Genomic DNA, 57671 nt, shown 5'->3' with positions numbered 1-57671 from the left:
TACGGGATGGCCACCGAGGTGTCGAGGCCGCCGGAATAGGCGAGAACTACGCGATCAGTCATGTCTTCTCCTTGAGAGGTGCTTCATCGTTTGTATTGTGGGTTCTACCAGCGGCAATCACGATGCCTCCGGGTAACTCATGTGTGCACCACACACTAACAGTGCGGATGGCGCGGGTGCAGCAGGTGCGGTGCGTGAAAACCGGGCGCCGCTGTCCGACAACCGCAACTCTAGACGGTTTATTCATTCAAATGCAAATTATGCAGACACCGTCCGTCCGGCGCCCAGTCCTCCGTGTCGACGTACGCCGCGGGCTCGCCATCACCCGGCCGGGCGGGCGTGACCACCGGCGCGGTGGCGTTCGGGCGGCATCAGCGTCGTTCGAACATCTCACCGAGCTGTTTACCCGTGAGGGGTTCCCGCGCGATGACGAAGATCGTGTCGTCCCCCGCGATACAGCCGACGACCTCGTCCATCTGGACCCGGTCGATGAAACTAGCCAGGTACTGGGCGGCACCCGGCGGGGTACGCAGCACGGCGGTGTTCCCCGAGGAGTCGACGCTCACGAGGAGATCCTCCAGCATCCGGCGGAGCTTCTCCGCCGGCCCGCGCATCTGCTCGGTGAGCGGAGCCTCCGCGGGACCGATCGTGTAGAAGGCCCTCCCCCCGTCGGGCCGGACCTTCTTCGCACCGAGCTCATCGAGGTCCCGCGAGAGTGTCGCCTGCGTGATGTCGATGCCGTCATCGAGCAGCAGCTCGGAGAGCTGGACCTGGGAGGAGACGCGGTACTTCTCCAGGATCTCCACGATCCGCCCCTGTCTCGCGGCTCGGGTCGCCGGTGCGGGCCGACTCATCGTGCCGCACCACCGGGCTGGTGCTCCAACAGCCACGCCATCAGGGCCTTCTGGGCGTGCAGGCGGTTCTCCGCCTCGTCGAACACCACGGACTGCGGTCCGTCGATGACCTCGGCGTTGACCTCATTTCCCCGGTAGGCGGGCAGACAGTGGAGGAAGATCGCGTCGGAGGCGGCCCGGGCCATCACGGCGTCATCGACCTGGTAGGGGCGGAACACCGCGACGCGGTCGATGCCGTCGTTCTCCTGTCCCATGGACACCCAGGTGTCCGTGATGACGATGTCCGCACCGTCCACCCCGTCGAGACTGTCGGTGACGACGATCCGGGCACCGGTCTCCTCCCCGATGGCGCGTGCACGATCGACGAAGCGCTGCTCGGGCTGGAAGCCCTCGGGCGCGACGATCGTCATGTTCACCCCGGCCGTCGCGAAGCCGATCAGGTAGGAGTTCGCCATGTTGTTGGCCCCGTCCCCGATGTACACGGCGCTCCTACCGCGGATCCCCGCCGGGCCCTGTTCGGGCGCGAGTTTTTCGATGCAGGTCTGGAGGTCCGCGAGGATCTGGCACGGGTGCAGGTCATCGGAGAGCCCGTTGATGATCGGGACCGTCGCGGTCTCCGCCATGGCGAGCAGGTTGTCGTGGGCGTAGGTGCGCCACACGATCATGGAGACGAACCTGGAGAGCACCGCTCCGGTGTCCTGGTAGGTCTCCCCCTTCCCCATCTGCGTCTTGTCGGCCACAGCGACGATGGCGTTGCCGCCGAGCGCGGCGATACCGGCGTCGAAGGAGAAGCGGGTGCGGGTCGAGGTCTTGTCGAAGAGCACGGCGACGGACTGCGGACCGGCCAGCGGCTTGCGTGAGTACGGGTCAGCCTTGAGTTCGGCGGCGAGGGTGAGGACCTCCGCCTGCTCGGCCGGGGTGAGGTCATCGTCGGCGAGGAAGTGCCGGACGTTCGGTGTGGTGGTCATGTGTCTCCTACCCTTCGTTGTTCTGCGTGGCTGTCCGGGCCTGCGCCCGGGTCTCGGCGAGAACGGCGCCGATGCGCCGTGCCGCGTCGTCGAGCTGCTCCGCGGTGATCACGAGCGGCGGGGTTATGCGGATGACGCTGTCCGACGGGGCGTTGAGGATCAGCCCGTGCCCGAGTCCGACCGTGACAGCCTTCTTCGCCACCGGCTCGTCGAGAACGAGGCCCAGCATGAGGCCGCGTCCCCGGACCTCGTCGACGCCGTCGACCGCCTTCATCGCCGCCGTGAAGTGGGCGCCCTTGTCCTGGACATCGGCGATGAAGTCCTCGTCGATCGTGTCCAGCACCGCGAGCGCCGCGGCACAGGACACCGGGTTTCCACCGAAGGTGGTGCCGTGGCTTCCCACACCGAACAGGGATGCGGCCCTCCCGTGCGCGAGGCAGGCACCGATGGGCAGTCCCGCCCCCAGTCCCTTGGCCATGGTGACGACGTCGGGCAGGATGCCCTCGTGGGCGTGGGCGAAGAAGTTCCCGGTCCGACCGACGCCCGTCTGCACCTCGTCGACGATGAACAGGATGCCGTGCTCGTCGCAGAGTTCCCGCACCGCGGCGAGATAGCCGTCCGGGGCGGGGATCACGCCCGTCTCGCCCTGGATCGGTTCGAGGATGATCGCCGCGGTGTCCGTCGGGTTGACGCCGACGAGCTTCCGCAGGTAGTCGATGTCGCCGTAGGGGAAGAACTCCACCCCTCCCGGCAGGGGCTCGAAGGCGGTGCGCTTGTCCGGCTGACCGGTCAGCGCCAGGGATCCCATGGTCCGGCCGTGGAATCCGTGCTCCGCCGCCAGTACCCGCCGCTTCCCGGTCAGTCGGGCGAGCTTGAAGGCGGCCTCGTTCGCCTCGGCACCGGAGTTGCAGAAGAACACGCGGGTCGATTCCGCGACCGCTGCGTCACCGTTAGCGAAACGTTCCTTCAGCTTCTCCGCCACCTCGACCACCGGACGGGACGCGAAGAGGTTGGACACGTGGGCGAACCGGCGGATCTGCTGTTCGACGGCCTCGATCACGGCCGGATGCGCGTGTCCGAGGGAGTTCACCGCGATACCCGCGAGCAGGTCGAGGTAGACGGTCCCGTCGGCGGCGGTGACCTCCGCACCGTCACCCGAGACGAGATCGAGCGCCGGGGCGTAGGTATTCATCAGCGCGTCGGGCCACCGGCCGAGGGCGTCGTAGTTGTCGATCCTGGATTCGTTCATGGTTTGACCTTCTGGAACTCGGTGGGGGCTGGGTAGTCGTCTCGGGAGTAGGTGTCCGGAAGGACCATTGTGCCGATTCCGCCCTCGGTGAGCAGCTCGAGCAGCACGGAGTGCGCGACACGACCGTCGATGACGTGCGCGGCGTGGACGCCCTGCCGGACCGCGTTGAGGCAGGACTCCATCTTCGGGATCATGCCTGCGTCGAGGGACGGGAGGAGATCGGAGAGGTCGCCGACGGAGATCTTGCTGACCATCGAGGAGGTGTCCGGCCAGTCGGTGTAGAGACCCGGGACGTTCGTGAGGATGATCAGGCGTTCCGCACCGATGGCGCTGGCGAGCGCCCCCGCCGCGGTGTCCGCGTTGATGTTGTGGACCTGTCCGTCCTCGTCCGGGGCGATCGTGGAGACCACCGGGATCCGACCGGCGTCGATGATGTCCATGAGTGAGGAGGCGTCGACGTGCGTGATGTCACCCACCAGGCCGATGTCGGTGAGTTCACCGCCGACCTCGACGAGGCGGCGCTCCGCGGTGAATAGCCCCGCGTCCTCACCCGAGCAGCCGACCGCATAGGGGCCGTGGCAGTTGATCAGGCCGACGAGATCCCGGCCGACCTGCCCGAACAGAACCATGCGGACGATCTCCATCACCTCGGGGGTGGTGACCCGGAATCCACCGCGGAACTCCCCCTCGATACCGAGCTTCTGCAGCATGGCGTTGATCTGGGGGCCACCGCCGTGGACGACGACGGGTTTCGCGCCGACGGTCCGGAGGAAGACCATGTCGGCCGCGAAGGCGGCGCGGAGATCCTCGTCGATCATGGCGTTTCCGCCGTACTTGACCACGACGATCTTGTCGCGGAAGTGCTTGAGCCAGGGCAGCGCCTCGGCGAGCACGTTGGCCCGTACCTCGGGTGTGATGTCCTTCAGCATGTCGTTCATGTCTCGTCCCGGTTTCTGGGGTGTCGTGGAGGGGTCTTCGCGCCGGTGGCGGAGACCGTCTAGGTGGAGTACGCGGAGTTGATCTCGACGTAGGCGTGGGACAGGTCGGTGGTGCGCAGGGTCGCGGTGCCGGGCCCACCGGTGCCGAGATCCACGGTGACGTCGATGTCGCGGCCGGAGAGGTCGACGTCCCGGGCGCCGGGCGCACCGCATGAATCAAGGCAGACGGGTTGACCGTTGAAGTGGACGGAGATGTGCTCAGGGTCCATGTCGGCGTCCGCCATGCCCACTGCGGCGAGCACCCTGCCCCAGTTCGGGTCGGAGCCGAACATCGCGCACTTGAAAAGCGGGTCACGGCAGAGGGTGCGGGCCGCGTTGGCGGCCTGGGTGTCGTCCGTGGTCCCGGTGACGGTGACGGCTACGCGCTTGGTGACGCCCTCCGCATCCGACTGGAGCTGCTTGGACAGGTCCGTGCACACCCGCAGGACAACCTCGTTGAGATCCTTCTGATCCGGGGTGACACCGGACGCCCCGGAGACCAGGAGGATGACGGTGTCGTTGGTGGAGGTCGAGCCGTCGATGTCCAGGCAGTCGAACGTCACCGCGGTCGCGGCACGCAGTGCCGTGTCGGCCATCTCGTGGGTGACCGCAGCGTCGGTGGTCAGGCAGACGAGCATCGTCGCAAGAGAGGGAGCCATCATACCCACGCCCTTGGCCATCCCGCCGACCGTGTATCCGGCACCGTGGGCGACCGATTCCTTGACGATGGTGTCGGTGGTCATGATCGCCTCGGCGGCTGCCCCACCGTTGTCACCGTCATTCACGGTGAGTCCGTCGACGAGTTTGTCCACGCCGGCGAGCACGATGTCCATCGGCAGCGGTTCCCCGATGAGCCCGGTGGAGCAGGCCGCGACGTCCCCCGGCTCGACCCCCAGCGACTCCGCGACGCGTTCGATCGTAGCCGTCGCGTCGGCCTCTCCCCTGGATCCGTTGCAGGCGTTGGCGTTGCCGGAATTGTAGACGACGGCCCTGAGACGGCCGTCGGCGACGTTGGCGCGGCTGATCTTCACCGGCGCGGCGACGATCCGGTTCCGGGTGAACAGGGCCGCCGCCGTGAGGTCGGGCCCCTCGTTGACGATGAGGGCCATGTCGGGCTTGCCCGACGCCTTGATTCCGGCGGTCGTGGCGGCGGCTGAGAATCCTTCGGGGGCGGTGATTCCGGTGTCAGACATTGGGTACTTCCTGGGCGTTGGTGATCGGTGGGGTGACGGTACGGCTGCGGTGGATCAGGGGGCCACCCCGCATCGGGGCAGGCCCGCGGTCTCGTCCAGCCCGAGGGCGAGATTCATGCACTGGACCGCGGCACCGGCGGTGCCCTTGGTCAGGTTGTCGATGGCGCTGGTGACCAGCAGGCGGCCGGCATCATCGTCTACCTCGACCTGGACCTGACACATGTTCGAACCCAGCACGTTCTGTGTCTGGGGCTGGGTCCCCTCCGGAAGCAGCTGGATGAAGGGCTCGTCAGCGTAGGCGTCGCGGTACGCGGCACGTGCGTCCGCGGCGGTGACTCCCTCAACCAGCGGGGCTGACGCCGTGGTGAGGATGCCCCGGGGAAGCGGCGCGAGGACCGGGGTGAAGGACACCGTGACCGGGGATTGACTGTGGAGACGGAGATTCCTTGCGATCTCCGGGGTGTGCCGGTGCCTTCCCGCGGTGTTGTAGGCCTTCAGCGATCCCATGGTCTCGCTACCGAGCAGCCCGACGGAGGCCTTCTTTCCGCCGCCGGAGACTCCGGTGACGGAGACGATCGCGATGTCCGGGATGATGAGGCCGGCGGCGACCGCCGGAAGCAGGGCCAGCGTGGCTCCGGTGGGGAAACAACCGGGGACGGCGACGCGCTTCGTTCCCCGCAGCAGCTCCCTGTTCCCCGGCATCTCCGGGATGCCGTAGGGCCAGGTGCCCGCGTGTTTCGACCCGTACCACCGTTCCCAGTCGCCGGCGTCGTCGAGCCGGAAGTCGGCGGCGCAGTCGATCACCACGACATCGGGACCGAGCTGTTCGGCGATCTCCGCGGAGTGTCCGTGGGGCAGACCGAGGAACACGACGTCGTGCCCGGCCAGTTCCTCGGCGGTCGTCGGTGCGATGACCCGGTCCGCGAGATCGGGTAGGTGGGGCATGAGCTCGCCGACGGTGCTACCGGCGGTGGAGGCACCGGTCAACGCTCCGATCCGCAGTCCGCCGTTCCCGTATTCGGGGTGTCCGAGGAGGATCCTCAGGATCTCTCCTCCGGCGTATCCGCTGGCACCTGCGACTGCAACTGTGACTGACATGGATGCAACCATATCATTTATGCGCCCTTATGCAAATTATGCATTCCCTCGTTGGTCACCACCTCCGTTCCCCCCGCGTAGGACGGAGTCGCTCCCCTGCGGCGTGGGGAACCCTAGAATCGGCGGTAGCAGCTCCGCATCCGCCCCGGTACCACCCGGTGTCACTCCGCACCGGCGGTACCACCCACCCGGAGGAAACCATGTTGACGACAAGACGGACCACCGGCAGGCTCCCCCGACTGGCACTGTCCGCCGTGCTGACTGCGGGAGCCCTCACCGCGTGCGGGGGAGATCCGTCCCCCGAGCCGCCGACCCGCACCGAAGTGTCACCGGCACCGACCCGCCGGGCCGCGGACACGATCGAGGCCCCGGTCCGACAGCCGACCGGGGATGAACTCCGGTGGAGATCCCGGATTCCCGACGGTGAGTACGTCACCGCGGTCTGTCAGGGGTACAGCGAACTCCAGTTCACCAATTTCAAGGCTGAGGAAGGGATCGCCCCGGAAGTGATCGCGGGCGACCTCAGGCGGGCCATCACATCATTCCGGACGGCCACCTCGACCCTGCCGGAACCGGCGAACGAGGTCATCGCCCGCTCCGGCGACGACCTCGCATCGAGATTCGACCGCATCGAGCCGATGGTCTCCCCGGACGCGTCTCCGGCACAGATGGCGGAGGCCCTCCCACTCCTCACCGGCCACCCGGAGATAAAGGGCATCTACTACGACTTCGGCACGGAGGTGGGTAATCTGCCACCGGAACAGGACGCAGCAGCCAGACGGATCCCGGCCTGCTCCCACGTCTTCCGGGACTACGACAAGGTTCTGGACGACCGTGTCGTGCTGCCCCTCGCGGATGCAGCGGTCAGACTGCAACAGGCAAGGGACGGCTGGGCCATCGCCATGGAGGAGGCCGGCATGCTCCGGAAGGATCCATCGGCCGAAACCGTCACCGATTACCCGAGATCGGAGGGGGAACCGCTCATCCCCATCCTGCCACCGGATCCCGACGAACTGGGGCCGCCCAAGGAGTACTCCTTCGCTCTCGCCGACAGGGACCCGGAGAGGTGGCGTGCCGTATCCGATTCCATGATCGAGGGAGCGGACATCCTGGACACCTGGGAGAACACCGCGACGGACCCGATCGAGTTCGACGCGGCACAGGAGGTGGTCGTCTACCGGGAGAACCTGAAGTACGCCCTCTACGACGCCGCTGCGGCACTGAGCGAAGCCGCGGACCGGGCGGACAGGATCCTCGACGACACCGGCACGGATCTCTCCGGAAAGCTGGACGCGCTCACGGCGTTCGACGATGACGTCGACGCCCGCATCAGGAACGTGGAACTGATGGCCAGGATGCTGCTCAAGCTGACGCTCGAAAAAGCCGGCCTCATGACACAGGAGGCGGTGGAAAGCGCGGTCAAACTACAGAACAGGGAGGACGTGGGGCAGAAGATTCTCGAGGATTTCGACGAGGACCTGAGGGAGATTCTCTGAATCGGTGTCCTGGCCGGCGACACCGCAACCGGCGGCCGGGGCACTATCAGGAGGCCGGAACCCCCGCCGCGACGGCCTCCGAGTTCGCGGTTCCCCGGGTCTTCTCCGGTCGTTCGAGCGCCATGTCGCCGGGACGGATCCAGCCGGCCCGTCTCATTGCCTCGGAGATCAGGAGCGTCACCAGTGCGGGACCGACGATGTTCAGTCCGAGGATCATCAGCGTGAGGGACACCGCACCGTGGTCGGGTGACATGACACTCCAGGTCATGAGCTGGCCGACGAGGCCCGAGGTCCCCATGCCCGACCCGGCCGGGTTGTTCTCCATCGCGAACACGGTCGTGGCGATCGGCCCCAGGATCGCTGAGGCGATGATGGGTGGCAGCCAGATCACCGGACGCCGGACGATGTTCGGCATCTGGAGCATCGAGGTGCCCAGCCCCTGGGACACCAGACCCGCCCAGCGGTTCTCCCGCCAGCTGGCGACCGCGAAACCGACCATCTGGCAGCAGCAGCCCACGGTGGCGGCACCCGCCGCCAGTCCCGACAATCCGAGGATGATGCCGAGGGCCGCCGATGAGATCGGCAGGGTCAGGCAGATGCCCATGATCACGGCGACGAGAATGCCCATCAGGAACGGCTGCCGCTGGGCGGACCAGTTGATCATCTCCCCCAGCGCCGTCATGAACTCGGAGATCGTCGGGCCGATGAGTAGACCGACCGCCGAACCCGAACAGATGGTCACCAGCGGGGTGACGAGGATGTCGACGGGCGTCCGCCCGGACACGAACAACCCGCACTCGACCGCGATGAAAGCGGCGATGAACGCCCCCAGCGGCTCCCCCGGACCGAGGAGCTGGAAGGACAGGCCGTCGACGACCCCTCCCCCGAGAATCTTGCCCGCGTGGGCACCGACCATGCCCGCGACGCCGGTACCCGCGATGACGAAGGTCGACGCCGAGAGCCGGTGGGCGACACCGATGCCGATACCGAATCCGGTCAGCACCGAGGCGACGGATCCGGTGACGACGAGGAACTCGCCGATGGTCCCCGGAACGTGCCGGCCCAGCTGGACCATGATCGTTCCCACGATGAGGGTGGCGAACAACCCGAAGGCCATGCCGGTCAGTGCATCAACGAAGAACAGGGACGCCCATCTGCGTATCAGTCGGTTCACAGCAGCTGACTTTAGTGAGTTCAGCGCAAAACCGGAACTATACGGGCATCGTGGGAGCCAGCCGCCACCCCCGACATACACCTCTCCCACCCCGATCGAGAAAGCGGCCCGGCCCCATCGCGGGGGCCGGGCCGTCGGAATAGGTGCGGATCAAGCGCGGATCGTGGCGCCGTGCTCCCGACCCGCCGCGTCGGCCGCGGCGAGCCGCGCCGCTGAACACTCGTCGTCGGTCAGCGTACGGTCGGTGGCCCGGAACCGCAGTGCGAACGCCAGCGACTTCCGGTTCTCGCCGAGGCTCTCCGAGCGGTAGACGTCGAAGAGCTCGACGCTCTCGATCAGCTCCCCCGCCGCCGACAGCAGAGTCCGGCGCACGTCCTCCGCCGGAACGTCCTCGTCCACCACGAGTGCGATGTCCTGCATCAGCGCCGGGAACGGGGACAGCACCGGCGCCGGTGTCGAGGGAGCGAACGGCAGTGCCGTGACGTCCAGCTCCATCGCGCACGTGCGCGCGGGCAGGCCCGCACGCTCCAGGATCTGCGGATGCAGCTCACCGGCGTACCCGACGACGGTTCCGTCGACACTCAGCGCAGCGCACCGGCCCGGGTGCCAGGGAAGCTGTTCGGCGGCCGAGACCTCGAGCTCGACGTCGGCGGCTCGGGCGACGATGCGTGCCGACTCCACCGAGTCAGCCCACGTGTAGGCGCGGGCGGACCCCAGCGGACCCGCGGCCTCGATGTCGCCGGCACCGACGGTGGCGACGTGCAGCGGCTGCGCGGGCAGCGAGGCGAGGAGTTCCCCGACAGCCTGATCCGAGGGACGGCTCCGGACGTCGGGCATCGGTGAACGGTCGACCTCTCCAGCCACCGTGACCTGCTCGACCCCGTAGAGCGAGACGTCGCGCTGCCCCCTGGCGGCGTTGCGCCGCACGGCGTCCAGCATGTTCGGCAGCAGGGTCGTGCCGAGGACGGAGCGGTCGGCCTCGAGCGGGTTGAGCACCGCGACGGTCCGCCGCCTGGGATCGTCCGCGTCGAGCCCCCAGACGTCGAAGACGTCGGCCTCGGTGAACGGGCTCGGGAGGATCTCGGTGTAGCCGTTGTAGGCGAGGGCGTGACCGATCGCGCGGCGACGCCGCTGTGCGGGGGTCAGGCCGCGGCCGGCCGGGGCGGTGGGGACAACCGAGGGGATGTCCTCCAGTCCCTCGAGGCGCAGCACCTCCTCCACGAGGTCCGCGTCCATCGTGATGTCGGGGCGCCACGTCGGGGGTGTGACCCTGAGGACGTCACCGTCGCGGTCGACAGCGCATCCGACCTCCTCGAGACGGGAGATGACGGTGTCGTGGCTGATGTCCATCCCCGCGATACGCGCGGGGCGGTTGACGTCCATCCGTACCGTCGGCATGGCGGGGACGTCACCGACCAGGGTCCGCCCGGAGTCCACGGAGCCTCCGGCGATCCGGGCCAGCAGATGGGCCGCGACGTCGAGCGCGACCTCGACGAGAGCGGGATCGACCCCCCGCTCAAATCGGCGCGAGGCCTCACTGGACAACCGGTGCCTGCGGGAGGTCCGGGCGACGGTGATCGGGTCCCAGTTCGCGGCCTCCAGATAGACGTCAGAGGTGTCGTCGCTGATCTCGGAGGAGGCTCCGCCCATGACACCCGCCAGTGAGAGCACACCCGAATCGTCGGCGATGACGACGTCCTCCGGGTCGAGGGTGCGCGTCACGTCATCGAGGGTCTCGAGCTTCTCCCCCTTTTCCGCGCGGCGCACGACGAGCGTGTCACCGGTGATCCGGGCCGCGTCGAAGGCGTGCATCGGCTGACCGAACAGCATCATCACGTAGTTGGTCACGTCGGTGGCGGCGTTCACCGGCCGCTGGCCGCAGAGCATCAGCTCCCGCTGCATCCACAGCGGAGACTCGGCTCCGGCCGCGGTCCCCGTGACCCGGCGCAGTCCGAACCGGACGGCTTTCGTGTCCGGGCGGAGATCGACGGTCAGCAGCTCGCCGTCGGGGGTGTCCACCGGGACATCGACGCCCGCGACGCCCGGGTCACGTACCGGGTCGGTGAACGTGAGGCCGAAGGCGCTGGCGATCTCCCGGGCCAGTCCCCGTGCGGAGAGCGCGTAGCCACGGTCCGGGGTGACGTTGACGTCGAAGACCGTGTCACCGAGTCCCATGACCTCGCGCGCATCGGAACCGAGCTCGTGGTCCCCGTCGGCCGGGAGGGTGATGATCCCCTTGTTCTGTTGGGCGGTGAGCCCGAGTTCAGCGGCGGAACAGATCATGCCCGCGGACATCCGCCCGTAGGTCTCACGCGCGGCGATCTCGAAGTTGCCCGGGAGTACGCAGCCGGGAAGGGACACGACGACGTAGTCTCCCTCGCTGAAATTGCGGGCGCCGCAGACGATCGACTGCAGCTCCCCGGTTCCGTTGGCGTCACCGACGTTGACGTGGCAGTGCCGGATGGGCTTCTTGAATCCGGTGAGTTCCTCGATCGACTCCACCCGGCCGATGACGAGCGGACCTGTGGTTTCGGGGATGGCGGAGAAGCCTTCGGTCTCGAAACCGACACGGACGAAGCCGCTGTCGAGTTCAGTGTCGGTGACCGACCAGTCCGACTGGGATCCATCGGCGGAGCGCAGCAGCCGGGTGACCCAGTTCTTGGCGATGAGCATGTGGGGTTCTCCTGGGGGTTGAAAGCGGTGGTGAAAAGCGGGAGGGAAGGGTCGGTCAGACCTGTACGCCGAAGGGCTGGGTGAAGCGGATGTCGCCCTCGACCATGTCACGCATGTCGGACAGTCCGTTGCGGAACTGGAGGGTGCGCTCCAGCCCCATCCCGAAGGCGAAGCCGGTGAACTCCTCCGGGTCGATACCGGCGGCCCGCAGGACGTTGGGGTTGACCATGCCGCAGCCACCCCACTCGATCCAGCCGGCGCCGCCCTTCTTGTTCGGGAACCAGACGTCGACCTCTGCGGAGGGCTCGGTGAAGGGGAAGTAGTTGGCACGCATCCGCGTCCGGGTGTCCGGCCCGAACAGGGTTCGGGCGAGGTGATCGAGCGTCCCACGGAGGTGCGCCATGGTCAGGCCGCGGTCGACGGCCAGGCCCTCGATCTGGTGGAACACGGGGGTGTGCGTCGCATCGAGCTCATCCGTCCGGAACACCCGTCCCGGGCACGCGATGTAGATCGGTACATCACGGGACAGCATGGTCCGCATCTGCACCGGTGAGGTGTGTGTCCGCAGCACCTGGGAGGAGCCCTCGGGCGCGATGTGGAAGGTGTCCTGCAGGGTGCGGGCCGGATGGTCGGGCAGGAAATTCAGGGAGTCGAAGTTGAAGTACTCGGCCTCCACCTCGGGGCCGTCGGCGATCTCCCAGCCCATGCCCACGAAGATGTCGGCGATCTGTTCGCTCAGGGTGGTGATCGGGTGCATCGCACCCGGCTGTGTCCGCCCGGTGGGCAGCGTGACGTCGACCCGCTCGGCGACGAGCACCTCGGCGTTGCGCTTCTCCTCGAGCCGGGTCTTCGCTTCGGCGAACGCCTTCTCCACCCGTCCCCGGGCCATGTTGACGAGCCGGCCCGCATCCTTGCGCTGATCCTTGGGGATCGATCCGAGCGAGCGGCGTGCCTGGGGAATCGGTGCATCGTCGCCGAGATGAGAGCGCCGGACGACGGCGAGCTCCTCGAGTGAGTCGGCGGCGGCGAACGCGGCGATCGCCTCCTCGGCCGCTTGATTGAGGCTGGCTTCGGTCAGCTGGCTGTCAGTCACCGGGGCTCTGACTCCTTCTGGGTCTGGTGGATCGATCGGTTGTTCGGTGGAGGGATGCGGCCACGGCATTCCCGGCACTCCCACCCACGGGTTCCCGGGATCATCCGGGTAACCGTGCTCTGCAGGATCTTACCCGGTCGTGTGACCGTGACGATGTTGCGGGGACCCGTCCCGCGGTTCTCAGGAGCGGTGTTGCGCCCGGGCGGAGGCGTAGAGGCAGATCGCCGCGGCCGTGGCCAGGTTCAGGGACTCCGCACGTCCCCGAATCGGGATGTGGACCCGGTGGTCAGCGGCCGCGAGCAGATCCTCGGGTAGACCGTGCGCCTCGTTGCCGAAGAGCCACGCGGTCGGCCCGCCGAGGACCCGGTCCGCTTCATCGAGGCTGAGTTCGCCGTCCGCCGCAGTGGCGATGATCGTCAGCCCCCGCTCCCGGAGCTTGCCGATGACGTCGGTGTGCGCGTGGTGCCGTGCGACGGCGAGGTGGAACAGGGATCCGGCCGAGGCACGGGCGGACTTTCCGTTCTGCGGATCGACCGTGTCCCCGGTGAAGATCACGGAGTCGGCACCGACGGCGTCGGCGACGCGGACGACAGTTCCGGCATTTCCGGGCTCCGATGTCTCCACCGGAACCGCGACGAGGCGAGGGTCCGCGGCGAGCGCCTCGTCCAGACCTGTGAGCACCGGTCTGCACACAGCGACCAGGCCGGTCGGGGTCACGGTGTCCGACAACTGCCGACCGGCTCTGTCGGTGACCGGGTGGAGGTACACCCCGGCTGACGCGGCCGTGTTCAGCAGACCCGCGAACCGACCGGCGGCGGATTCGGTGGCGAAGATGTCCGTGGCAACTCCCCGCTCGACGGCCGCCTCGACGCAGTTGACCCCCTCGACGAGGAACAGACCGGCCTTGCGCCGTCCGGCGCTGCGGTGGAGTTTGACGGCGGACACCACACGGGGGGTCCGCTCTGTCGCTGGTTCGGAGAAATCGAGGTGCATGCGATCCAACCTAGCAGCGGCGGTGGGGTGCTCCGTCGTACGGTGGACGCCGGGTGTCCGGGCCGCGGACGCGAAAACCGCCCCGGCTCCCGGTACGGGAGGGGCGGTTTCGGGGATCACCCGGTGGGGTGGTTCCGGATCCGGGGACCTAGGCGGCCTTCGGTGCGTTGACGTCCTCGGGGAGGGCGGCCTTCGCGGCCTCGCAGATCGCGGAGAAGGCGCCGAAGTCGTTGACTGCGAGCTCGGCGAGGATCTTGCGGTCGACCTCGATCTCGGCGAGCCGCAGGCCCTGGATGAGGCGGTTGTAGGTGATGCCGTTCATCCGGGCGGCCGCGTTGATGCGCTGGATCCACAGGCGGCGGAACTGGCCCTTGCGTGCGCGACGATCGCGGTACGCGTAGGTCATCGAGTGGAGCATCTGCTCCTTGGCCTTGCGGTACAGGCGCGAGCGCTGTCCACGGTAGCCCTTGGCGGAATTGAGGATGACGCGACGCTTCTTCTTGGCGTTCACTGACCGCTTGACACGTGCCACGGTAAAACTTCCTTACGAATCTTGGGGGTTAGTTATTTTGGAGGGGGACGCTGACCGCCGGTACCGGCGGCCCGGCGTCACGCCCGGCCGAGGAGACGCTTGACGCGCTTGGAGTCGGCCTTCGAGACGTCCGTGGTGCCCTTCAGGCGACGGGTCCGGGTGGAGGGCTTTCCCTCGAGGAGGTGGCGACGGTTGGCCTTCTCGCGGCGCAGCTTGCCGGAGCCGGAGACCTTGATTCGCTTTGCGGTGCCCTTGTGGGTCTTCTGCTTCATGAGTGATGTCCTTAAAAAGCTAGTTTGTTTACTTCTTGCCCTTGCGGAGCGGCCCGATGACCATCGTCATGTTGCGGCCGTCCTGCTTCGGCTTGGTCTCGACGACACCGTACTCGGCGACGTCCTGTGCCAGTCGATCCAGCAGCCGGTAACCGAGCTCCGGCCGGGACTGCTCGCGGCCACGGAACATGATGGTCACCTTGACCTTGGAACCCTTTTCAAGGAACCGGACCACATTACCCTTCTTCGTCTCGTAATCGTGGTCGTCGATCTTGGGACGAAGCTTCTGCTCCTTGACAACAGTCTGCTGCTGGTTCTTCCGGGACTCGCGCGCCTTCTGCGCGGCCTCGTACTTGAACTTGCCGTAGTCCATGATCTTGCAGACCGGGGGCTTTGCGGTGGGCGCGACCTCGACCAGATCCAGGTCCGCGTCATACGCGAGCTTCCGGGCGTCGTCGATACGGACGATGCCGACCTGCTCGCCACCGGGTCCGACAAGCCGGACCTCAGGGACTCGAATTCGCTCATTGATGCGAGCTTCAGCGCTGATGTGTACTCCTAGGGTTGCAGTGAATAATGCGTGATACCGCACCGCAACCTGAATGCCCCCCGTTGACCACGGCGAACCCGGAGAAACGAAAACCCGCTGTTGTCACGTTCGGTGACGGCAGCGGGAGATCCGGACACGCGTTCAACCAATCACGGAAACAATCGGACCAGCGGACGATGGAGTCTGAACTCCACGGCGCGGGTCCACCGAAAGGATCCGTATGATCGAAACTACGCGGCAACCAATGTCCAACCCGACGATGACGTCAGGCAGCGTATGGTGGGAGGGACCTCCACTTTGCGGCCCTGTGCACTTCCCTGCGCGTCCATAACCCCGACCGTCGGACGGGGTTATGACGGAACACGCTGGAAAAGCCCACACCGGGCGGTAGTGAAATGCACTGTAGCACGGATCTCTGATCCACCTCAAATCACGCTGATCGGAACCCGCTGTGTCCGCCGGTACCGCTGTATTCCGGGGATCTCAGCGGGACGTCGGGTCACCGGGCACGCGGAGCGACGTAGACGACAGCGTTGTCGCCTCCCCGGCAGACCCAGGCTCCCGCACCCTTCGGGGTGCACTTCATCCGGTAACTTCTGCCGGTGACGGGCGACACCGCCGAGATGTCCCGGGGGGAGTTTCCGCCCTGACCGGCTATCTGACCCCCGACGGCCATGGCGAAACCACAGCTGGTGACATCGGTACCGGAGTAGACGTCGAAGCCGCCGGAGTCCCCGCACCCGGTCGACCCTTCGGGCACGGTGAATTTCGGCTTCGCTTCGGTCGTCTTCGTCGATGTCGTGGTCCCGGTGGTCGTCGTCGATGTCGTGGCCCGGGTCGTCGACGAGGTCGATGTCGGCGTGGACGTCGTAGCGGACGAGTCCGGTTCCGTCGTCAGGGTGACGACGGTGGTCTCGACCACGACGGGGTCCCCACCGGACGACGTCGGCCCGCTTTCTCCCGAGCTCCCCCACCCGAGAACGGTGAAACCGAGGGCGATCACGGAAAGCGCGGCGATGATGACCACGATGAGGAATCCGATCACGACCCCGGTCAATTTCCGGCGTCCGCCGTTTCCCCCGTTCACCGGTCCCTGCGTCGCGGTGATCTGCTGCGGGGCACGCGCGGCGGCCGCCGACGTGCCCACCGGCGGCATCTGCTGGGTCGGCGTCGGATCTGAACTCCCGTTCCCCCACCCGGCTCCCGCGGTCGCCCCATGTGCGAACACGTCACTCTCCGGGGGAACATCACCCCACGGGTCCCGTCCCCCACCGGTGCCGCCCGGAATCTGATCTCCCCGACCGTTGGAACCGTCGCGTCCGTTCGTGTCAGTCACGGGTACACCTCACAACTCGTCGTCTCTGTGCCATTCATGCCGTTCATCGTCCCCGGGGGGTGCACACAGCTCACGTTCACTGTGTGCACGTACCGGGGTGGTCGGGGCCGGTTCAGGGCCGCACCCACGAGGATAGTGCGCGCGGTCCGGTTCACACACTGCCGGCGACCACCGGTGACCCTCCGCGGCACACTTAACCGGGCATGTTCCGGACACACCACCACGGATGGTACCGGTTACGCTACCCGGAGCCGGGGTTGTCTCCGGGGCTGACGGTCTTCCGCGACGCGACCTAGACTCTGGAGACATGCCGACCAACGACAGCAAACGGGAGGCTCTGGCGGAAGCGCTCCGGAGTCTCGATGCCGCCGAACGGGCACTCACGGAAGCCCGCCACCGGGTGCTCTGGGCGCTTGACGGGGAAGCGCGGCCGAACCACCCTCTCCCGACGGAACACGGACGGGCGGTCCCACCGGAACCGCCCCGTCACCCCTCACTCGACGGGGTACCGACTCCCGCGGAAGGACCGAGGAGGGAAGAAAAGACCGTGCCCGTCGGGGACGCGGGAACACACGCCGCGCCAGCCGGTCCACGGCGAGCCGGGGCGGCGACCCCCGCCCCACGTGAGCCGTGGTGGCACTCGGAGAACGTCGTCATCAGGCTCCTCGCTGTCGGCGGCGCGCTGATCACTCTCGGTGGTGTCGCGCTGCTCGTGGTTCTCGCTGCGCAGAGCGGGCTGCTCGGCCCCGTCGGCCGGGTGATCCTCGCCTATCTCCTGGCCGCCGTGCTCGGCGCCGGGGCGGTGGTGGTGCGCCACCGGTTCAGTGAACGGGCCTCGAATACTCCGACGATCATCACCTCTTTGCTGTTCACGGCGCTGCTCACCGGTCTGACGACGACCTGGTTCGTGGTTTTCGACTACAGGTGGTTGCCGGTGTGGGTGGGGTCGACCCTCAGTCTGGTCCTGTTCGGCCTGTGCCTCTCCCGTGTGCGCAGGTGGAGGATGGAGCTTCCGGGGCTGGTGCTCACCATCGGTGTGACCCTGTTCATGATCGTGTGGAACTGGTCTCCCGTCGGGAACGACGTCACCGCGATCGACCGGGCGTGGCCCGCAGGTGTCCCGGGGCTGCTCCTCCTCGTCACGACCGCAGGTCTCGGTTGGCGGCGATCGAGGATCGTCGCCGCCGGATCGGCACTCGGCGCCACTGCACTCGCCTCGTGGACCCTCATATTGAGCCCGGACAGCGCCTGGCCGGAATTCGCGGGGGCCGTCATCGTCGCGGTGATGTTCACCACGGTGGTCGTCAGGGACCCGGTGCCGACATCGGCCGGGGCCGAGAAGCTGGCTGCGGCGTGGGCTCCGGCTCTGACCGTGCTCGTCATATTCATGAACCCGGTCGAGCACATGCCGCAGGTGGTGTACACGCTCCCTCTGCTCCTGTCGGTCGCGATGATCGTCGTCGGACACACACTCCGCTCGACCGGGGACAGCGGCGGACGCCCGTCCCCGGCCCGTTTCGTCGCACCGACGTTGATCTCGGTCGGCGCAGCCGCCGCTCCCTTGTCGTTCTTCATCATGACGGACACGCTGCGGATCTCGTCGACGGCAACGTACATCCTCCCGTTCCTCCCGGCGTTCTTCCTGGCCGCCACCGTCCTCGCCGTCACCGTTCTACCCCGGGTTCTCCCCACCCCCTGGCCGTGGATCACCTGGACGTTGGCGGTGCTGCTCTACACCCTGAACGTCTCGTTCATGGTGTGGTACCGGGACATCGGGGGACTGCGGGAGAATCCACCGTCCGTCATGGGGTTGCTCATCATCGTCCTGATCGCCACGGTGCTGCTCACCCGGTCCCGTTTCACCGGGATACCGGTTCCGGGGAAGATCGTGCTCGCGGTGGTGGCTCTGCACCTGTCGGCCACCGCGGTGGTCGCCGTGTTCACCCGTGCCGGTGCCCTCACCGGCTCCGCCGAGCTCGGGTTCTTCCTCGGCCACGCCACGGTGTCGGTGCTCTGGATCGCTCTCGCCGCCTACGTGCTCCTCTGGGCGCGTGATCTCAGTGCTCAGGCGTCCCTGGGGGCGGGGGTCCTCCTGGCCGCCGCAGGTACGGCGAAACTGATCCTCGTCGACCTGGGGACCATCAGCGGGATACCCCGGGTTCTCGCTTTCCTCGTATCCGGTGTGGCCCTGCTCAGCATCGCGACACTCCGCGCCCGTCGTGACCGGACGGACCCGGTCGGTGACACCACGATGCGGACCGAGCCACCGCTGCCGTCGTCCCGACCGGAGACGACCCGCGGTGACGGGTCCGCCACGGACCGGTGACCCGGTCGGCGGTCCCCTGTCACCCGGAGGTGGTGAGCAGCGGGCGGAGGAACTGTCCGGTGTAGGACCCCTCCACCCCGGCGACATCCTCCGGGGTTCCCTCTGCGACCACCCGTCCGCCGCCGGCACCACCCTCGGGACCCATGTCGACGATCCAGTCCGCAGCCTTGATCACGTCCAGATTGTGCTCGATGATGAGCACGCTGTTGCCCTTGTCCACGAGCCCCTGGATCACCAGCATCAGTTTACGTATGTCCTCGAAGTGCAGGCCGGTGGTCGGTTCGTCGAGGATGTAGATCGTCCTGCCGTTGGACCGCTTCTGCAGTTCACTCGCGAGCTTGACCCGCTGCGCCTCCCCACCGGACAGGGTCGTCGCGGACTGTCCGAGACGCACGTATCCGAGGCCGACATCAACCAGCGTGTTCAGGTACCGGTGGATGGAGGTGATCGGCCGGAAGAACTCCGCGGCCTCACTGATGGGCATGTCGAGCACCTCGGCGATCGACTTTCCCTTGTACCTGACCTCGAGGGTCTCACGGTTGTACCGGGCGCCCTCGCACACCTCGCACGGCACGTACACGTCCGGGAGGAAGTTCATCTCGATCTTCAGGGTCCCGTCACCACGACAGGCCTCACAACGTCCCCCCTTGACGTTGAAGGAGAAACGTCCGGGTTTGTATCCGCGGACCTTCGCCTCATTGGTTTCGGCGAACAGGGTGCGGATCTTGTCGAACACCCCGGTGTAGGTAGCGGGATTCGAACGCGGGGTACGCCCGATCGGTGACTGATCGACCTGCACGAGTTTGTCCAGGTGCTCGATCCCGTCCACCCGCCTGGCCTTACCGGGAACCTGGCGGGCCTTGTTCAACCGGTTCGCCAGGACCCTGGCGAGAATCTGGTTGATCAGGGTGGATTTGCCGGAACCCGATACGCCGGTGATGCAGCACAGGACACCGAGCGGGAGATTCACGTCGACGTTGTCGAGGTTGTTCTCCCGCGCGCCGACGACGGTGAGCATACGGTCGCGGTCTATCGGTCGGCGTTCGTCCGGAACCCCGAGGACCCGTTCGCCGGAGAGGTACTGTCCGGTGAGAGAGTCGGGACAGTTGCGGATGCCGTCGGGTTCACCCTGGTAGACGATTTCGCCGCCGTACTCCCCCGCACGGGGACCGATGTCGACCAGCCAGTCCGCCGCATTGATCGTGTCCTCGTCGTGTTCGACGACGATGAGGGTGTTGCCGATGTCCCGGAGGTGTTCGAGCGTCGTGATCAACCGTTGGTTGTCCCGTTGATGGAGGCCGATCGACGGTTCATCGAGGACGTAGAGGACGCCCGCAAGACCGGAGCCGATCTGGGTGGCCAACCGGATCCGCTGCGCCTCACCGCCGGAAAGTGTACCGGCCGCGCGGTTGAGCGACAGATAGTTCAGACCCACGTCCAGCAGGAACTTCAGGCGCGCCTGGATCTCCCTCAGCACGGCCCCGGCGATCATCTGCTCGCGCTTTCCTAGGGTGAGTGTGTCGAGGAACCCGGCTGCGTCGGCGACCGACAGCTGGGTGAGTCCCGCGATGGACTGTTCGCCGTGGCTCTCCGACGCCAACCTGACCGCCAGGATCTCGGGCTTGAGGCGGGTCCCGGAGCACGTCGGGCACGGGACCTCGCGCATGTAGGAGAGGATTCGGTCCTTCTGGCTGTCGGAATCCGTCTGGTCCAGCTTGCGCTGGAGGTACGGGAGCACGCCCTCGAAGGGGGCGGTGAAGTTGCGGATCCGGCCGTAGCGGTTCTTGTAGCGGACGCTCACCTGGTGTTTGCTGCCGTGCAGGACGGCCCTGCGCTGTGCCGCCGTCAGTTCATTGAACGGCGTGTTCTCGCTGAAGTCCATCGCCTGGGCGAGTCCGGTGAGGAGTTTTCCGAAGTACTTGGTGTTGAAGCCCGTGCTCCACGGCTGGATCGCCTCGATCAGGGGGGCGTCCCCGTCGGGTATGACGAGATCGATGTCGACCTCGAGCTTCGTGCCCAGTCCGTCACAGGCGGGGCAGGCACCGTACGGGGAGTTGAAGGAGAAACTGCGGGGTTCGAGTTCATCGACGCCGAGCGGATGTCCGTTGGGGCAGGCCATCTTTTCGGAGAATCGACGGGTCCGGTTCTCGTCCTCGTCGTCCAGTCCGACGAAGTCGAGGATGACGACCCCGTCGGCGAGGCCGAGGGCCGTCTCCACGGAGTCGGTGAGGCGCTGTTTCTGGCTCGACTTGACCTGCAGGCGGTCGACGACGACCTCGATATCGTGTTTGACCTGTTTCTCCAGCTTCGGAGGATCAGAGAGCTGGTGCACCTCACCGTCGACGCGGACCCGCGAATACCCCTGTGCCGCGAGGTCCGCGAACAGGTCGACGAACTCGCCTTTCCTGGTCCGGACGACCGGCGCGAGGACCTGGAACTTCAGGCCCTGCTCCATGTCGAGAACCTGATCGACGATCTGTTGCGGCGTCTGCCGCTCGATCACCGCGTCGCATTCGGGACAGTGGGCGGTTCCGGCGCGGGCGTAGAGCAGACGGAGGTAGTCGTAGACCTCGGTGATCGTGCCGACGGTGGAGCGCGGGTTCCGGTTCGTCGACTTCTGATCGATGGACACGGCCGGGGAGAGCCCCTCGATGAAATCCACATCGGGTTTGTCCATCTGCCCGAGGAACTGCCGGGCGTAACTGGACAGTGACTCCACGTAGCGCCGCTGGCCCTCGGCGAAGATGGTGTCGAAGGCCAGGGAGGATTTCCCGGAGCCCGACAGACCGGTGAACACGACCATGGTGTCCCGGGGAAGGTCGATGTCGACCCCTTTGAGATTGTGCTCGCGCGCTCCGCGCACGATGAGCCGATCAGCCACTGGCTTCGGTACCTTCCGTTGGACATGTTGCGGGCAAACAGTATCGAACATATCAACGACTGCATGGTTTAGCTACTCTGGTCAGCATGTCCCACGAAGTCACCTTGCGCTCCCTTTCCGTGTCCGAGATGGACAACAACTGCTACTTCCTCATCGCGGGCGACCGCGCCCTGCTCATCGACGCGGCGGATGACGCCGACCGGTTGATCGGGTTCGCCGCCGAACACGGCGCGAAGATCACCGGAGTCGTGACCACCCACCGCCACTGGGACCATGTCCGGGCGCTACCCGACGTCATCGGGAAGACTGGTGCCACGCACTACTCGTCGTCACTCGATGCCCCGGCCCTTCCCGCCGATGTCGACGTCGAGCTCGAGCACGGAGGGACGCTCGAGTGGGAGGGCATGGAATTCCCGGTCGTTGTGCTCCGGGGCCACACCCCGGGCGGTCTCTGTGTGGAGGCGACCATCGACGGCACGACGCACCTGTTCGTCGGCGACAGTCTCTTCCCCGGTGGCGTCGGAAAAACGAACGGCGACGGCGACTTCCGCAGGCTCCTCTGCGACGTCTCCACCCGTGTCTTCGACGTGTACCCGGACGAGACCGTCATTCACCCGGGACACGGTGCGGGCACGACCGTCGGAGCCGAACGCCCGAAACTGCGGGAATGGAGCGAACGCGGCTGGTGACGGCGAGTCTTCCCGGGGTCCGCTGGTGTGCACGACTCCGGTGGAAACCGGTAGGATTGTCAGTCAGTCGTACGTCGTACCCGCCTTCCGAGTTTTCTCGGTCCCGGGGCACGACGTACCGGACCCGGTACTCAACCAAGGAGCCCAGTAACCCATGATCCGCAAGCTCGCCCGACCGATGCTCGCTTCCGTGTACATCGCGGACGGCGTCGACACCCTCGCCAACACCGAGGCACACGTGGAAGGCACCGAGTCGGTCATCGACCGACTGCGTACCGTTCTGCCGCGGCAGTACGCCGCGTTCGTGCCCACCGACCCGGAGCTCGTCGCCCGGGGCCTCGGGGCCACCAAGGTCGGCGCAGGCAGCATGCTGGCGCTCGGCAAGTTCCCGCGCCTGTCCGCCCTGACCCTCGCGATCGCCTCCATCCCGACCATCCTCGCCCGGCACGCCTTCTGGGAAGCGGAAGACAGCCAGGAGAAGAGCGCCCGTCGTTCCGGTTTCCTCACCTCGATCGCCCTCCTCGGTGGGCTGTTCATCACCACCGCCGACACCCAGGGCAAGCCCGGTATCGCCTGGCGGACCAAGCACGCCGCGAAGGTGACCAACAAGAAGGTCCAGAAGGCGCTGCCGACGAAGTCCGAGACCGAGAAGTTCGCCGAGAGCGCCTCCGAGCAGGCAGCCGCCCTCGCCGAGTCGACCCGTGGATTCTTCGGCGAAGCCAGCGAGAAGGCCTCCGAGTACATCGAGGCCGCACAGGATTACTTCGAGGACAACAAGGACGACTGGCTGAAGGCCGCGGAGTCCAACGCCGAGACCGCCAAGAAGCGGGCCGTCAAGCTCGCCGGCCAGGCACAGGAGCGAGCGGATGAGGCCCGGAAGAACGCCTCCAAGAATGCCGCGAAGTACCAGAAGCAGGCTGACAAGGCAGCCAAGAAGGCCAAGAAGAAGTGGGGCAAGAAACTGGACATCTGATCCGGTTCCGAACCCGACGCCCCGCCCACCGGTACTCCGGTCGGCGGGGCGTCGCATGTCCGCCGACCGGGAACGGAGATGGACCCTCGGGTCCCGCGTCACTAGAGTTGTCCCCTACCGTTCCTTGACCGGTTTGTTTTCATCCAGCGCCCCGAGCGGAGCCCCGCGACGGGACATCGAGAGCCTCCCCAGGAGTGTCAGTCGTGCAGAACCGCCCCCTCCCCCCGTACCAGGAAGAGCACGGGGACCCGGAGATCGCAGCCGAGCAGGAGTACACGGACATGCTCTTCGCCCGGCTCGACACGGAGGTCGCACAGTCCAACGAGCGGCTGCGGGAGGTCATGAAACGCGTCGACGCGGCGAATCCCGACGCCGAAGCCCTCGTTCAACGCGAGACCGAGTACCACGCCCTCAACGCCCGGTTGGACCGGCTGAATCTCGCTCAGCTCGGGCTCGTCTTCGGCCGGATCGACGTGGCTGATCCGGAGGCGGAGAATCCGGTCCCCGGCAGACCCGGTATGGACCGCCGCTACATCGGCCGGATGGGGCTCGATGCCCGGGAAGAGGGTTACCGCACCCTGCTGCTCGACTGGCGGGCCCCCATGGCCCGCCCGTTCTATCTGGCCACCACCGCACAACCCGAGGGGGTGACGGTCCGGCGTCACATCCGTACCAGTGGCAGGACCGTGACCGGCGTGGACGATGAACGGCTCTCGGTCTCACCCACGGACGGGCCCGCTTCCGGCACACGGAGCGGGGTCGGTAGCGAGTCCGCCCTCCTGTCCGTGCTGACCGCACCCCGTACGGGCCACATGGCCGACATCGTCGAGACCATTCAGCGGGAACAGGACGAGATCATCAGGGACCGTACCCGCGGTGTGATGGTCGTGGAGGGCGGTCCCGGGACCGGAAAGACGGCCGTGGCCCTCCACAGGGTTGCGTGGCTGCTCTACACCTGGAGGGAACAGTTGGCGGCCACCGGTGTCCTCATCATCGGCCCGAACCGGACCTTCCTGGACTACATCTCCCGCGTGCTCCCCGAGCTGGGCGAGACCGGGGTCGTGCTCTCCACCATCGGTGAGCTGTACCCGGGGGTGACCCCGACGGCCACGGATTCGCTGCTCACCCGGGAGATCAAGGGTTCTGAGGAGATGGTGCCCATCCTCGCCGAGGCGGTCAAGGCACACCAGACACTCCCCGATGCACCCGTGGTACTGAAGGTGGAGGGAATCGAACTCACACTCACTCCGGCGATGGTGAAGAAGGCCAGGACCAGGGCCCGACGGTCCCGCCGTCCGCACAATCTCGCGCAACCGGTGTTCCGGGATCATCTCCTCGCACAGTTGGCGGAACAGCTCGCGGAGAGGATCGGTTCCGACCCCCTCGGCGGGCGTAACCTCCTGGGCGGAGGTGACATCGCCCAGCTGCATGAGGACCTCGAGGAGGAGCGGGCGGTGGTCGACGTCGTGGACGCCTACTGGCCGCTCCTCGACCCCGAATCCGTGCTGGACGGTCTGCTCACGGACGAGTCCGCGATCGCGGTCGCCGCCGCCGACTACGACGACGAAACCCGCCGGGCGCTGTTCCGGGAGGCCGGTTCGCCGTGGACGACGTCGGACGCGGCACTTCTCGACGAACTCGCGGAACGGCTCGGTATGCCCGACCCGGAGTCCGCGCGTGAGGCCGCCGAACGGAAGTGGCGGGAACAGGTCGAGGACGCACAGGATGCACTGGACATCCTCAGTTCCTCGCCGTCCTCGGATCTGGACGACGGGTTCGAGGCGGAGATCCTCTCCGCCCATGACGTCATCGACGCGGAGACCCTCGCCGAGAGACAGCGGATCCGGGACACACGGACGACGGCGGAGCGCGCCCGGATGGATCACACCTGGGCCTACGGTCACGTCATCGTCGACGAGGCACAGGAACTGTCGCCGATGGAGTGGCGGATGGTGATGCGCCGGTGCCCGTCCCGGTGGATGACCCTCGTCGGTGACACCGCCCAGACCGGGTCTCCCGCCGGAGTCGACTCCTGGACCGAGTCCCTCGCTCCGTACGTGCACAGCCGGTTCCACCGGCACGAGCTGACGGTGAACTACCGGACGCCCCGGGACATCGCCGATGTGGCGGACGCGCTGCTGCCGATCATCGCTCCCGGTCACACGCCGGCGACCGCGATCCGGGACACCGGCCAGGGGGTCAGATTCCTGGCGGCCGGGACCGATCTGGCGACGGTGGCCGGTGAGCTGGCGGAGCGGGACCCCGAAAGGACCTCAGTCATCATCGCCCCCGATGACGGGCAGGTGCCGGGGAGCACCACGGTGGCGGGTGTCAAGGGTCTCGAGTTCGACCACGTCATCATCCTGGACCCCGCGGGCATAGTGGAACAGTCGCCCCAGGGTTGGCAGGACCTCTACGTCGCGTACACCCGTGCCACCCAGTCACTGACGGTCATCGGGCGGCCACCCCACGGAAACAGCATCGTGGGGTGACCGCCCGGGCGGAGCCGGAGTCCCGGTGGAGTCGCGTCAGTTGACGGTGTGCACTATCATGACGTCGCACTGCGACTGGCGGGCGACATCGGCGGGGACGGAACCCAGCAGGCGACCCGTGAGCGAGTTGATCCCGCGGTTTCCGACGACGAGCAGGTCGGCGTCGTGTTCATTGACGATGGCCATGAGGGCCTCCACCGGGGTGCCGGGCTTGATGGCGGTCTCCACGTTCGTGCAGCCGATCTTCCGGGCCACCTCAGCGGCGGCATCGAGATTCCGCTGTGCGGGATCGTCGCCGAGGACGGTGACGGAATCCTTGCGCAGCGTCTTCGACGCCTGCTCCTCGGACTCGTAGTACGCGCAACCGACGATCAGAGTGGCGTCGAAGGCCGCGGCGATCGCCGCGGCCCGCTCGACCGCCAGCATCGACGACTTCGAGCCGTCCGTTCCGACGACGATCTTGGTGTAGTCACTCATGGTGAACCTTCCGATGGGGTATCAGGGGGTGATGCTCTGGTCGGCCGGTTCCACGTCAGTCCGCGGGCCGACCGAAACCGAGGTCTTTCTTCCCGTCCATTGTAGGCAAAAGAGCGCGGGCCCCGTGAAAAGCACCACCGTCGGCGGGCCGGGACATCAGATTCCGGCCTCCTTCATGCCGCGCAGCTCCTTCTTCAGGTCCGCGATCTCGTCCCGGAGGCGTCCGGCGAGCTCGAACTTCAGCTCGCGGGCGGCGGCCGACATCTGCGCGGTCAGATCGTCGATGAGGGTCTGCACCTCCCGCCGGGGCATGGAGGAGATGTCGGGCCTGTCGACGAGCGCGGCGTCCCCCGTCGCAGATGCCCGCTGATCGACGTCGTCACCGGCATTCTCGTACACCTGGTCCAGGATGTCGGCGATCTTCTTGCGCAGCGGCTGCGGATCGACGCCGTGAGCCTCGTTGTACGCGATCTGCTTCTCCCGGCGGCGCTCCGTCTCATCGATGGCGCGCTGCATGGATTCGGTGATGCTGTCGGCGTACATGTGGACCTCACCGGCGACGTTGCGGGCGGCGCGGCCGATGGTCTGGATCAGCGATGTCGTCGAGCGCAGGAAACCCTGCTTGTCGGCGTCGAGGATGGCGACGAGCGACACCTCGGGCAGGTCGAGGCCCTCGCGCAGGAGGTTGATGCCGACGAGTACGTCGTACTCCCCCAGCCGCAGCTGGCGCAGCAGCTCGACGCGCTGCAGGGTGTCGATGTCGCTGTGCAGGTAGCGGACCCGGATGCCGTGCTCCAGGAGGTAGTCGGTGAGGTCCTCCGCCATTCGTTTGGTCAGGGTGGTCACGAGCACCCGTTCCTGCTTCGCGGTGCGCTGGTTGACCTCGTCGATGAGGTCGTCGATCTGTCCCTTCGTCGGTTTGACGACGATCTTCGGGTCCACCAGGCCGGTCGGCCGGATCACCTGCTCGACGAACTCGCCGCCGGAGGCGGTCAGCTCGTAGGCGCCCGGGGTGGCGGACATGTAGACGCACTGACCCTTCCGGGCGTCGAACTCCTCCCAGGTCAGCGGCCGGTTGTCCAATGCGCTGGGGAGCCGGAACCCGAAGTCGACGAGATTGCGCTTCCGGGACATGTCGCCCTCGAACATCCCGCCGATCTGCGGGACCGTGACGTGGGACTCGTCGATGATGGTGAGGAAGTCCTCCGGAAAGTAGTCGATCAGGGTGGCCGGTGCGGATCCCGCCGCGCGGCCGTCGATGTGCCTCGAGTAGTTCTCGATGCCGGAGCAGAAGCCGACCTGCTCGATCATCTCCAGATCGTATTCGGTGCGCATCCGCAGCCGCTGCGCCTCCAGCAGCTTGCCGCGGTTCTCCAGATCGGCGAGCCGGTCGGCCAGCTCCGCCTTGATCGCGGCCACCGCCTTCTCCATGCGCTCGGGGCCCGCCACGTAGTGCGTCGCCGGGAAGATCCGCAGCTCCTCCACGTTCCGGACCACATCGCCGGTCAACGGGTGGATGTAGTACAGGGCGTCGATCTCGTCGCCGAAGAACTCGACCCGCACGGCGAGCTCCTCGTAGGCGGGGATGATGTCGACGGTGTCCCCCTTAGCCCGGAAGGTTCCCCGGGTGAACGCGACGTCGTTGCGCGCGTACTGGATGTCGACCAGCAGCCGCAGGAACCGGTCACGGTCGATCTCATCCCCCACCTTCAGGACCACGGACCGGTCCAGGTAGCTCTGCGGTGTACCCAGGCCGTAGATGCACGACACCGAACTCACCACGACGACGTCACGGCGGGACAGCAGCGCCGACGTCGCGGAGTGCCGGAGGCGCTCGACGTCCTCGTTGATCGAGGAGTCCTTCTCGATGTAGGTGTCCGTCTGCGCGATGTACGCCTCGGGCTGGTAGTAGTCGTAGTAGCTGACGAAGTACTCCACGGCGTTGTTGGGCAGCAGCTGCCGCAGCTCATTGGCCAGCTGAGCCGCCAGTGTCTTGTTCGGCGCCATCACCAGCGTCGGGCGCTGCACCTGCTCGATCAACCAGGCCGCGGTCGCTGATTTACCCGTGCCCGTGGCACCCAGGAGCACGACGTCCCGTTCCCCCCTCTCCAACCGGTCCCGCAGGGCGGCGATCGCGGCGGGCTGGTCGCCCGCGGGTTCGTAGTCGGAGATCACCTCGAAGGTGGCGGCGGTACGCTCGACCTCACCGACGGGCCGGTGCTCGGAATGGGAGAGGACGGGTTGTTCAGCAGCGAAAGCCATGGCCACGAGTCTACCCACCGGTACCGGACTCCCGTCCCGCGCGGTACCGCGCGGATCACACCGGGTGACTGGCGGGGCGGCTCAGGCACCGGCTAGCGTGAGACCCATGAGCGGAACACACGACGGTCGACGATTCGGGGGGAGACTCGCTCCACTGGCCGTCATCGCGGTGACGGGGCCGTTCCTCGCCGTCGCCGCTCCCGCAGCGGGGGCTGTCGGTGGCCCGTGCGTGCACGACCACCGGCCGCAACCACTGGCCGGGAAACCCGTCGGCCCGGCGGAATCCCGCAGCTCCGGCGGTAACCGGGAATCGCCGGGCCCGGGGCCCGGCGGCCCCTGGGCCCCAGGCACCGACGGTGGTCCACCGTGGCTGAAGGGCCGCCCGGGGCAGCTGCCGATCATCCGGGGACACACCGAGGCACTGCAGCTCATCACCGGCCCCGGGTCCCCCGGCAGGACCGACCACGCATTCGGCGTGGCGGGGACGGATCTCGGTGTCGCCCTGTCGGACACCGAGGGCAGGCTGATGCTGGTGTTCGGCGACACGGTGGCCTGCGACGGCTCCACCGCGGACTGGCGCAGCAACACGATCGTGCGGACCGGGGATCCCGAATACGGTGACGGGTTGGACATCGATGAGGCCCTGACGGAGGACGGATGGTCGGAACGGGGCCGCGCCGTGGAGTTCATCGACACACCGAGGGGCCCGGGTCGCGAACGGACGGTCGTCCCCACCGGTGCGATCACCGTGCGAGGGATCCACTACGTGGATTACGTGTCGGTCCGTGACTGGGGTGACCCCGGTGAATGGACGACGAACTACGCGGGCACGGTCCGCTCGGACGACGGTGTCGACTGGACCCTGGTCGAGGAGTCCCTCCGCACCGGTGATCGGCCCTCCGCGCAGACCCGGGTGGCCGGACTCCCGCGCTTCCGGGACGGCGACGAGAAGCTCCAGATGTCCGCGTTCATCGAACATGACGGATACGTGTACCGCTTCAGTACCCCGTCGGGACGCGACGGTTCCGCGATCCTCGGTCGGGCTCCGGTGGACGACTTCCCCGACGAGAGCGCCTTCACCTACTTCGACGGTGAGAACTGGTTCTCCCCCGGTGACCGGAATCCGGACACCGGCGTCGAGCTCGGCCTTGACGCCGCCGCCACGGTCATCGAGAACCCGGTTTCGGGGCTCTCCGTGACCTGGAACGAGCATCTCGGCAGGTTTATCGCGCTCCATCAGACGGGTGAGGGCCTCGTACTCCGGACCGCGGAGGCACTGACGGGGCCGTGGAGCGCGGAACGCATGGTGCTCGATACCGGGACCGTCCGTGATCTCCACGGTGGTTTCATCCTCCCGGGGGACTCCGGTCGTGACCTGTACTTCGTCGCGACGACATGGAGCAACTACAACGTCCTGCTGATGCGCACCGATCTCGATGAGCTTCTCGGGCCGGATTCGGCGGAGCGTCCGGACAGCAGGGGGCGGATCTCCCGCACCGGTCCGAGACCGGCCGCCGGCCGGGACTACGATCCGTCCCGTGATGACGGTCTCGAGGCCGTCGGGGTGGTCGACTACCGCGATCAGTGAGCCGGGCGTCGTCGTTCCGCGTCGATGATCGGTGCGACGATGCTCTTCACCTGGGGTTCGAGCGCACTCAGCGGCCCGTTGTTGTCGATGATGATGTCAGCCCCGTTCCGCCGTTCCACATCACCGATCTGTGCCGCCATCCGACGCCTGGCGTCCGCTGCGTCTATGCCACGGTGTTCAGTGAGCCGCCGGACCCTCTCCTCGCTGTCGACGTCGACGACGATGACGGTGTCGAACTTGTCCGCCTGCCCGGTCTCGAAAAGCAACGGCATGTCGTAGACGCCGGCGACTGCGCCGTCCCGCTCCGCGGAGTCCAGACGCCGGCCCGCTTCACTGATGATCCTGGGGTGCATGATCGCGTTGAGCCGTTGCGTGGCGGCACCGTCGCTGAAAGCGCGCTCCGCCAGGAGGCCGCGGTCGAGGCTGCCGTCGGCCAGGAGGATGTCGGATCCGAACTCCCGTGCCAGCTCCTCGAGAGCGGGTTGGCCGGGTTCGACGATGTGGCGGGCGATCTCGTCGGCATCGATGACGGTCACCCCGTCAAGCTCCGCCAGCGCGGCGGCGACCGTCGATTTACCGCTGCCGATTCCCCCGGTTAATCCGATTCTCAACATGTTCCCAAGTCTATCGGTGCCGTGCCACCGGACCGCAGCCGGGCCGCACAGACCGCCCGGCTGAACCGCCCTCTGACAGCCGAGAGCCCCCTCGCGCCCTGGAAGGGTGCGAGGGGGCTCTGCGTGGTGCGGGTCCGACCGGTTGGTCCGGTCGGGGTGCCGCTACTTGGCGGTCACGGTGATGATCGTCGTGGTCGCATCGGCGGAGTCCGCGATGTGGCCCTCCACGGAAGCGAACTTCCGGTGGTTCTGGACGACGACCGGGGTGATGATCGGCTTGCCCGCCGCAGCGATGACCTCGGGATCGAAGGTGATCAGCGGGTCACCGGCGCGAACGCGCTGCTTCTTCTCGACGTGGGAGGTGAAGCCCTTGCCCTCGAGCTCGACGGTGTCGAGGCCGATGTGGACGAGCAGTTCGATGCCGTTGTCGAGGCGGATGCCGACAGCGTGCGGGAACAGGGCCAGGATCTGCCCGTCACCCGGGGCTGTCACGGTGGTCGAGCTCGGCATGACGGCGACGCCCTTACCGACGTTCCCGCCGGAGAACATCGGGTCCGGAACCTCGCTCAGGGGGACGACACGGCCGGCCAGCGGAGCGGTGATGGTGGTCACCGCGCCGGGGCGCAGAGCGGTCTTCTCGGTGGTGGCCGGTGCCGGAGCTTCGGCGACCGCGACGGAGCCCGCAGCACCCGAAGTGGCGGCGGTACCCGTGGTGGCTGAGGTGGCAGCGGCATCCTCGATGTCGGCCTCCGCAGCGAGATTGCGCTCGTACTCCGCGGACGCCTCGCGGGCGCTGATCTTCTCCTCCTCGGAGCGGTAGTCGAAGAGCACCACCAGGAAGAAGGAGGTGAAGAAGGCGACGGCGATGCCGGCCACGTAGAGGCCGACGGAGTTGAAGGCCGGGATGGTCAGCAGCGAGGTGAACACGAAGGCGTTCGCGGTGACGGGGTCGACCGCGGGGATGATCATGGGCACGAGCCCCATGACGAGGCCACCGGCGAAACAGCCCGGCAGCAGTCTCAGGTAGGACTTCTTGAACCGGAGCATAACACCGTAGAGCGAGGGCTCGGAGATACCACCGAGCAGACCCGCCATCATGCCACCCAGGGAGACCTGGCGCATCTGGCGGTCACGCTCCCTCATGGCGACGAACATGACACCGGTGACGGTGCCGAAGCAGGCGAAGTTCCAGGCACCCATGGGACCCTGGATGATGTCGTAGCCCAGGGTCGCGATGTTCTGGATCATGATGGCGTTCAGCGGCCAGTGCAGACCCAGCGGCACGAGGAAGGGGTACAGCATCGGGATGATGATGGCGAGGATCAGGGGCGAGAACTCATTGACGGAGTTCAGCAGGTTCGAGATGCCGTTGCCGATACCGATGCCGAAGGGACCGAAGACGAAGGCCGTGGCCGGGATCATGATGAGCAGAGAGAAGAACGGCACGAAGACCATGTGCACGGCGGAGGGGATGATCTTCTTCAGACCCTTCTCCACCCAGAACAGGCCGATCGCCGCGATCAACGGGGGGAACACCTGACCGGAGTAGCCGTTGAGAACCATCGGCAGGCCGAACACGGTGACCGTGTCCCCGGCCTCACCCAACCCGATGAAGGACGGGGTGAGGAGTGCGCAGGGAATGGCCGCGCCCACCCACTCGTTGGCACCGAGCTTCCGGGCCGCACACGCACCGACCATGACCGGCAGGAAGTAGAACACCGACTGCCACATCGCGTGCATGAAGATGAAGGTTGAGTCCGTGGGCTCACGGAAGTCCTGGATATCGAACGTGTCGAAGAGCACCAGGAGGGTGATGATCAGCGACGCACCGAGCAGGGCCCAGAGGACCGGCCGGAACGTGTCGGAGAGGAACTCGAAGCAGTAGTCGACCCACGAGTACTTGCCGCGGACCCCGTCGTACTGCTTCTTACCGTCGGCGGGCTTGCCGCCCTCCCCCATTCCCGGCTGGGTTATGAGCTCCTGGTAGTAGTCCGCGACGCCACCGCCCATGACGACCTGCAGGCCGGTCGTACCCTGCGGCACGACTCCGAGAACGTCGGGATTGGAATCCAGCGCCATCTGATCAGCCTTGGACTGATCGTGGAGCTGGAAACGCAGCCGGGTTGCGCAGTGGGTGAGGTTGGCGACGTTTTCCGCGCCACCCACCTTCTCCAGGATGAACTGTGATGTCGTCATCGTTTTAGACGCCATGTACGAACCTTTCTTACATCACCTCCGCACGGTGCACGGGGTGAAACCTCATCCGGTTCAGGCTTGTTCCTGACCGGCTCAACCGCGGCCATGTAACCGGTGGACCCGGTAGAGCAACATCTTCCGACGATTATTTCTACCTGTGATCAACCTGGGAGACGGTGATATGTTTTCACAGTTTAAACTGTGTGATGCAACAGTGATCGAGGTCATACATGCCCGAGTTTGCGGCGAGTTGCCACAATCATATGTTCATTGCCGTGGTTGCTCCAACTTCCAAATGTCCGAACCTGGCGGAAAAACGCCCGTTTGTCACCTGTATAAGCGCCATTTCGCCCGCTACCGAGAGAAAAACCGGCAATGGACCATTCATTTGTAAGCTAAATCACAGTATAGCGGACAGGGACCCCGGAACGCCAATGGCTCATGAAAATGTGTGAAACTCTCAGCAATCCGGCGATGGACGACGCCGTATATCCCGACCTCGAGGGGACATCGACCCCTCGCGCCCCTCGACTCCCGCGACCCCACGAATCACCCGTCAACGCCAGCTCGACAGACAACGTTCCCGGACCACACGACCGCTGAGCACAGAGAAGGGCCCCGCACCACTCATGGTGCGGGGCCCTTCGGTCCGACTCTGCTCCGGGCACCTCAGGAAGAGACCGCCCGGGGCAGCTGCGGAAGATGGAGCCTAGTTGCCGGCCAGCTTCTCGCGCAGAGCGGCGAGCTGCTCGTCGGAGGCGAGGGAGCCACCGGTGGCCTCCGATTCGCCGGCGGCGGCGGCCGGTGCGGCGTCAGAGGACTCGGAGGAGTAGTTGGTCGCGCCGGCGACCGCGGCCTCCTCGGCGGCGGCACGGTGACGCTCGATCTGAGCGGTGTGCAGCTGGAAGCGACGCTCGGACTCGGCGTAGCGGGCCTCCCAGGCCTGACGCTGCTCGTCGAAGCCCTCGAGCCACTCGTTCGTCTCCGGGTCGAAGCCCTCGGGGAAGATGTAGTTGCCCTGCTCGTCGTAGGAGTCGGCCATCCCGTACTTCGACGGATCGAACTCCTCGGTGTAGTCCTCGTCGGCCTGCTTCAGGGACAGGGAGATACGACGACGCTCGAGGTCGATGTCGATGACCTTGACCATCGCCTCTTCACCGACGGTGACGACCTGGTCCGGGACCTCGACGTGGCGCTCAGCCAGCTCGGAGATGTGGACGAGACCCTCGATGCCCTCTTCGACGCGGACGAACGCACCGAAGGGAACCAGCTTGGTGACCTTGCCCGGCACGATCTGACCGACCGCGTGGGTGCGGGCGAAGACGCGCCACGGATCCTCCATGGTGGCCTTCAGCGACAGGGAGACACGCTCGCGGTCCAGGTCGACGTCGAGAACCTCGACGGTGACCTCGTCACCGACGGTGACGACCTCGGACGGGTGATCGATGTGCTTCCAGGAGAGCTCGGAGACGTGGACGAGTCCGTCGACACCGCCGAGATCGACGAAGGCGCCGAAGTTGACGATCGAGGAAACGACGCCCTTGCGGACCTGGCCCTTCTGCAGCTGGTGCAGGAACTCGGAGCGGACCTCGGACTGGGTCTGCTCGAGCCATGCGCGGCGGGACAGCACGACGTTGTTGCGGTGCTTGTCCAGCTCGATGATCTTGGCCTCGATCTCCTGGCCGATGTACGGGTCCAGGTCACGGACGCGACGCATCTCGACGAGGGAGGCGGGCAGGAAGCCACGCAGGCCGATGTCCAGGATGAGACCACCCTTGACGACCTCGATGACGGTACCGGTGACGGGCTCGTCCTTCTCCTTGAGGGCCTCGATGGCGCCCCACGCACGCTCGTACTGCGCGCGCTTCTTGGAGAGGATCAGGCGGCCTTCCTTGTCCTCCTTGGTGAGGACGAGTGCGTCGATCTCGTCGCCGACGGCGACGACCTCGCCCGGGTCGACATCGTGCTTGATGGACAGCTCACGGGAGGGAATGACGCCTTCCGTCTTGTAACCGATGTCGAGCAGAACCTCGTCGCGATCGACCTTGACGACGGTACCTTCGACGATGTCACCGTCGTTGAAGTACTTGATGGTTGCGTCGACTGCAGCGAGGAAGTCCTCAGCGGAGCCGATGTCGTTGACGGCAACCTGAGGGGCGTTGTTGGTGGGCATATGTTTGAGTGCTCCGAAATGGATAGGAATCGAAAGTGGACAGGGAATGTGTGCCATCCCGTCTCCCCCACGTGACCTGTGAGGATTCACCTGCAGAGGCAACCGGCCGAGGTGCGGCGGGAGAGAAGTCGGAGCGCAGGCTCCGGAGGGACCCGTAACGACGTTTCCCGATGCCACCCTCCTATTGTGAGCGGCATCTTGTCGCCTTTACAGACACACGAGATCAACAATAACCGGGATTCGATGTTCGGGCAACCGGAACGCCTACCATGACGGGATGAGCGATTTCGACCCCTTTCCCCCGATCCGCCCGGACCTCGGGCACGTGAGCACCGACCCCCTCGACTCCGCACTCGTCACCGACGCGGAGTCCGCCGCGGCGAACCGCGCGTGGTGGGACTCCGACGCAGCCGCCTATCACCGGGAGCATGCGGCGTATCTGGGTGCGGACTCCCCTGTCGGCGAGTTCCACTGGTGCCCGGAGATGCTGCACGAGCGGGACGTCAGGCTCCTCGGTGGCGTCCGTTCCGCCAGTGTGCTGGAGATCGGTTGCGGATCCGCCCCGTGCGCCCGGTGGTTGGCCGCCGACGGCGTCGGGTTCATCACCGCCTTCGACCTCTCACGGGGAATGCTCGAGCGGGCGGACAGCTCGGGTGTCGGGCGCCACGGCGTGGCCCTGGTCCAGGCGGACGCGATGCACCTTCCGTACCGGGACGCATCCTTCGACGTGGCGTTCAGCGCCTTCGGTGCCATTCCCTTCGTCTCCGACAGTGCCGGGCTCATGCGGGAGGTCGCCCGGGTCCTCGTTCCCGGCGGCCGGTTCGTGTTCGCCGTCAACCATCCGATGCGGTGGATCTTCCCCGATGACCCCGGGGAGGAGGGACTGACGGCCTACATCAGCTACTTCGACCGGTCCGGCTACGTCGAGCGCGATCCGGATACAAGGGAGGTGACCTACGCCGAGCAGCACCGGACGATCGGCGACCGGATCCGCGAGCTGATCGGGGCCGGTTTCGTCCTGGACGATCTGATCGAGCCGGAGTGGCCCGACGATCTCACGGAGACCTGGGGCCAGTGGTCTCCACTGCGTGGGAACCTCTTCCCGGGGACGGCGATCTTCGTGGCCCACCTTCCCCGTTGACCACGGGCCGGGTCAGTGCGCCGCAGCGTCCCAGTTCTCCCCGGACCCGGCGGACACCTCGAGCGGCACGTCGAGGGTGATCGCCCCGTCCATCTCGCGCTCCAGGATCCCCCGGACCTGGTCCAGCTCCCCGTCCGCGATCTCGACGACAAGCTCATCGTGCACCTGGAGCAGCACCCGGCTGCGGACACCGGCGGCGCGCAGTGCGGCGTCGACACGCAGCATCGCGACCTTGATGATATCGGCGGCGGTCCCCTGGATCGGGGCGTTGAGCGCGGCTCGTTCCGCGTTCTCCCGTGCCACCCGGTTCGTCGAAGACAGTTCCGGAAGGTAGCGCCGACGGCCGAAGAGCGTGGCCGTGTAGCCGTCCTGACGGGCGGTGTCGACGACCGTGTCGAGGTACCGTTTCACTCCGCCGAAACGCTCGAAGTAGTTGCCCATGATGTGCTTCGCCTCGCCCGCCGAGATATCCAGCTGCTGCGACAGGCCGAAGGCGCTCAACCCGTAGACGAGCCCGTAGGACATCGCCTTGACACGGCGCCGGAGTTCCGGTGTGACCTGATCGACCGGCACGTCGAACACCCGGGAGCCGACGAAGTTGTGCAGGTCCTCACCTTCCCGGTACGCCTGGATCAGCCCCGCATCTCCCGAGAGATGGGCCATCACGCGCATCTCAATCTGGGAGTAGTCGGCGGTGAGCAGGGTGCTGTACCCGTCGCCGACCACGAATGCGCCGCGGATCCGGCGGCCGGCCGGGGTGCGCACCGGAATGTTCTGCAGGTTCGGGTCAGTGGAACTCAACCGGCCGGTGGAGGTCACCGTCTGGTTGAACGTCGTGTGGATGCGTCCGTCATCCGCGACGGCCTTGATCAGCCCGTCGAGGGTGGTCTTCATCTTCTGGAACTCGCGGTGCGCCAGCAGATGATCGAGGAACGGGTGCGGGTGCTTTACCGCGAGCGACTCGATCTCCTTCGCCGCGGTCGAGTAGCCGGTCTTGGTCTTCTTCGTCTTCGGCATGTCGAGGGTGTCGAAGAGCACCACCTGCAGCTGCTTGGGGCTGGACAGGTTGAGGGTGTCGTCCCCGGCGATCTCACGCGCCGCGGTCTCCTCCGCCTCGACCTTCGCGATGAACTCGTCCCGCTGCTGTTCCAGTCTGTCCGTGTCCACGGCGATGCCGGCGTGCTCCATCCGTGCGAGGACAGGGATCAACGGCAGTTCCAGCTCCCGGTAGAGCGCGAACGAGTCAATCTCCTCCAGAGCCGCGGTGAGGGCGACGGCGAGATCGGCGATCGCCTCGGCCTCGGCGATGAGGCCGGTGTGGTCCTCGTGCACGTCCAGCAGGGAGAGCTGCCCGGAACCGTTCCCGGAATCAGCGCCGTCGAGCTGCCGCTGCAGGTGGCGTTGCAGGACGTCGCCGAGCCCGTAGGTGCGCTGACCGGGGCGCAGCAGGTAGGCGGCGATGGCGGTGTCGTGCGCGATGCCGGCCAGCTCCATGTTCCGGCCCGCGAACATGTGCCAGGCACTCTTCGCCCCGTGCAGGTACTTCGGGGCCGGCGAGCTGACCCACTCGGCGAGTGCCTTCTCCTCTGCGGGGTTCAGGTCCGCGACCTCGACGACGAGGGCGTGCCGATCGGCGCCGACGAACGCCACCGCCTCGATGTCCCCGGCCCCGGGGATCGCGGTACCGGCGACGGCGACGGCGAGTCCCCCCTCAGCACGGGCGCGCAGCCAGGTGTCGAGGGCCTCCACGTCCACGGTCAGGTCCGGGCGCTGTTCGGCCGGTGGTACACCGTCGGGTGTCGCTCCGTCGTATTCGACCGCCGCCAGGATCCGCTCCCGGAGGTTCGTCCCGAACTGCAGCTCGTCGAACTTCTCCGCGAGTGCGCCCACACTCGCGGGGTTGAGTTCCAGCTGATCCGGACCGTACGGCAAGTCCATGTCCTTGACCATCTCGGTCAGTTCGCGGTTCATGCGCACCTGGTCGAGGCGCTCCCGGAAGTTGTTCCCGACCTTCCCCCTGATCTCGTCGGCGTGCGCCAGCAGTTCGTCGAGGCTGCCGTACTGGGTGATCCACTTGGTCGCCGTCTTCTCCCCCACGCCGGGGATGTTGGGCAGATTGTCGCTCGGGTCCCCCCGTAGGGCCGCGAAGTCCGGGTACTGGGCCGGGGTGAGGCCGTACTTCTCCTCCACCGCGGCGGGCGTGAACCGGTGCAGGCTCGAGACACCACGCATCGGGTAGAGAACCGTCGTCGTGTCGTTGACCAGCTGGAAGGAGTCCCGGTCGCCGGTCACGATCGAGGTCTCGAAGCCGAGCGGCGCAGCGGCGACGGACAGGGTGGCGATGATGTCGTCGGCCTCGTAGTTCTCCTTCTCGATGGTGACGATACCGAGGGCCTCCATGACCTCCTTGATCAGCCCGATCTGCCCCTTGAACTCCTCCGGGGTCGCGTCCCGCTGCGCCTTGTACGCGGGGAACCTCTCGCTCCTGAATGTCTGCCGGCCCACGTCGAAGGCAACGGCCACGTGGGTGGGCTTCTCCTCCCTGAGGAGATTCGCCAGCATGGAGATGAATCCGTACACAGCGTTGGTGTGCTGGCCGCCGGTGGTGGAGAAGTTCTCCGCGGGCAGGGCGAAGAACGCGCGGAAGGCCATCGAGTGACCGTCGATGAGCATCAGTCGCTTGACGTCTTGGGGCTTTTCTGCAGAGGCACTCACGGGATACGAGTGTACTGGGCGGCGGGTGCCCGCCGGGGCGTCCGTCGCATCTTCTGCCCCGATCTACTACAGCCGGTGGGACGGGACCGTGGTCCCGTTGTGGGCCTCCGTCCCCCTTCAGGTATCATCGTCACGCACGCCCCCGTAGCCCAATTGGCAGAGGCAACGGATTCAAAACCCGTCCAGTGTGAGTTCGAGTCTCACCGGGGGCACCACGGGCAGGGAAAGCCGGCAGGATCTCCCGGATCCGACAAACGTCCGGGGACAACGCGCACAGCGCTGTTGTCCCCGGACGTTTCCGTCGGTTCACGCCGACATCCCGGGATCGCGACCCTCACGCCGCGCTCCGGAAACCCGGTCCGTGCGCCCGCCACAGCACGATGACCGTCCCGACCAGTCCCGCGGTCGCGAGGATCACACCACTGATCACCGACGACCACCGCTCGGGCCACGGGAGCATCTGCGGGGGCGAGAGCATGTGGAGGAGCTGAGGCTCCGCCGCCGCCCCGACCGGCACCAGGAGGCTGGCGACGACGCCTGTCCGGTCCGTGCGCGCGGCGAGCAGTCCACACAGGCCGAGCGGCACACACAGCAGCACACCGGCGTAGAACCACATCAGGTTGTCACGCCAGATCGTGTCGGGGTAGATCCCCACCACCCGGCCGAATCCGTAGTGGATGATCAGGGTGAGCTCCGCCGCGACGCCCCCGCCCAGAGCGGACGGGAGGGGCCGGCGGAGCCGGTAGCCTGCGAACACGGCGACGGCGGCCCAGACTGTTCCGCTGCTCAACAGCTTGCTGACGGTTTTCCGTACCACCGAGTAGGCGGTCAGTTGACCGCTCAGTTCAGCGGTGGATGTCCAGTTCGACACGGCGGACAGGACCCCCACAACGAGGCACACCGTGAGAATCTGGCGGACATCCCGCCAGAGGACCGGTTTCCCCGATCCGGCGTTCCAGGGACGAGACCCGCGATCGTCTCTATTCATGCAGGTCATCATACCGGGCGCAGTGCGGCGGAGCCTTCGTCCTGGGCCGGACACCGAACCTTTCACAGCGCCGCTCCCGGCGTCCGCCGTGGCGAGCGGCGCCGAGCCATCCCGGACCGTGCCGACCCAAGGCCCCGGGGAGGGTCCGGGCACCGGTGAGCGGGCGCTGAACGGGTATACGGCTCGCCGGATTCCCACGATCGACACACGGCCACGTCTTCGTCGCTCCCCGCAGGCGTCCGCGGCGACCCCTCCCCTGATCGTCATCCGCGGCAACCCTCGGCGGGCCGGCGGTCGGACACCGTCGGAGCGCGTGATCCGCAACCGAGCTTCCCTTGAAGGCCTCGGCGGGTGGAATCCACCCGTGGCCCGCACGTCATCCGTCACCCTGATGCCTGCGCCGTCGCCGTGGGTGACGGACACACCGTGGACGGATCGACCACCTCGTCCGGGGACGACCGGAAGCGACCGGACACAGCCCCGGAGGATGGGGTGACGGTCCCGGTCCCGGGTACTCAGCCCTTGGTGGCGACGATCTCGTCCGGCGTCGCGGGGAGGTCGACGGAGACCGGGTCCGTGCCTCCGGTCAGCACCACGGCGTGGAGTTTCCCTGCCGCGGGATCGGTGACGTAGGCGCGGTTTCCGGCGACGGCGAGCGCGGGGCGCGGTTCCTGCCACTCGTCCGGTTCCTCCCAGGGCTCGAGGACGTCGATGGTCCGGATCTCACTGGCGGTACCGGGATCGATGAGGTGGAGCTTTCCGTCGGTCCCGAGAACGACCGCGGTGCCGTCGTCCGTCATGGCAAGTGAGCGGAAGGTGTAGGACGTCCCGAGGTCGACCAACCGGAGTTCACCGGTCTCGACGTCGATGATGCTGACCCGGGTGGGATGCTCACGGCGTTCCTCCTCGGCTGCCTTCTGATCGGACTTGTAGTCCCCGAGAACGAAGCGTGAGGTACCGTTTCCGACCTGGGTGGCGATCCGTCCGTAGGGATCGGGCGACGTTGCCTTGGTGGCGCCGTCTCCACGGTGGATCAGCGCTCCGTCGGTGCAGCCGACCACGACGGCCCCGCCCCCGGCCTCAGCTGCCCCGTGTGCACCGGGACACTGTTCGAAACGCTTGAGCTCCGAACCGGACGCGTCGTATTCGGCGATGCCGATCCGTTCGGCATCGTCGTCCGCGATGGTGGCGACGTAGGTGCCGTCCTCGTTCCGGACCGCGATTCCGTGGTGCGGGGGCAGCGTGAACTGCTCGGACACCGTCATGCCCCCCAGATCCACGTCGGTGACCGTTCCGGTCTTGTCGTCGAAGAGAACGGCGTGACCTTCTCCGCCGACGACATGTCCGGGCTTGACGGCGTCCACCGTGAACTGGAGCAGGGACGGGTCACCCGCGAAGTGGTGTGAGTGGTCACCGTGGCTCTGTGAGTAGGAGCCGATGTCGAGGACGCGGAATCCGCCGGGTGTGGAGACGAAGACGTGCCGGTCGTCACCGGCGCGGTTGAGCCGCAGGTATCCGTCCTCGGGCAGATCGGCGATGACCGCGGGCGCTGTTCCGGCCCCCGGATCCCCGGCGTCCAGGACGGTGATCCCGCCCTCATGGGCCACGGCGATCCTGGGCTGGGCACGGCGGGACTCGGCGAGCTCTCCCGCCTCTCCGTCGGATTCTCCGTCACGGTGTTCCGCGTTCGTCGTCGGCGGAGTCGTCTCACCGGAGGATGACGGGGTTTCCTCGGTGGAGGGGTCGGCGCCGCATGCCCCGAGCAGGAGCGCCGATGCGGCGAGAACCCCGATCAGGGTTCGGTTCTTGGTGGTGGATGTCATGGGAATAATTAAACGGTATTGATTTTCATTGTCAACTTCGGGTGGTTTTCCGGCACTCCCCCTCTCGGGTGTCGACCCCGACGCGGGACACGTCTCCGCTCCCGGAGCCGGCTGGAAACCCGTGTAATCTTTCCCCGGACACCGCAGCCCGATCAGTCGGGAAGTTCGTACCGAAGGAAACCAGGAACCATGAGTCAGTCCCCATCACCAGCACGCACCCGTACGGGCATCGGCGAAATCCTGCTCAATGTGATCCGCGGCGGACTCATAGCACTCGCGGAACTCGTGCCCGGTATCTCGGGAGGCACCATCGCCCTCGTCGTCGGTGTCTACGAACGTGCCCTCGACGCGGGCAACGATCTCATCACACTGGCGAAATCGTTCCTCACCGACCGCCCGAACATCCGGAGGAACGCGCGTGCGGTCGACTGGGGGCTCATCATCCCGGTCGGAACGGGAATGCTGCTCACGGTGTTCGCACTCGCCGGAGTCATGAAGAGCTTCGTCGAGAACCAGCCCGAGATCTCCCGGTCGTTGTTCCTCGGCATGGTCGCGGCCTCCATCATGGTCCCCCTCCGGATGGTCGACCGGACTGACCTGCGGAAGAGGGGTGCCGTCGCGGGGATCCTGTTCGTCGTCGCCGCCACCGGCACCTTCGTGCTCACCGGCTTCACCGCGGCCGAGAACACCTCCCCGGCGCTCCCCCTCGTCTTCGTCGCCGCGGCGTTCGCCGTCTGCGCGCTCGTTCTTCCCGGGGTCTCCGGTTCCTTCCTTCTCCTGGCACTCGGACTGTACGGTTTCGTCCTCGGCGCGGTGCACGACCGGGATCTCACGGTGATCGCGGTATTCGTCGCGGGAGCCGGCACGGGAATCATCCTTTTCATCCGCCTGCTCGGATACCTCATGCACCAACACCGCACCCTGACCCTGGTCACGATGGCGGGCCTGATGCTCGGATCCCTGCGCGCACTGTGGCCGTGGCAGACCGCGGACGCCGAACTCCTCACCCCCTCCGGCAACGTCGGCGTGTCCGCCCTGTTCATCGTGATCGGCGCCGGGGCTGTGGTGGGCACACTCCTGGCCGAGCGGATGACACAGCACCGCAACCATCAGGTGAAGGCCCTCCGCGACCTCAGCTGATCCGGAAGCACGACCGACAGACCCCGGATGGCGGACAGGGCGGCTAAAGCAGTTGTTAAGCATGGGTTAGAATCGCTTCATGCTTTCCCACTTCCCCCGTACCGGTGGCACCCGGAGCCGCCTCGCCGCCACGCTGACCGCCTCGGCCCTGGCACTCACCGCCTGCGTGACCAACGAAGAGACCGGCCACCCCGACGGGTGGGAGGAACTCGACATCGCCGCAGTTCCCGAGATCGCCGCCATGGTGCCCCCGGAGATCGCGGCGGACGGCACGATCACGATCGGGACGAACGTGCCCTACGCCCCCGCCGAATTCAAGGACTCGGCCGGCGACATCATCGGTTTCGACATCGATCTCGCCCGCGCCGCCGCACAGGTGATGGGCCTCGAGCTCGAGGTGGCGGACCAGGACTTCTCGCTCATTCTCCCCTCGGTGAGTGCCGGCACCGTGGATTTCGGGGCATCGAGCTTCACCGACAACGAGGAACGGCGACAGAGCTACGACTTCGTCGATTACCTCTACGCCGGTATCCAGTGGTCCGCCCAGACCGGAGACCCGGTGGATCCGGACAACGCCTGCGGACTGACCGTCTCCGTCCAGCGGAACACCGTCAGCGAGACCGACGACATCAACCCCAAGTCCGAGGCGTGCGTCGAAGCGGGCCTGGAACCGATCACGAAACTCGCCTACGATTCCGCGGACGGCGCGGCCACCGCGCTGGTCCTCGGGCGGGCGGACGCCATGTCGAGTGACTCCCCGGTCGCGGACTTCGCGGTCGCACGCGCGGACGGGAAGATCGAGACCACCGGCGACCTCTTCGACGCGGCCCCCTTCGGATGGCCCGTACCGAAACAGTCCCCGCTCGGTCCCGCCCTCGCCGCTGCGCTCCAGCACCTGGTGGATACCGGGGACTACGAGCGCATACTCGGCTTCTGGGGGATCGAGCACGGCCTCATCGAGACCGCACAGATAAACGGAGAGCCGTACCGGCCCTGAGCGACGCATCCCGCAGCCCCACCCGACCGACATTCTCACAGACACAGAGGATCCCCATGCCACACACCACCGCCACGGCGCCGAAACCCATCGAGGCGAAACAGCTGCGTCATCCGGGCCGCTGGATCGCCTCCGCCCTCCTGCTGCTCATCGCCGTCGGAGTGCTCTATTCGGTCGCCACCAACGAGGCTTTCTCCTGGGACGTCTACCGCAGCTACGTCTTCGACACACGGATCCTCACCGCCGCCGGACGCACGATCCTCCTGACGATCCTCGCGATGATCATCGGTGTCGTCCTCGGCGCCATCATGGCGGTCCTCCGGATGTCGCCGAACCCGGTCATGCGGTCGGTGTCGTGGTTCTACCTCTGGATCTTCCGGGGAACCCCCGTGTACGTGCAGCTGGTCTTCTGGGGTCTGCTGTCCACGCTCTACCAGACCATCAACGTCGGTGTCACCGAAATCGACGTCGAGACGCTCCTGCAGAACACATTCTTCCTCGCGGTCATCGGCCTCGGGCTCAACGAGTCCGCGTACATGGCGGAGATCGTGCGTGCAGGCATCCAGGCGGTCCCGGAGGGACAGACCGAGGCTTCCAAGGCACTCGGCATGAGCTGGTGGCAGACGATCCGCCGCACCGTTCTCCCGCAGGCCATGCGCATCATCATCCCTCCGACCGGCAACGAGCTGATCTCCATGCTCAAGACCACCTCGCTCGTGGTCGCGGTGCCCTACTCACTCGAATTGTTCGGCCGGTCGATGGACATCGCCAACAGCCTCTTCCAACCGGTTCCGATGCTGATGGTCGCCGCGACCTGGTATCTGGTGATCACCTCGGTCCTCATGGTCGGTCAGTACTACCTCGAACGCCACTTCGCCCGCGGCTCGTCGCGAGAACTGTCCTCGCGCCAGCTCGCCGCACTCGCCGACGCCGAGGGTGTCCCGCCCAGCAACATCACCGTCTCCCCGACCACGAAGTAGGACTACTCACATGACAGACCTCATGATCGACGCACAACAGGTGTGCAAGAGCTTCGGACAGCTCCAGGTGCTCAAGGGCATCGATCTCCGGGTGCCCCGGGGATCCGTCACGTGCCTGATCGGGCCCTCCGGCTCCGGTAAATCGACGATGCTGCGCTGTGTGAACCACCTCGAGAAGTTCAACGCGGGACGCCTCTACGTCGACGGCGAACTGATCGGCTACCGGGAACGCGACGGAATCCTCCACGAGATCTCCGAGAAGGAGGCCGCCCGGCAGCGCGCAGACATAGGAATGGTGTTCCAGAGCTTCAATCTCTTCCCCCACCGTACCGTCATCGAGAACATCACCGAGGCCCCGATCCAGGTCAAGCGTGTCCCCGCGGACAAGGCCCGGAAGAAGGCCCTCGAACTGCTCGACCAGGTGGGCCTGGTCCACAAGGCCGACGCCTACCCTGTCCAGCTGTCCGGTGGACAACAACAGCGTGTCGCCATCGCCCGCGCAGTCGCGATGGACCCGAAGCTGATGCTCTTCGACGAGCCGACCTCCGCACTCGACCCCGAACTCGTCGGTGAGGTGCTCGGCGTGATGAAGCAGCTCGCCGCCGACGGCATGACCATGCTCGTGGTCACACACGAGATGGGGTTCGCCCGCGAGGTGGCCGACCAGGTCGCGTTCATGGACGCCGGTGTGGTCATCGAGTCCGGACCGCCCTCGCAGGTGATCACGAATCCGCAGCACGAACGCACGCAGGCGTTCCTCTCTTCCCTCCTCTGATCGTCCGTCACCGCGTTCGGTGGCGGTGCGGCGCCGGGGATGAGGGGATCGGTGGCGCCCCGTGTCCCCGGCGCCACCGAGCACATCAACCGGTCGATCGACGCACCCGGACACGAGCGAACCGGTTTCGCCGTACCGACCCTGCCCGTCGGTGTCGTCGGGGTCTCCCGCCGGACGGCACCGTCGAAATCGAAAACCTCGCTCCGCGGGGCCGGCGCACGGAGTCTCCCACAGCGGCCCAACCACGTGATCCAGCCCGGTCCCGGTCGCGGAAGGGCCCGGATCCCCGTCTCGTGGTGGTCCGGCACGAAGCCACCCGACCACGCGTTCGCGCGAAGCGCGAAGATCGCCGAGCGGTCGTCAGGAGCCGAGGGAGGTGACGCCCTGGATGATCGCGGTGATCCCGCCGAGACCGGCGACGGTCAACGCGGTCCGGCGTGCGGCCTCCCGGGGGATGACCCGCGACAGCATGGTCCCGCCGAAGATCCCCACGAGCATACCGACGAAGGCCACCGGCCAGATCGCCGGCGGCACGGCGGTCACCGAGCTTGCACCGAGGAGAATCTTCAGGATGAAGGACAGCCCACCCGAGATCACGAACAGCGGCTGCAGGGTAGCGGCGAGCATCTGGTGCTGCCACCGAGCGGCCTGCGCGTAGACGGTGATGGCGGGCCCCGCGGCGCCCGCGAGGGTATTCATGAACCCGCCGATGACACCGGCGGTGAACAGACTGCCGTTGCCGGAGACATGCGGGATGTGGCGCCGTCCGCCGAGGACGACAGCCAGGGCGATGAGGAGGAGCGCACCGACGATGATCTGCAAAGGTGCAGCGTTGATCGCACGGATGAGGAACACCCCGGGAAAAGCCCCCACGAGGAGGGGAACGGCGAGCAGCCTGACCTTCCGCCAGTCGACGTACTGCCGCACCGTCCAGGTGGTCAGCGCCGCGTTCACGGCGGCCAGGGCGTTGACCACCAGAACACCGTCCGCGGGGCCCAGGAGTATCGCCAGGACCGGGACGACGAGGAGCCCGAATCCCATGCCCGATATGCGCTGCAGGCAGGACCCCAGGATGACGATGATCACCGTGATCGAGACGGTGGCGAGGACACTCATGCGGGGAATGGTACAGCCGCGGCCGGGATTCACCGTGTCGGCCCCGAATTGGGCCGCTCCGGCCGCACTTCCGCCGGTCCGGCGGCACCGGAACCTGTGCGGATGCAGACATGTTGTTCCGGCAGAGGGGTACAGCGGGGGTGACTCCCGGAGACCAACCGTCTCAGTCCCGTCCCGCCTCCGGCGACACCGGACCGCGGGACCTGGCGTGGCATTCGGTGGCGACGCCGAACCCGCACCGCCGAATATCCGGCGAGGTCGGGCCGGTCAGTGCCCGGTGGCACCGTCCGAGAACTTCGCACGGATAGCCGTGGCGACGTTCGGCGGGAGAATCCCCGACACGTCGCCGCCGTGCCGGGCCACCTCCTTGCACAGGGTGGACGAGATGTACCCGTACTTCGGGTCCGTCAGGAGGAAGAACGTGTCCACGCCCGACAACCTCCGGTTGATCTGGGCCATCGGCAGCTCGTACTCGTAGTCGATCCCGGAACGGAGGCCCTTGACCAGGGCGGTCACACCGTTCAGCGTGGTGTAGTCGACGAGCAGTCCCGACCAGGTGTCGACGGTGATACCCGGTATCCCGGAGACCGCCTCCTCGATGAGTCGGACCCGCTCATCCATCGTGAAAAGGCCCTGCTTCTTCGGGTTGACCGTGACCAGAACCGTGACCTCGCCGAACTGGTCGGCGGCGCGCCGGAAGATGTCGAGATGCCCCATGGTGACGGGGTCGAAGGATCCCGGGCAGACGACCTGCATCGTCACTCCCCTGTCTCGTCGTCGGATGAGCGGACGCCGGCCGCGTCCCCGGCCAGATCGGCGTGGAAGACGGCCATGTCCATCCGGGCGCGACCGTAGGTCCGTTTCTTCAGCTTCTGGGTGGTCGGTACGTAGCAGGCGGGCCACGCCGTTTCCGGGGACTCGACGTGCCGTTCGACGACGACCGCGGCGCCATCCGCGAGAGCCGGAACCAGGGCGGTCAGCATCTCCGCCACCGCCTCATCCGCGAGCTCGTAGGGGGGGTCGGCGAGAACCATGTCGAAGTGCCCGCGGGGCGCACCCGCGACGTAGACGGAGGCCTTCATCTCCGCGACGGTGACGTTCGGATGCCCGACGACCGTGGCATTGTGCCGGATGGTGTCCGCGGCAGCCCGGTTGTTCTCGACGAGCACGACCTCGTCGGCGCCACGCGACGCCGCCTCGAGACCGAGTGCACCGGATCCGGCGAACAGATCCAGGACCCGTCTGCCGGCGAATCCGAACCTCACCTGCAGTGAGGAGAACAGGCCCTCGCGTGCCCGGTCACTGGTCGGGCGGGTCCCCGCCGGCGGGACCTTGATCTTCCGTCCCCGGGCCTCACCGGAAATGATGCGGGTCAGACCCATGTCAGTTCTCCTCCAGTTCGAGTAGCACGTCACCGCCGGTCACATCGGCGAAGTCGGGGAACCTCCGCCCCCGGACGACCCCGGGACCCGGGGCGATGACGGGAGCCTCGAGTTTGACCGTCTCGACGACGGCGACGGGGTTCCCGGTGTCCACGTGTTCACCGTCCGCCACCGTGTAGCGGACTATTCCGGCGAACGGAGCACAGATTCTCATGGCTTTCAGCCTATCGCACCGCCGGAGTGGGGAGAGCGACCGACCGGGCGCCGTCACACCGGCCGGGATCAGCCCCTGAACGGGGGCGCCACACCTAGTAGATCCGCTGCGGACAGGCTCCGGATGGAGCAGAATCGCAAGCAGACGGTTCGTCGTCGGTCCCGTCATCATCAGCCGTTTCCGCCGCGTCGACGACGGCGGGGAGCCCTGAGGAGAGACCATGTCCCCAGAACGACCACCGAACGATACCTCGGGCTCCACGGGCGGCCCCTATCCCGGGCCCGGTCCGGGATCCCCGTACCCCCGGCTTCCCGGGGATGCGCCCGGCGCCGGTTTCGGCGGACCGGGCCCCACCGGGAACACCCAGCCCGGGCCTCCCCCCGGTTTCCATCCCCCACCGCCGGGCCCCGGCGTCCCCCAGGGACCGGGCCCCGGCTACTTCCCGCAGGGCGCACCCCGCGGACCGCACCAGGGTCCGCTCCCCGGGTCCCCTCCTCCCGGCTGGCGCCCGGGGCAGTCCCCCGTACCCACGCCTCAGCCCCGGGGAAACCGACGGAGGCACTCCGCCGGGGACGGCGAACGGAAGCCGTTCTTCCGTAGGTTCGGGATGTTCTTCGCCGGTTTCGTGGCGGGTCTCATGACCTGGGCGGTCGGTCTCGGTGTCTCCTCCTACATGGTCGACCGCGACATGGAGAATGCGGAGCGGACACTGTATTTCCACGACGGCCCCAGCGTCGGTCCCGGTAAACACGAGGTCGACGTCGACGCCGAAAGAAGCTGGTACTGGTCGCCGGGCGGCGACTCCTGCACCTGGCGCGTACTCGACGCACGGGGGAAGGTGCTCTCCGAGAAGAGTGACTGGGTCAATGAGCTGGCGGACCTCCTCGATCCGAAGGCCGCCGTCTTCGAGTCCCTGGGATGCGGCGACTGGCGGCCCGTCTCATTCCCGAACGAGGTGCTGATGGGACCGGACGCGCCCCGGGTGAAACCGATCCCGGCGGGAAGCACCCCGGGAATCTCGCTCTGACCTGACGGGAACCTGGCCCCGTCGCGGGCCGGTTGACCCTCCCCGACTTCCGTGATGCGGGGGCGGTCCGGGACCTTCGGATACTCTACCCCCCGGACAAAGGTGGGGTGATCATTCCCACAGCCGGGCGTCACCGCTCGCGGAAAGCTGAAAAATACGTTTTACCTGTAGTTTCAGAGAACCGGCCTGCACCGGGGTGACCATTCCACCCCCGTTGTCGGTGGAATGTCCTGCACGCTTCCGACTACCAGGCGTAGCGTCGAAAACGTTGACGCGATGAGCTCTCCATGGAGCCTGACGCCACCCCCGATTCTTCAGGGGACGGAAGGCCAGTCGAACGCGATGGGTTATTCGACCGCTGAACACCAGTCTGATGGGGCTCGTTCGCGTGAGTGAACCTGAAACCTGGATCCCCCAGTTGACACCCCGTCTTGGAAAGGTCTGAAGCAACCGTGACCACATTCGCTCCAACCCCCACCGACACCGACTCGCCCTGGGAAGGGTTCGAGACCGGTCTCTGGTGTGACCACATCGATGTCCGCGATTTCGTTCAGCGGAACTACTCCCCCTACACCGGCGACGCGGCGTTCCTCTCCGGACCGACCGCCAAGACCCTCCGGGTCTGGGACACACTGGAGAAGGACTATCTCGCGGAAGAACGCAAGCGCCGGGTGTACGACGTCGACACGCACACACCCGCGGACGTGGACGCATTCCCCGCGGGCTACATCTCCGAGGACGACGATGTCGTCGTCGGCCTGCAGACGGACGTTCCGCTCAAGCGGGCGATGATGCCCAACGGTGGCTGGCGGATGGTGGAACAGGCGATCCGCGAAGCGGGCAAGGAGCCCGACGAGCGGGTCAAGGAGATCTTCACCCGCTACCGCAAGACACACAACGACGCAGTCTTCGAGATCTACACCCCGCGGATCCGGGCAGCCCGGTCCTCCCACATCATCACCGGTCTCCCGGACGCCTACGGACGCGGACGCATCATCGGTGACTACCGTCGCGTCGCGCTCTACGGTGTCGACCGCCTCATCGAGGACAAGGAGGCCGCCAAGCACGCGGTGGGTTCGGATCCGTTCAGCGAGCACTGGTGCCGTTACCGCGAGGAGCACTCCGAGCAGATCAAGGCCCTGAAGAAGCTGAAGAAGATGGCCGAGGCCTACGGTTTCGACATCTCCCGCCCCGCCGCGACAGCACAGGAGGCCGTGCAGTGGACCTACTTCGGATACCTCGCCTCCGTGAAGAGCCAGGACGGCGCCGCGATGTCCTTCGGCCGTCTGTCCCCGTTCTTCGACATCTACTTCGAGCGTGACCTCGCCGCGGGCCGGATCACCGAGGAGGACGCGCAGGAGATCATCGACCAGCTGGTCCTGAAACTGCGGATCGTCCGGTTCCTGCGCACCATCGACTACGACCAGATCTTCTCCGGCGACCCGTACTGGGCGACCTGGTCCGACGCCGGCTTCGGCCAGGACGGACGGCCGCTGGTGACGAAGACCGCGTTCCGTCTGCTCCAGACCCTGCGAAACCTGGGCCCGGCACCGGAGCCGAACATCACGGTGTTCTGGGATCCGGCACTGCCCGAGGGCTACAAGGAGTTCTGCGCCGCGATCTCCATCGAGACCTCCTCGATCCAGTACGAGTCCGATGCGCAGATCCGCAGCCACTGGGGTGACGACGCCGCGATCGCCTGCTGCGTCTCCCCCATGGCCGTCGGCAAGCAGATGCAGTTCTTCGGTGCCCGCGTCAACGCGGCCAAGGCACTGCTCTACGCCATGAACGGCGGACGTGACGAGGTCTCCGGAAAGCAGGTCGTCGAAGGTTTCAGGCCCGTCGAAGGTGACGGCCCTCTCGATTTCGACGAGGTCTGGCACAAGTACGAGGACATGCTGGACTGGGTGATCGGCACGTATGTCGAGGCACTCAACATCATCCACTACTGCCACGACCGCTACGCCTACGAGGCTGTGGAGATGGCACTGCACGACTCGGACATCCAGCGCACGATGGGCTGCGGTATCGCCGGTCTGTCCATCGTCGCGGACTCCCTCTCCGCGATCAGGTACGCGAAGGTCTACCCCGTCCGGGACGAGACCGGGCTGATCGTCGACTACCGCACCGAGGGAGAGTTCCCGATCTACGGCAACGACGACGACCGGGCCGATGACATCGCGGCGACGATCGTGCACACCGTCATGGCGAAGATCAAGGAGATCCCGATGTACCGGGATGCCATCCCGACACAGTCGGTGCTGACCATCACCTCGAACGTCGTGTACGGCAAGGCGACGGGTGCCTTCCCCTCCGGGCACAAGGCCGGTACGCCGTTCTCTCCGGGCGCCAACCCGGAGAACGCACTCGACTCGCACGGTATGGTCGCCTCGATGCTGTCCGTCGGCAAGCTCGACTACAACGACGCGCTGGACGGAATTTCCCTGACCAACACCATCACACCTTCGGGCCTCGGTCGGACGCCTGATGAGCGGATCCGGAACCTCGTCGGTGTCCTCGACGCCGGATTCATCATCGACGGCGACGACTGACCCGTTTTCCTTCCCATCCACCACAACTCAAAGGAGCATCACCCATGTCATCCCTCTCTTTCGACGAGCGCCTCGCCGACATGAAGTCCAACCGGGCCGCAACGCACTCCGACTCGGGTCTCTACCACGCCAACATCAACGTCCTCGACCGTTCGACCCTCGAGGACGCGGTGGAGAACCCCGACAAGTACCCGAACCTCACCGTCCGGGTGTCGGGTTACGCGGTGAACTTCGTGAAGCTGACGAAGGAGCAGCAGCTCGACGTCATCTCCAGGACGTTCCATGAGGGCGCCTGACACAACCTCCCGCTGAGGCACGGAAGTACCGCGAAGGAGCACCCCCATGTCCGACGGCATAAACTCGCCCGTCATCATCGCCCCCTCCGAGGGGCCGAAGGTGCGGGGAACCGCCGAAGGCATCGGTGGTGCCCACTCCGTCCTGCCCGATGACGCCGAAGGCCGCAGGAAACTGTTCGCGGCCCGGCGCACGGGCGATGTCGGTCTGGTCCACTCCTGGGAGCTGGTGACCGCGGTCGACGGCCCGGGCACCCGGATGACGCTGTTTCTCTCCGGATGCCCGTTACGGTGCCAGTACTGCCACAATCCGGACACGATGGAGATGCGGACGGGCACCCTGGAGACCGCCGAGGACATCATCGCCAAGGTGAAGCGCTACCGGGCGGTGTTCAGGGCCTCCGGCGGAGGGCTGACCATCTCGGGCGGCGAACCGCTGTTCCAGATCGCGTTCGCCCGGCGGGTGTTCACCGCCTGTCACGACGCCGGGATCCACATCGCCGTGGACACCTCCGGGTTCCTCGGTTCGCGGTTGACCGACGCGGACCTCGACTCGATCGATCTGTTCCTCCTCGACGTGAAGTCGGGGGACCCGGACACCTACCGCCACGTGACCGGCAGGGAACTGCAGCCGACCATCGATTTCGGTGACCGCCTCTCGGCACACGGAAAGAAGATCTGGATCCGGTTCGTTCTCGTCCCCGGGCTCACCGACGACCCCGACAACGTGGGCAAGGTGTGCGACATCGTCTCCCGGTGGAAGGACTCCGTGGAGCGCGTCGAGGTGCTGCCGTTCCACAACATGGGCCGGGACAAGTGGCACGAACTCGGCATGCACTACAACCTGGAGGACACGAAACCGCCCTCCCCCGAGGAGACCGAAGCGGTCCGCGACCGGTTCCGGGCCCGCGGATTCACCGTCCACTGAACCGCCGCCGCAGACCGCTGCCCCGCGATGGTTCGTTGTGTGGGTGGTTTCCTCCCGTACGGGGCCTGTCGTCCCACGGTCACTCCCGACGGCGGATACGGTCTCCTCTTCCGCCGGCGCGGGTCCACGCACACCACCCGGCCACCGGAATCCCGGCGCCCTCCCGGTGGCTCCGCGTAAAACATCACCGGCCCACGGGGTCCGGTGATCGCTCCCGTACCCCGGCCGGACACCGGCGGTGGAGAACACGGGGCCCTGGGTCGCCGGGTCCCCAACCGTCACGTCTTGTCGATGAACTCCTGCTCCTCGACCTCCACGTCGCTGACCAGCTGCTCCGCGAGTCCGCGGTTCCGGGTCACGAGGTCCGCCGCGTCCCGGGAGGCCCGCTCGATCACCGGAGCGTCGTCGATGAGGTCGAGCAGCCGGACGTGACGGCGTCCACCGGACTGCGCGGTGCCGAGGACATCACCCTCCTGCCGGGAACGCAGATCCAGCTCCGCGAGGCGGAAACCGTCCGTCGTCGCGGCGATCGCGCTGATCCTCGCGAAGGAATCGGAGTCCTCCGGTTGGTCGGTGTGCAGGAGACAGAGTGAGGCGTGCCCGCCACGGCCCACCCGACCGCGCAGCTGGTGCAGCTGACTGACCCCGAAGTTGTCGGCCTCGCGGACGTACATCACGGTGGCGTTGGGCACGTCGATGCCGACCTCGATGACGGTCGTGGACACGAGGATGTCGATCCCGCCGGCAGCGAAGTCGGACATCACCCGATCCTTGTCCTCGGGGTGCATCCGGCCGTGGAGCAGCCCCACGGTGAGATCGGGGAAGATATCCCCGCGCAGGAGCTCGAAGGTCTCGGTGACCCCGCCCCCGCCGTCGATGCGTGGGCAGACGACGAACGCCTGGCGGCCCGCCGCCACCTCCTCACGGATACGTTCCCACGCCCGCCGGACCCAGGCGGGCTTCGATCCGGGGACGACGCAACTGATGATCGGGCGACGACCGCCGGGCAGTTCGCGGAGGGTGGAGACCCTGAGGTCACCGAACGCCGTCATCGCGATGGTGCGGGGAATCGGGGTCGCCGTCATCACCAGCAGGTGCGGTGTCCCGCCGTCGCGACCGGCGCTACGCAACCGGTCGCGCTGTTCGACACCGAAGCGGTGCTGCTCGTCGACGACGACCATCCCGAGATCGAAGAACTCGACCCCGTCCTGGATGAGGGCATGGGTGCCGACGACGATGTCGGTCTGTCCGGAGACGGTGTCGAGCAGCGCCTGTCGACGGCGTGCCACGGTCATCGAGCCGGTCAGGACCGTCACGGTCGCGGGGACACCGGCCGCAATGAGGCTCGCCGTGATGCTGCGGGCGTGCTGGACGGCGAGCACCTCGGTCGGCGCGAGCAACGCGCACTGTCTACCGGAGTCGACGACCTGGAGCATGGCCAGCAGTGCGACGATCGTCTTTCCGGAACCGACCTCCCCCTGCAGCAGCCTGCTCATCGGTACCGGGACGGCGAGTTCCCCGGTGATGTCGGCACCGACCTCCCGCTGGCCGTCGGTCAGCGGAAACGGGAGGTTGGCGAGCATCGTCGCCTTCTGTCCGTCCGGAACCTCGGGGCAGGCGGGTGCGACGCGGGCTGAGGCGTCAGCACGACGCAGGGCCATGACGAGTGCCAACGACAGGGCCTCGTTGTACTTCAGACGCTCGATGAAAGGCTCCGGGCCCCGGTCGTCGGGTTGGTGGATTCCACGGATCGCCTCGTCGAAACCGACCATGCCGTCGGGCACCACGTCGAGCGGTTCGGGTATCGCGGGTGTCTGGGTGAGTACGGCGTTCACCGCGCCGAGCAGCGCCCAGCTCGTCACCCCCTTCTTTCCCGGGTAGACGGCGAGGTACTCGAGCTGGGAGAGCAGCTCCTCGAGTTCCTCCGGGGATCCGAAGTCACCGAGGGTGCGCAGCGATCCCGTGGCGAACTGTCTGCGCCCGGGTTCCGGGAGGATGACGTACGCGGGGTGGGAGATCTCGGCCTGTCCGCGGAACACCCGGAGTTTGCCGGAGAACATCGCCCGGACACCGGCCTTGAGTTGTCTCGCCGGGAGTCGGGCCTGGAAGAAGGTGGCCGAGAGGGTGTTGGCGCCGTCACTGATCGTGATCCGGTGCATCTGCTTCCCGGTGGACGTGTACCCGGTCCTGGCCGAGATCACGGTACCGACGCAGGTGACGGTGTCGCCCGGCTCCGCGTCGTCGACGTTGACTCCGGCACCGTGGTGCGACCAGGCCCGCGGAAAATGCAGGAGGAGTTCGTCGACGGTGGTGTACCCGAACGCCTTCTCCAGTGCGGCGGCGTTCTTCTTCGGGATCAGATCGTCGATTCTCCGGGGGTCCAGCCAACCGAGCATGGGCGCTACTCCACCCCGACCTCGGCGAGGTGCGCCAGTCCCTCGGCCGGATACACCATCACCTCTATCTCGGCACCGCGCTCCACCGCGCTGTTGACACCGGGAAGCTGATCGATGAACCGGGCGAGATCGATCTCCGCGGCGGCTTCATCGGTCAACAGCAGGGTGACCAGTTCGCCGCCCCGCCCGAGCAGCCGGGCGCAGGTCTGTTCGAGTGCGGTCTGCAGGTCATCGGCCACGGAGAGGACACCCGTCCCGCTGGTGACGAGGATGTCACCGCGGGAACACGGGCCGGCGAGGGTGAGTGCGGCCTTCTCGGCACGCTGCAGGATCGCGGTACGCATGGAACCCGCGGCTTCGGCCATGGCGTAGGAATCGACCGCCACGGGTTGTTCCGGATCGTGGACCGCCAGCGCGGCGATGCCGCTGACGAGCCGTGCGGTGGGCAGGATCGTCATGGTGCGTTCCGCCGCGTGTGCGGCGAGTTCCGCCGACACCATCTCCCTGCGGGTGAGCAGGCCGTTCGGGAGGAGGATGACCTCGCCGATTCCGCGGGTACGCAGTTCCGCGAGAATCCTCGAGACCGTGTCGGTGGTGCCGTCGTCGCCGTCGCCGGTGGCATCCGGGGTGATGACGATCGCACCGGCCTGCCGGTAGAGCTCCGCGAGCGGTCCGTCCGGGGCGAGTGCCATGACCGCACGGCGGAGCGTCTCCACCTGCGGGCTCTCCGGCAGCACCTCGAGTCGGAGATCACTCACTTCGCCGGACCGGTACAGCTCCTCGATCACGGGACCGGGAACGCTGCTGTGGATGTGGACGGTCGCTGAACGGACGGGGCCGTCCGGATCGGTGTCGGCGGGTGCGAGGATGAGGCTGTCGCCCATCTCCGCCAGGGTCGCGCGGAGAGTCCCGAGGGCGTCCTCGTCCTCACCGGTCAACCGGATGAAGCACATGATCTCGAGTGCGCGGGGCCTGCCGTGGCGGGCGTCGCAGACGGTGCTGTCCTCCACCACCGGGTGAACCCCGGGATGCCCGAAGGAATCGATCACGCCGTCCTCCCGGGCGATGCCCTCGATCTCGTCGAGCAGCGACTGGAGCAGAACCACGAGGCCCGCCCCGCCCGCGTCCACGACACCCGCCGACCGGAGGACCTCCAGTTGGGAGGGGGTCTTCATCAGTGCGGTGCGGGCGGCGTCCACGGCGGCGACGGCCGTCTCCCGGAGCCCTCCCCCGGCCTGCGCCGCGGCGACGGCGGTCGCCCGGAGGACGGTCACGACGGTGCCCTCGACCGGGTCGGTGATGGCGCGGTCGACGAGCCGCACGGCGATGGCCAGCGAGTTCTTCAGGCACTCGCCGTCGATGCTTCCGCTCGCTGCGGCCTGGGCGATACCGCTGATCACCTGGCTGAGCACCACACCCGAGTTTCCCCGGGCACCGCGCACGGATCCCGCGGCGAGTGCGGCGGCCACCGCGTGCGCGCTCTCCTTCTCGGCGTCGTCGAGACGGGCGGCTTCCGCGAGCGCCGCCTCCATGGTGTAGGTCATGTTCGACCCCGTGTCCGCGTCCGGCACCGGGAAGACGTTCAGCCCGTTGATCTCCTCGCGGCGGGTGGAGAGAGCGTCCACCGCCCGTTCCGCCCACGAAAGGAGGGCGGTACCGTCGAGGGATACGTCAGAGGCCATGATCGACAAGTCTACAGACGCCAGTCCACCGGCTGCGCGCCCTGGGAGGCGAGGATCTCGTTGGCGCGGCTGAACGGGCGGGATCCGAAGAAACCGCGGTGGGCCGACAGCGGGGACGGGTGCGGGGAGCAGATGCACGGGGTGTCACCGAGGAAGCGTCGCGTGTTCTGCGCGTCGCGCCCCCACAGGATCGCGACGAGGGGGCGCTCCCGTTCGGCGAGGGCGGTGATCGCCGCCTCGGTGATCTCCTCCCATCCCTTCCCACGGTGGGACGCAGCGGCACCGGGACGCACCGTGAGAACCCGGTTGAACAGTGCGACGCCCTGCTTCGACCAGGGGGTGAGGTCACCGTCGTCCGGCACGGGGAACCCCAGGTCGTCCGAGTACTCCCGG

Annotated in this window: 46 protein-coding genes and 1 tRNA gene (2 of these 47 cut by a window edge); 16 read left to right on the top strand and 31 right to left on the bottom strand. The window is 66.9% G+C overall.

Translation table 11 applies throughout. From position 1 onward, the window contains the following. From JIM95_RS09625 to argC, 7 genes are all read right to left on the bottom strand, one after another. On the bottom strand, positions 1–62 hold the 5' portion of the coding sequence (locus tag JIM95_RS09625) for an argininosuccinate synthase (RefSeq protein ID WP_200259402.1). The gene continues 1141 nt to the left of window position 1, outside the view; only the first 62 of its 1203 coding nucleotides appear in the window; its start codon is at positions 60–62; its stop codon lies off the left edge, out of view. Positions 63–371: 309 nt separating this feature from the next. Beyond that, positions 372–854: an arginine repressor gene (locus JIM95_RS09620; protein WP_200259399.1), complete on the bottom strand. Its 483-nt coding sequence runs from the start codon at positions 852–854 to the stop codon at positions 372–374. Then, positions 851–1822 carry an ornithine carbamoyltransferase gene (gene argF, locus JIM95_RS09615; RefSeq protein ID WP_200259396.1) on the bottom strand — a complete coding sequence of 324 codons (972 nt, stop codon included), beginning with the start codon at positions 1820–1822 and terminating at the stop codon, positions 851–853. The genes JIM95_RS09620 and argF overlap by 4 nt, the downstream gene beginning before the upstream one ends. Positions 1823–1829: 7 nt before the next feature. Further along, complete coding sequence (locus JIM95_RS09610) at positions 1830–3071, bottom strand: acetylornithine transaminase (protein ID WP_200259393.1); 1242 nt, start codon at positions 3069–3071, stop codon at positions 1830–1832. After that, positions 3068–4009 (bottom strand): acetylglutamate kinase, encoded by a 942-nt coding sequence (gene argB, locus JIM95_RS09605; RefSeq protein ID WP_200259390.1) that lies wholly within the window; start codon positions 4007–4009, stop codon positions 3068–3070. The genes JIM95_RS09610 and argB overlap by 4 nt, the downstream gene beginning before the upstream one ends. Positions 4010–4068: 59 nt before the next feature. Beyond that, a complete protein-coding gene (argJ, locus tag JIM95_RS09600) occupies positions 4069–5241 on the bottom strand; it encodes a bifunctional glutamate N-acetyltransferase/amino-acid acetyltransferase ArgJ (protein ID WP_200259387.1) in 1173 nt (390 codons plus the stop codon). A gap of 54 nt (positions 5242–5295) precedes the next feature. Next, a complete protein-coding gene (argC, locus tag JIM95_RS09595) occupies positions 5296–6339 on the bottom strand; it encodes an N-acetyl-gamma-glutamyl-phosphate reductase (RefSeq protein ID WP_200259384.1) in 1044 nt (347 codons plus the stop codon). Between the two features lie 200 nt (positions 6340–6539). Here argC and JIM95_RS09590 point away from each other — a divergent pair, with 200 nt between their 5' ends. Then, positions 6540–7835, top strand: a complete 1296-nt coding sequence (locus tag JIM95_RS09590; protein WP_200259381.1) for a hypothetical protein — start codon at positions 6540–6542, stop codon at positions 7833–7835. 46 nt (positions 7836–7881) lie between these two features. Here the strand turns inward: JIM95_RS09590 and JIM95_RS09585 are convergent, their stop codons facing one another. The 8 genes from JIM95_RS09585 to JIM95_RS09550 all read right to left on the bottom strand — a co-directional run bounded on the left by JIM95_RS09585 (position 7882) and on the right by JIM95_RS09550 (position 16458). Continuing rightward, entirely contained in the window at positions 7882–9009 is a 1128-nt protein-coding gene (locus JIM95_RS09585; RefSeq protein WP_200259378.1) for a PTS sugar transporter subunit IIC, read from the bottom strand. Positions 9010–9159: 150 nt separating this feature from the next. After that, entirely contained in the window at positions 9160–11682 is a 2523-nt protein-coding gene (gene pheT / locus JIM95_RS09580; protein ID WP_200259375.1) for a phenylalanine--tRNA ligase subunit beta, read from the bottom strand. A gap of 55 nt (positions 11683–11737) precedes the next feature. Next, complete coding sequence (pheS, locus tag JIM95_RS09575; RefSeq protein WP_200259372.1) at positions 11738–12775, bottom strand: phenylalanine--tRNA ligase subunit alpha; 1038 nt, start codon at positions 12773–12775, stop codon at positions 11738–11740. 180 nt (positions 12776–12955) lie between these two features. Beyond that, positions 12956–13768 carry a TrmH family RNA methyltransferase gene (locus JIM95_RS09570; RefSeq protein ID WP_200259369.1) on the bottom strand — a complete coding sequence of 271 codons (813 nt, stop codon included), beginning with the start codon at positions 13766–13768 and terminating at the stop codon, positions 12956–12958. A 148-nt stretch (positions 13769–13916) separates the two neighbouring features. Beyond that, a complete protein-coding gene (rplT, locus tag JIM95_RS09565; protein ID WP_198737254.1) occupies positions 13917–14300 on the bottom strand; it encodes a 50S ribosomal protein L20 in 384 nt (127 codons plus the stop codon). Positions 14301–14377: 77 nt separating this feature from the next. Beyond that, complete coding sequence (gene rpmI / locus JIM95_RS09560; RefSeq protein ID WP_200259366.1) at positions 14378–14572, bottom strand: 50S ribosomal protein L35; 195 nt, start codon at positions 14570–14572, stop codon at positions 14378–14380. 28 nt (positions 14573–14600) lie between these two features. Further along, positions 14601–15164 carry a translation initiation factor IF-3 gene (infC, locus tag JIM95_RS09555; protein ID WP_200259364.1) on the bottom strand — a complete coding sequence of 188 codons (564 nt, stop codon included), beginning with the start codon at positions 15162–15164 and terminating at the stop codon, positions 14601–14603. Between the two features lie 457 nt (positions 15165–15621). Then, a complete protein-coding gene (locus JIM95_RS09550; RefSeq protein WP_200259361.1) occupies positions 15622–16458 on the bottom strand; it encodes a hypothetical protein in 837 nt (278 codons plus the stop codon). Positions 16459–16765: 307 nt separating this feature from the next. Here JIM95_RS09550 and JIM95_RS09545 point away from each other — a divergent pair, with 307 nt between their 5' ends. Then, positions 16766–18784 (top strand): DUF2339 domain-containing protein, encoded by a 2019-nt coding sequence (locus tag JIM95_RS09545; protein WP_200259358.1) that lies wholly within the window; start codon positions 16766–16768, stop codon positions 18782–18784. A 19-nt stretch (positions 18785–18803) separates the two neighbouring features. On the opposite strand, the gene uvrA is transcribed toward JIM95_RS09545, so the two are convergent. Next, positions 18804–21665 carry an excinuclease ABC subunit UvrA gene (uvrA, locus tag JIM95_RS09540; RefSeq protein ID WP_200259355.1) on the bottom strand — a complete coding sequence of 954 codons (2862 nt, stop codon included), beginning with the start codon at positions 21663–21665 and terminating at the stop codon, positions 18804–18806. A gap of 86 nt (positions 21666–21751) precedes the next feature. Between uvrA and JIM95_RS09535 the strand changes: the two genes are divergently transcribed. From JIM95_RS09535 to JIM95_RS09525, 3 genes are all read left to right on the top strand, one after another. After that, a complete protein-coding gene (locus tag JIM95_RS09535; RefSeq protein WP_200259353.1) occupies positions 21752–22354 on the top strand; it encodes an MBL fold metallo-hydrolase in 603 nt (200 codons plus the stop codon). 154 nt (positions 22355–22508) lie between these two features. Next, positions 22509–23327, top strand: a complete 819-nt coding sequence (locus JIM95_RS09530; RefSeq protein WP_200259350.1) for a DoxX family protein — start codon at positions 22509–22511, stop codon at positions 23325–23327. A gap of 281 nt (positions 23328–23608) precedes the next feature. Beyond that, positions 23609–25819 (top strand): HelD family protein, encoded by a 2211-nt coding sequence (locus JIM95_RS09525; protein ID WP_200259457.1) that lies wholly within the window; start codon positions 23609–23611, stop codon positions 25817–25819. A gap of 36 nt (positions 25820–25855) precedes the next feature. Here JIM95_RS09525 and JIM95_RS09520 read toward each other — a convergent pair whose 3' ends face one another. Together JIM95_RS09520 and uvrB are read right to left on the bottom strand one after the other, a co-directional pair. Further along, the gene (locus JIM95_RS09520; RefSeq protein WP_200259348.1) at positions 25856–26296 is read right to left on the bottom strand and encodes a universal stress protein; all 441 of its coding nucleotides are present in this window, start codon (positions 26294–26296) and stop codon (positions 25856–25858) included. Between the two features lie 156 nt (positions 26297–26452). Next, complete coding sequence (gene uvrB, locus JIM95_RS09515; RefSeq protein ID WP_200259347.1) at positions 26453–28558, bottom strand: excinuclease ABC subunit UvrB; 2106 nt, start codon at positions 28556–28558, stop codon at positions 26453–26455. A gap of 106 nt (positions 28559–28664) precedes the next feature. Here uvrB and JIM95_RS09510 point away from each other — a divergent pair, with 106 nt between their 5' ends. Further along, a complete protein-coding gene (locus JIM95_RS09510; protein ID WP_234034649.1) occupies positions 28665–30146 on the top strand; it encodes a DUF4185 domain-containing protein in 1482 nt (493 codons plus the stop codon). Here JIM95_RS09510 and coaE read toward each other — a convergent pair. The 3 genes from coaE to rpsA form a co-directional block, all read right to left on the bottom strand. After that, positions 30140–30760, bottom strand: coding sequence for a dephospho-CoA kinase (coaE, locus tag JIM95_RS09505; RefSeq protein WP_200259343.1), 621 nt, complete (start codon positions 30758–30760; stop codon positions 30140–30142). The two genes, JIM95_RS09510 and coaE, sit on opposite strands and share 7 nt — an antisense overlap. A gap of 162 nt (positions 30761–30922) precedes the next feature. Beyond that, the gene (locus tag JIM95_RS09500) at positions 30923–32971 is read right to left on the bottom strand and encodes a glucose PTS transporter subunit IIA (protein ID WP_200259341.1); all 2049 of its coding nucleotides are present in this window, start codon (positions 32969–32971) and stop codon (positions 30923–30925) included. Positions 32972–33665: 694 nt separating this feature from the next. Then, complete coding sequence (gene rpsA / locus JIM95_RS09495; RefSeq protein ID WP_200259339.1) at positions 33666–35129, bottom strand: 30S ribosomal protein S1; 1464 nt, start codon at positions 35127–35129, stop codon at positions 33666–33668. A 277-nt stretch (positions 35130–35406) separates the two neighbouring features. On the opposite strand from rpsA, the gene JIM95_RS09490 reads away from it, so the two are divergent. Next, positions 35407–36270, top strand: a complete 864-nt coding sequence (locus tag JIM95_RS09490; protein ID WP_200259328.1) for a class I SAM-dependent methyltransferase — start codon at positions 35407–35409, stop codon at positions 36268–36270. Between the two features lie 12 nt (positions 36271–36282). Here JIM95_RS09490 and polA read toward each other — a convergent pair whose 3' ends face one another. Next, complete coding sequence (gene polA, locus JIM95_RS09485; protein WP_200259451.1) at positions 36283–38943, bottom strand: DNA polymerase I; 2661 nt, start codon at positions 38941–38943, stop codon at positions 36283–36285. 180 nt (positions 38944–39123) lie between these two features. On the opposite strand from polA, the gene JIM95_RS09480 reads away from it, so the two are divergent. Further along, positions 39124–39200, top strand: a tRNA-Leu gene (locus tag JIM95_RS09480). Positions 39201–39319: 119 nt separating this feature from the next. Here JIM95_RS09480 and JIM95_RS09475 read toward each other — a convergent pair. Then, the gene (locus tag JIM95_RS09475; RefSeq protein ID WP_200259325.1) at positions 39320–39973 is read right to left on the bottom strand and encodes a hypothetical protein; all 654 of its coding nucleotides are present in this window, start codon (positions 39971–39973) and stop codon (positions 39320–39322) included. Between the two features lie 515 nt (positions 39974–40488). After that, positions 40489–41796 (bottom strand): hypothetical protein, encoded by a 1308-nt coding sequence (locus JIM95_RS09470; RefSeq protein WP_200259322.1) that lies wholly within the window; start codon positions 41794–41796, stop codon positions 40489–40491. A gap of 189 nt (positions 41797–41985) precedes the next feature. On the opposite strand from JIM95_RS09470, the gene JIM95_RS09465 reads away from it, so the two are divergent. From JIM95_RS09465 to JIM95_RS09450, 4 genes are all read left to right on the top strand, one after another. Next, positions 41986–42936, top strand: coding sequence for a DUF368 domain-containing protein (locus JIM95_RS09465; protein ID WP_200259319.1), 951 nt, complete (start codon positions 41986–41988; stop codon positions 42934–42936). Between the two features lie 79 nt (positions 42937–43015). Beyond that, positions 43016–43933 carry an ABC transporter substrate-binding protein gene (locus JIM95_RS09460; RefSeq protein ID WP_200259317.1) on the top strand — a complete coding sequence of 306 codons (918 nt, stop codon included), beginning with the start codon at positions 43016–43018 and terminating at the stop codon, positions 43931–43933. Between the two features lie 56 nt (positions 43934–43989). Then, positions 43990–44913, top strand: a complete 924-nt coding sequence (locus tag JIM95_RS09455) for an amino acid ABC transporter permease (protein ID WP_200259315.1) — start codon at positions 43990–43992, stop codon at positions 44911–44913. 10 nt (positions 44914–44923) lie between these two features. After that, entirely contained in the window at positions 44924–45688 is a 765-nt protein-coding gene (locus JIM95_RS09450; protein ID WP_272493693.1) for an amino acid ABC transporter ATP-binding protein, read from the top strand. Positions 45689–46048: 360 nt separating this feature from the next. Here the strand turns inward: JIM95_RS09450 and JIM95_RS09445 are convergent, their stop codons facing one another. The 4 genes from JIM95_RS09445 to JIM95_RS09430 all read right to left on the bottom strand — a co-directional run bounded on the left by JIM95_RS09445 (position 46049) and on the right by JIM95_RS09430 (position 48400). Continuing rightward, positions 46049–46804 (bottom strand): sulfite exporter TauE/SafE family protein, encoded by a 756-nt coding sequence (locus JIM95_RS09445; RefSeq protein WP_200259313.1) that lies wholly within the window; start codon positions 46802–46804, stop codon positions 46049–46051. A gap of 267 nt (positions 46805–47071) precedes the next feature. Beyond that, entirely contained in the window at positions 47072–47560 is a 489-nt protein-coding gene (gene coaD / locus JIM95_RS09440) for a pantetheine-phosphate adenylyltransferase (protein WP_200259311.1), read from the bottom strand. A 2-nt stretch (positions 47561–47562) separates the two neighbouring features. Continuing rightward, positions 47563–48180 (bottom strand): 16S rRNA (guanine(966)-N(2))-methyltransferase RsmD, encoded by a 618-nt coding sequence (gene rsmD, locus JIM95_RS09435; RefSeq protein WP_200259445.1) that lies wholly within the window; start codon positions 48178–48180, stop codon positions 47563–47565. Between the two features lie 7 nt (positions 48181–48187). Then, positions 48188–48400, bottom strand: coding sequence for an acyl-CoA carboxylase biotin carboxyl carrier protein subunit (locus JIM95_RS09430; RefSeq protein ID WP_200259295.1), 213 nt, complete (start codon positions 48398–48400; stop codon positions 48188–48190). A 607-nt stretch (positions 48401–49007) separates the two neighbouring features. Here JIM95_RS09430 and JIM95_RS09425 point away from each other — a divergent pair. The 4 genes from JIM95_RS09425 (at position 49008) to pflA (ending at position 53200) form a co-directional block, all read left to right on the top strand. After that, positions 49008–49427 carry a hypothetical protein gene (locus JIM95_RS09425; protein WP_200259292.1) on the top strand — a complete coding sequence of 140 codons (420 nt, stop codon included), beginning with the start codon at positions 49008–49010 and terminating at the stop codon, positions 49425–49427. Positions 49428–49879: 452 nt separating this feature from the next. Next, positions 49880–51979, top strand: coding sequence for a pyruvate formate lyase family protein (locus tag JIM95_RS09420; RefSeq protein ID WP_200259289.1), 2100 nt, complete (start codon positions 49880–49882; stop codon positions 51977–51979). 44 nt (positions 51980–52023) lie between these two features. After that, positions 52024–52275 (top strand): autonomous glycyl radical cofactor GrcA2, encoded by a 252-nt coding sequence (gene grcA2 / locus JIM95_RS11415; RefSeq protein ID WP_200259286.1) that lies wholly within the window; start codon positions 52024–52026, stop codon positions 52273–52275. A gap of 46 nt (positions 52276–52321) precedes the next feature. Continuing rightward, positions 52322–53200, top strand: coding sequence for a pyruvate formate-lyase-activating protein (gene pflA / locus JIM95_RS09415; protein WP_200259283.1), 879 nt, complete (start codon positions 52322–52324; stop codon positions 53198–53200). Between the two features lie 278 nt (positions 53201–53478). Here the strand turns inward: pflA and JIM95_RS09410 are convergent, their stop codons facing one another. The 3 genes in view from JIM95_RS09410 to JIM95_RS09400 are tightly spaced (at most 11 nt apart) and all read right to left on the bottom strand, a layout consistent with a single transcriptional unit that may run on beyond the window. Further along, positions 53479–55596, bottom strand: a complete 2118-nt coding sequence (locus JIM95_RS09410) for an ATP-dependent DNA helicase RecG (protein ID WP_200259266.1) — start codon at positions 55594–55596, stop codon at positions 53479–53481. Between the two features lie 5 nt (positions 55597–55601). After that, complete coding sequence (locus JIM95_RS09405) at positions 55602–57278, bottom strand: DAK2 domain-containing protein (RefSeq protein ID WP_200259263.1); 1677 nt, start codon at positions 57276–57278, stop codon at positions 55602–55604. A gap of 11 nt (positions 57279–57289) precedes the next feature. Continuing rightward, positions 57290–57671: the 3' portion of a uracil-DNA glycosylase gene (locus JIM95_RS09400; protein ID WP_200259442.1), read on the bottom strand. 296 nt of this gene lie beyond the right edge of the window; only the last 382 of its 678 coding nucleotides appear in the window; the start codon falls outside the window, past its right edge — the gene reads right to left on this strand; the stop codon is at positions 57290–57292.

Source organism: Corynebacterium antarcticum, assembly GCF_016595285.2.
Lineage (GTDB): Bacteria > Actinomycetota > Actinomycetes > Mycobacteriales > Mycobacteriaceae > Corynebacterium > Corynebacterium antarcticum.
The sequence above is the reverse complement of the archived record's forward strand: the minus strand, read 5'-3'. Positions and strand labels throughout refer to the sequence as shown.

Coding starts and splice junctions, on each gene's coding strand:
- JIM95_RS09620 (WP_200259399.1), bottom strand. CDS start 854: ATGAGTCGGCCCGCACCGGCGACCCGAGCCGCGAGACAGGGGCGGATC.
- argF (WP_200259396.1), bottom strand. CDS start 1,822: ATGACCACCACACCGAACGTCCGGCACTTCCTCGCCGACGATGACCTC.
- JIM95_RS09610 (WP_200259393.1), bottom strand. CDS start 3,071: ATGAACGAATCCAGGATCGACAACTACGACGCCCTCGGCCGGTGGCCC.
- argB (WP_200259390.1), bottom strand. CDS start 4,009: ATGAACGACATGCTGAAGGACATCACACCCGAGGTACGGGCCAACGTG.
- argJ (WP_200259387.1), bottom strand. CDS start 5,241: ATGTCTGACACCGGAATCACCGCCCCCGAAGGATTCTCAGCCGCCGCC.
- argC (WP_200259384.1), bottom strand. CDS start 6,339: ATGTCAGTCACAGTTGCAGTCGCAGGTGCCAGCGGATACGCCGGAGGA.
- JIM95_RS09590 (WP_200259381.1), top strand. CDS start 6,540: ATGTTGACGACAAGACGGACCACCGGCAGGCTCCCCCGACTGGCACTG.
- pheT (WP_200259375.1), bottom strand. CDS start 11,682: ATGCTCATCGCCAAGAACTGGGTCACCCGGCTGCTGCGCTCCGCCGAT.
- JIM95_RS09570 (WP_200259369.1), bottom strand. CDS start 13,768: ATGCACCTCGATTTCTCCGAACCAGCGACAGAGCGGACCCCCCGTGTG.
- rpmI (WP_200259366.1), bottom strand. CDS start 14,572: ATGAAGCAGAAGACCCACAAGGGCACCGCAAAGCGAATCAAGGTCTCC.
- JIM95_RS09545 (WP_200259358.1), top strand. CDS start 16,766: ATGCCGACCAACGACAGCAAACGGGAGGCTCTGGCGGAAGCGCTCCGG.
- JIM95_RS09535 (WP_200259353.1), top strand. CDS start 21,752: ATGTCCCACGAAGTCACCTTGCGCTCCCTTTCCGTGTCCGAGATGGAC.
- JIM95_RS09530 (WP_200259350.1), top strand. CDS start 22,509: ATGATCCGCAAGCTCGCCCGACCGATGCTCGCTTCCGTGTACATCGCG.
- JIM95_RS09525 (WP_200259457.1), top strand. CDS start 23,609: ATGCTCTTCGCCCGGCTCGACACGGAGGTCGCACAGTCCAACGAGCGG.
- JIM95_RS09520 (WP_200259348.1), bottom strand. CDS start 26,296: ATGAGTGACTACACCAAGATCGTCGTCGGAACGGACGGCTCGAAGTCG.
- uvrB (WP_200259347.1), bottom strand. CDS start 28,558: ATGGCTTTCGCTGCTGAACAACCCGTCCTCTCCCATTCCGAGCACCGG.
- JIM95_RS09510 (WP_234034649.1), top strand. CDS start 28,665: ATGAGCGGAACACACGACGGTCGACGATTCGGGGGGAGACTCGCTCCA.
- coaE (WP_200259343.1), bottom strand. CDS start 30,760: ATGTTGAGAATCGGATTAACCGGGGGAATCGGCAGCGGTAAATCGACG.
- JIM95_RS09500 (WP_200259341.1), bottom strand. CDS start 32,971: ATGGCGTCTAAAACGATGACGACATCACAGTTCATCCTGGAGAAGGTG.
- rpsA (WP_200259339.1), bottom strand. CDS start 35,129: ATGCCCACCAACAACGCCCCTCAGGTTGCCGTCAACGACATCGGCTCC.
- JIM95_RS09490 (WP_200259328.1), top strand. CDS start 35,407: ATGAGCGATTTCGACCCCTTTCCCCCGATCCGCCCGGACCTCGGGCAC.
- polA (WP_200259451.1), bottom strand. CDS start 38,943: ATGCTCATCGACGGTCACTCGATGGCCTTCCGCGCGTTCTTCGCCCTG.
- JIM95_RS09475 (WP_200259325.1), bottom strand. CDS start 39,973: ATGAATAGAGACGATCGCGGGTCTCGTCCCTGGAACGCCGGATCGGGG.
- JIM95_RS09470 (WP_200259322.1), bottom strand. CDS start 41,796: ATGACATCCACCACCAAGAACCGAACCCTGATCGGGGTTCTCGCCGCA.
- JIM95_RS09465 (WP_200259319.1), top strand. CDS start 41,986: ATGAGTCAGTCCCCATCACCAGCACGCACCCGTACGGGCATCGGCGAA.
- JIM95_RS09460 (WP_200259317.1), top strand. CDS start 43,016: ATGCTTTCCCACTTCCCCCGTACCGGTGGCACCCGGAGCCGCCTCGCC.
- JIM95_RS09455 (WP_200259315.1), top strand. CDS start 43,990: ATGCCACACACCACCGCCACGGCGCCGAAACCCATCGAGGCGAAACAG.
- JIM95_RS09450 (WP_272493693.1), top strand. CDS start 44,924: ATGACAGACCTCATGATCGACGCACAACAGGTGTGCAAGAGCTTCGGA.
- JIM95_RS09445 (WP_200259313.1), bottom strand. CDS start 46,804: ATGAGTGTCCTCGCCACCGTCTCGATCACGGTGATCATCGTCATCCTG.
- coaD (WP_200259311.1), bottom strand. CDS start 47,560: ATGCAGGTCGTCTGCCCGGGATCCTTCGACCCCGTCACCATGGGGCAT.
- JIM95_RS09430 (WP_200259295.1), bottom strand. CDS start 48,400: ATGAGAATCTGTGCTCCGTTCGCCGGAATAGTCCGCTACACGGTGGCG.
- JIM95_RS09425 (WP_200259292.1), top strand. CDS start 49,008: ATGTTCTTCGCCGGTTTCGTGGCGGGTCTCATGACCTGGGCGGTCGGT.
- grcA2 (WP_200259286.1), top strand. CDS start 52,024: ATGTCATCCCTCTCTTTCGACGAGCGCCTCGCCGACATGAAGTCCAAC.
- pflA (WP_200259283.1), top strand. CDS start 52,322: ATGTCCGACGGCATAAACTCGCCCGTCATCATCGCCCCCTCCGAGGGG.
- JIM95_RS09410 (WP_200259266.1), bottom strand. CDS start 55,596: ATGCTCGGTTGGCTGGACCCCCGGAGAATCGACGATCTGATCCCGAAG.
- JIM95_RS09405 (WP_200259263.1), bottom strand. CDS start 57,278: ATGGCCTCTGACGTATCCCTCGACGGTACCGCCCTCCTTTCGTGGGCG.